The organism is Streptomyces sp. NPDC088252 (genome assembly GCF_044740965.1).
Classification (GTDB): Bacteria; Actinomycetota; Actinomycetes; order Streptomycetales; family Streptomycetaceae; genus Streptomyces.
Map to the genome: position 1 here is coordinate 1 of NZ_JBIURS010000004.1, position 56,922 is coordinate 56,922.

Consider the following 56,922-nt stretch of genomic DNA (forward strand, 5'->3'; position numbering starts at 1 on the left):
GTCTTGCGTTTCCGACTCTATCAGACTCTTTCGTGTCCGATTCCCGGTCGAAGCGGGGCCGCTTTCCAGTTCCACGCTTTCGCGTTTCCCTTTCCAGCGATTCCAACCTTACCAGACTCTTTTCTCACCGTTTCCGGTTCGAATATGAATTCCGGCGGCCAATTGGAACGGCCTTGCCTTTCGGCTGACTCGACTTTATCAGAAACATTCAGTCGAACTGAATCGACTGTGTGATTCGGAATGAGAGAATCAATGGCTCTGCGGAAATGTATTTCCGGTGAGAGCGAGCTAGACGTTAACCGTTGGGATCGGACCTGTCCAGTCCGACGCAACCGTTAAAATCTACCTCCCCAGGTCCACCGTGTCAACGGTCTCTTGGGGCGGAGAGGAGACTAGCAGGTCAGCGGGGTCGTACGCACATCAGGCGGCGACCGGGAGGTCGGCGCTACGTTCCGTGGGATCCAGGTCTCCCTGGTCTCCTGCTCGCGCGGCTCGGCCTCCCAGGATGTAGACGTACCCGAGGAAAGCCAGCTCGGCCGTGACGCCGAGGGCGATTCTCGCCCAGGTCGGAAGGCCGGAGGGAGTGACGAAGCCTTCGATGAGGCCCGAGACGAACAGGACCAGGGCGAGGCCGATGGCCATGCCCATCGCCGCTCTGCCCCGTTTGGCGAGGGCTGAGCGGCGACTCTGCGGGCCCGGGTCGATGACCGTCCAGCCGAGGCGCAGGCCCGTACCCGCTGCGACAAAGACAGCGGTGAGTTCGAGCAGGCCGTGCGGGAGGATCAGCCCCAGGAATGTGTCGAGCCGGCCGGCCGAGGACATCAGACCGATGCCGACCCCGAGGTTGAGCACATTGACGAAGAGGACCCAGATCACCGGGATGCCGAGGAACGCTCCCAGGACCAGGCACATGGCTGCGGCCTGGGCATTGTTCGTCCAAACCTGGGCGGCGAACGATGCGGCCGGGTGGCTGGAGTAATAGGTCTCGTACTCCCCGCCCGGACTCGTCAGGCGGCGGAGGTCGTCCGGTGCCGCGATGGCCGACTGGACTTCCGGATGCGTACCGATCCACCAGCCGATGACTGCGGCCAGCAAGGTCGAGAGCACAGCCGTGGGTATCCACCAGTGTCTGGATCGGTAGACGGCGGCGGGGAAACCACCGGTCAGGAAGCGTGTGGCGTCGTGCCAAGTGGCTCGGCGAGTACCTGTCACCGCGGACCGGGCACGGGCCACGAGCTGAGTGAGGCGCGCGGTGAGCATCGGATCCGGGGTACTGGACTGGAGAAGAGAAAGGTGCGTGACCGTGCGCTGATAAAGCTCGACGAGTTCATCTGCTTCCGCGCCGGTGAGTCGGCGCCCGCGGCGCAGGAGATGATCCAGGCGGTCCCACTCGGTGCGGTGGGCGGTCACGAAGACGTCGAGGTCCATGGTCGGCTGCTGCTCCAGGCATGGGTGCGTACGGGGTTCGTACTACGGCGGCGCGCTGCGGGTCAGCTTGGCAGACTGAGGCCCCGACGGGCAGGTAGGACCGGCTAAGGGTGGGGTGGCGATGAGTGAGCTCGTGACCGGGGACGCGGTCGTGCTGGGACTGCGGCCGGCCGAATTGCCGAGTCGGGCCCTGGCTCTGGCCATCGATCTTGCCCTGGTGGGAACGGCGTTCGTCCTCGTGTCGATCGGGCTGGCCATGGCGACAGCGAAGCTGGACGACGCGGCACTCGCGGCGATATCCGTCGCTTCCTTCCTGTTGGTGCTGGTGGGTGGGCCGATCGCGGTGGAGACGCTCAGCCATGGGCGTTCGCTGGGGAAGCTGGTGTGCGGGCTGCGGGTGGTCCGGGACGACGGCGGGCCGATCCGATTCCGGCATGCTCTGGTGCGCGGGGCCATGGGGGTCGTCGAGGTTCTGATGACGCTCGGGGTTGTCGCCTGTATCGCTTCGCTGGTGTCGGCGCGGGGACGGCGGCTCGGTGATGTGTTCGCGGGGACGCTCGTCGTACGTGAGCGGGTGCCGGCCGGACGGGCGGCTGCCGTGCCGCCTCCGCCGCCGTGGTTGGTCGGGCGGTTCGCGGGACTGGATCTGTCGGCGGTGCCGGACGATCTCTGGCTGGCGATACGGCAGTACCTGACGCGGATGCATCAGCTCGACGCGCGGGTGGGCTGGTCCATGGCGGAACGGCTGGCCGGGGAGTTGGCGACGCGGACCGGAGTTCCGGTGCCCGAGGGAGTGCCGGCCCGGGCGTATCTGGCGGCAGTGGTGAACGAACGCCAGGCGCGGGATGCGCGGCGGGTGTTCGCCGCTGGTCGAGGCAGTGCGGTGCAAGCGGGGTCCGGGCAGGCCGAGGGTGCGGACGCTGGTGCGGGCGGGCAGGCGGGGAGCGGGGCATTGAACGGTGGAGCTGTTGCTTCCCCGCTGGCGGAGCCCCTGCCGGTGGAGTCCCTGTCGGCTGCGGAGGTTGCCGGGGCATCCGCTCCCGTGGGGCCGGTGGTGGAGGAGCGCGGGGCTGCGCCCGCTGCGACGGGGTTCGCACCGCCTGCCTAAAGAGTGGTCCCGCAATCCGTGGTGGATCAGTGCGCGGCGTCGGATGCGGTGCATCGCAAGGCGGAGGGACGTCCGCATACTGGATGTATGCGGACGTCCCGACAACGCGGCGAGGTGCCGTGGCTGTGGTCGCGCGCCCGCCAGGGATTGCGGGACAGCCCTTGGGGTCTTTCGTTCTGGCATCAGGCCGGATCGGTGCGCCGGGGCACGCGAGCCCGGCGAGATCCGGACGGAAGACTTCAGCGCGGCGACGGTGGGGATTCCAGGTCTTCGAGCTCGATGCCGGGCGCCGAGAGGACCACGTCGCCGGCGATGTGGACGGTGTGCTGTTCGCCAGTGTCCAAGGCGCTGACCTGGTATTCGTCCACCGTCAGAAGGCCGTTGTCAGTGGCGTGCGCTTCACTGTTCACCAGAGCCCAGGACTGGTCGACGGTACGGGGGGCGAGGACCGGGTCCGTGAAGGCGACCAGGCGGACGCGGGTCGCGGGGGAAGTGGGGGTGAGGCGCAGCAGTCGTGCGGTCGCGATGAGGAACGCGGGGGATGTGCCGGTGAAGGCGTGGGCGCGCGCATTGCCTTCGGTGGCATGAGTACCGGTCGGGTCGGTGCGGACCCAGGTGACGCCTTCGAGGGCGGCGCCGCGGACCTGCCAGCTCGCGGCATGAAGTTCGAGGCGGATGGGGCGGCCCAGTGCATCGAGGGTGAGGTCGACGGAACCGAGGTGGTCGCCGGAAGGAGCGGTGGTCCGGGAGACGTAGCGCCAGCCGGAGGGGCCGGGGGCGCACTGGAAGTGTTCTTCGCCGAGGAGGGTGTGATCGTGGAGATCGTGGAGCGAATATCGGCCGCGGGGCATGGGGTCCTTCGAGGTTCCTCGGGCTGAGCGGGTGCGGTACGACGCAGGCCCCCGACACGGGGGTGCGGGGGCCTGCGCTCGTAGCTGCTGAGGCTGTTCCGTCTGTCAGCGGTCGGTCGTCACCGACCGGTGGTGACGTGCACGATCGCTGACGGGCGGGATCAGTAGCGGTAGTGGTCGGGCTTGTACGGGCCTTCGACCTCGACACCGATGTAGGCGGCCTGCTCGGGGCGGAGCGTCGTCAGCTTCACGCCGAGCGCGTCGAGGTGGAGACGGGCGACCTTCTCGTCCAGGTGCTTGGGCAGCACGTAGACGTCGGTCGGGTACTCCTCGGGCTTGGTGTACAGCTCGATCTGGGCCAGGGTCTGGTCCGCGAACGAGTTGGACATCACGAACGACGGGTGGCCGGTGGCGTTGCCCAGGTTCAGCAGGCGGCCCTCGGACAGCACGATGAGGACCTTGCCGTCGGGGAACGTCCAGGTGTGGACCTGCGGCTTGACCTCGTCCTTGACGATGCCGTCGATCTTCGCCAGGCCGGCCATGTCGATCTCGTTGTCGAAGTGACCGATGTTCCCGACGATGGCCTGGTGCTTCATCTTGGCCATGTCGGCGGCCATGATGATGTCCTTGTTGCCCGTGGTGGTGACGAAGATGTCGGCCTTGTCGACGACCTCGTCGAGCGTGGTCACCTGGTAGCCGTCCATCGCCGCCTGCAGCGCGCAGATCGGGTCGACCTCGGTGATGATCACGCGGGCACCCTGGCCGCGCAGGGACTCCGCGCAGCCCTTGCCCACGTCGCCGTAGCCGCAGACGACGGCGGTCTTGCCGCCGATGAGGACGTCGGTGGCGCGGTTGATGCCGTCGATCAGGGAGTGGCGGCAGCCGTACTTGTTGTCGAACTTGGACTTGGTGACGGCGTCATTGACGTTGATCGCCGGGAAGAGGAGGGTGCCGTCGCGGTGCATCTCGTAGAGCCGGTGCACACCGGTCGTGGTCTCTTCGGTGACACCGCGGATCTCGGACGCCAGCTGGGTCCACTTCTGCGGGGACTCACCGAGGGTGCGGTTCAGCAGGGTGAGGATGTGGCCGTACTCCTCGCTGTCCGCGGTCGACGGGTCCGGGGCCGCACCGGCCTTCTCGAACTCGACGCCCTTGTGGACGAGGAGCGTGGCGTCACCACCGTCGTCGAGGATCATGTTCGGGCCGCCCGTGGGCGTGTTCGGCCAGGTCAGTGCCTGCTCCGTGCACCACCAGTACTCTTCGAGCGTCTCGCCCTTCCAGGCGAAGACCGGGACGCCCGCGGGGGCGTCCGGGGTGCCGTTCGGGCCCACGGCGATGGCTGCGGCGGCGTGGTCCTGGGTGGAGAAGATGTTGCAGGAGGCCCAGCGGACCTCGGCGCCGAGGGCGACCAGGGTCTCGATCAGCACGGCCGTCTGCACGGTCATGTGCAGCGAACCGGTGATGCGCGCGCCGGCCAGCGGCTGCGCGGCGGCGTACTCCTTGCGGATCGACATCAGGCCGGGCATCTCGTGCTCGGCGAGGGTGATCTCCTTGCGACCGAACGCCGCGAGGGAGAGGTCGGCGACCTTGAAGTCCTGGCGATTGGCGACCGTTGTCATAACGGGCTGCTCCTCGTGATGGGTGTCGAGGTGGGCACGGCTGGCTCTGCGGCGCCGGACATACGAATGCCCGGGTGCTCGCAGCACAGTCCGTCGGAGGCCCTCTCTCCCTCGGCCGGTCCGCGCATACGGACCGATCGACCGCCATCAGCAGCGACGTCTGACACTGGCATCGAATCTACACCGATCGGCCCAGCCGCTCCCAGCCCGCCCGGACGGGCGGGGATGAGGAGCGGCGTACCGGGGCGGTCGAGAGGGGGTCGGACGATGTGCGTGCGTGGCTGCGTTCAGTGGCCGGAATGCGTCGGGGCGTCCGAGGGGCCGTCGGGAGTCGGCGAGGGAGATCCGCCCGGGGCCTTGCCGGGGTTGATGCCGGCCGCGGCGGCCGCCTCGCTGTAGATGTCCGGTTCCAGGTAGATGACCCGCGCGATCGGGACGGCTGCGCGGATACGGGTCTCGGCGGCGTTGATGGCGTTGGCCACTTCGGTGGCCGTGTCGTCGTGCTGCACCGCGATCTTGGCGGCGACCAGCAGCTCCTCCGGGCCGAGGTGGAGCGTACGCATGTGGATGATGCCGGTGACCGTGTCGCCGTCGACGACCGCGGCCTTGATCTTCTCGACCTGGTCGGCTCCGGCGGCCTCGCCGAGCAGCAGGGACTTCGTCTCGGCGGCGAGGACGATCGCGATGACGATCAGCAGGACGCCGATGCAGAGGGTGCCGATGCCGTCCCAGACGCCGTTGCCGGTCGCGAGGGCCAGGCCGACGCCCGCGAGGGCGAGCACCAGGCCGATCAGTGCGCCGAAGTCCTCCAGGAGCACGACGGGGAGTTCGGGGGCCTTCGCGCGGCGGATGAACTCCTTCCAGGAGAGAGATCCACGGGTCTCGTTGGACTCCTTGATGGCCGTGCGGAAGGAGAAGCCCTCGGCGATGACCGCGAAGACCAGTACGCCGACCGGCCAGTACCAGGCCTCGATCTCGTGGGGGTGCTTGATCTTCTCGTAGCCCTCGTACACCGCGAACATGCCACCGACCGAGAACAGCACGATGGAGACGAGGAAGGCATAGATGTAGCGCTCACGGCCGTAGCCGAAGGGGTGCTGGGGGGTCGCCTCGCGCTGGGCCTTCTTGCCGCCGAGCAGCAGCAGTCCCTGGTTGCCCGAGTCGGCGACCGAGTGGACGCTCTCCGCGAGCATCGACGACGAGCCACTGAACAGGAACGCCACGAATTTGGCCACTGCGATCGCGAGGTTGGCGCCGAGTGCCGCCACGATCGCCTTGGTTCCGCCTGACGCACTCATGGGTGCCTGGTGTCCCTTCTTCGGTGCTGCGGCCCTGGCGCCGCGGTACGGCCGGACATTGTTGCAGCCGTTGGTGCGGACGGTACGTCAGACCACCACGGTCGCGCGGAACAGGGTTCCCGTACCGGACACTTCGACCTTCTCGCCGGAGGGAACGAACACCGAGGCGCCGGGGGTGAGACCGAGCGTGCCCGCCTTCGGGGCGCCCGCGGTGCAGAGCAGGATCTGCGGGGCGCCCCTGGTCAGTTCGACGGGGTCCGCGCCGGGCGACAGGTCGAAGCGCGAGAGCCGGAATTCGTCCACGGGCGTCTCGTACAGTTCCTCGCCGGACGGGGACGCCTCGGGGCGCAGGACACCGGGGTCGGTCGCCTCGAAGCGGACGATGCGCAGCAGTTCGGGGACGTCGATGTGTTTGGGCGTGAGTCCGCAGCGCAGCACGTTGTCCGAGTTGGCCATGATCTCGACTCCGAGGCCGTCCAGATAGGCGTGCGGCACACCGGCTCCGAGGAAGAGTGCTTCGCCGGGCTGGAGTTCCACGTAATTCAGCAGCATCGCCGCGAGGACACCGGGATCGCCGGGGAAGTGGTGGGCGATCCGCGCGTACGGGGCGTGGGCTCCGCCGAGACGTTCGGCGGCAGCGGCTGCCCGGTTCACCGTTTCGGCCATGTCCATCGGGTCGGCGCTGAGGATCGCGGTGAGGACCTCGCGCAGGGCCGCCTCTTCGGGATGGGCGCCGAGGAGGTCGACGTAGGGCTTGAGGGAGTCGATGCCGAGTGCCGCCATCGCCTCGGCCGCCTCGGTGGGCCTGCGGAAGCCGCACAGGCCGGCGAAGGGGGTGAGCGCGCAGATCAGCTCGGGCTTGTGGTTGGCGTCCTTGTACGTGCGGTGGGGTGCGTCGATCGGGACGGATCGGCGCTCCTCGTCCTCGTAGCCCCGCCCGGCCTGTGCGAGGTCGGGGTGGACCTGGAGGGAGAGGGGGGCACCGGCGGCGAGCAGTTTGAGGAGGAAGGGCAGGCGGGGGCCGAATTTCTCGACGGTGGCCCGGCCCAGTTCGCGCTCGGGGTCTGCGGCGATGACCTCGGTGAGGGCCTGTTCGTGGCCCGCCTCTCCGGTTCCGGTCATGCGGGTGAGGCGGGAGGGGGCTCCGGGGTGGGCGCCCATCCACATCTCGGCCTGGGGTTCCCCGGTGGGGGCGATGCCGAGCAGCTCGGGGATGGCGGTGGTGGAGCCCCAGGCATAAGGGCGCACGGTGTTGGAGAGCCGGTCCATGGGTTCGTCCTTGTGAGATGCGTGGATCGAGGTGGTGGAGGTGGCTTGGCGGGGCGGCGCGGGCGCAGTTGTGGTGTGCGGTGCGGGACCGGTTCGGGTCTTCAGGCGCGGGCTGCCGACGCGAGTGCCAGGTAGACGGCCGCGAAGTCGGTGACCGCGAGGAGTTCGGCCAGGGCTTCGAGCTCGGTGCCCTCGTCCGGTTCGAGCTCGCTGATCGCCGTGTCGTGGCCGAGGGCCAGTTCGCGGGCGGCGGGGCCGGCGCTCAGCCCGCCGGTGGGACGGTCGCGGAGCAGTACGACGCGGGCGTGCAGCGGCTCCGGCTCCTCGACCCGGTCGCGGAAGAAGTCGTCGGGGTCGGCGCCGGCGGCGAAGGTGCCCGCCAGCAGCGCGCCGTGGGCGGGGAGTGCCTCGGGGAGTTCGGCGGCGAGGGCCGGTCGGCCGGACAGCTCGGCCAGGACCGCGGCGAATCTGCGGCCGACCGGGGCCGCCGCGTCGCCCTCCGTCCAGATGAGGGGCAGGCTGTCGGCGAGTTCGGCGGCGAGGGTCTTGGCCGGGTTGCTGTCCGTGACGATGGTCGGACCGCAGCGTTCCGCGGTGCGGTCCAGGCGGTCGGCGACACTCTGCAGTGCCTCGGCGGACGCGGTGACCAGGCCCACCCGGTCGAGCAGCGCGAGCAATGGGGTGAACAGGGCCCAGAGCGTGCCGGGTCCCGCCGCGGACGTCTCGGCGTCGTACTCGCCGTACGGGGCGGTGGCCATCGGTACGAGGAGTCCGTGCGCCCCGTCGATCGCCTCGCGCAAGGGTGACTGGCGGGGGGCGACGGCGACGACGCTGCAGCCGCGGCGGTACGCCTGTTCGGCGAGGAGGGAGAGGCCGGGTTCGGAACCTTCGGCCGTGACGATCAGCAGCAGGTCCACGGAGCCGGCCCAGCCGGGAAGCGTCCAGCGCAGCGCGCCCGCGGCAGGGGCGACCCCGGTGGGGTGGATGCGGGTGACGGGCGCGGAGGCTCCTGCCAGGGCGGTGATCAGGTCGGCCACGCCGGACGCGGCGGTGCCGGAGCCCGCGATGAGTACGGCGCGGGGGCGGCCTTCCGGGTTCAGCGCGCCGATCCCGGCCTCCGCCGCGTGCCGGGCGGCGGTGCGGACCCGGGCCCCGGCCTCGGCGGCACCTCGGAGCAGGCCGCGGCGGTCGGCTCGGGCCAGCGATTCCGGGGCGTCGAGCAGCGACTCGTCGAACATGGAGACGGTCCTCCGATCACATGCTGATCACCGTGCGGGTTCGGGCACGGATGCCGTTACGCGGGGCGGCGGGCCTCGTCGACGAGGAGGACGGGGATGCCGTCCCGTACCGGGTAGGCCAGACCGCAGTCCTTGCCGGTGCAGATCAGCTCGGGGCTGTCGGCTGCCGACCGGTCGTCGAGCGGAGAGTGACAGGCCGGGCAGGCGAGGATCTCCAGAAGGCCGGCTTCGAGCGGCATGGGGTGAGTCCCTTCAAGCATTCGAACAAGCGGTTCGGGTTCACGCGGATCAGGCGACGTCAGCCTACCGCCGGGGTTCGGGGGGCGCGGGCCGGGGCGGGGCGGGGGTCGAGGAGCGCGGGGGCCGGGTGCGGGCTCGGCCGGGCGGAGGTCGCGGGGCGGGCCGATCGGCACCGCTCAGCAGGCCGGAATCGCTCGACCGGGCCGAACCCCCCGGCCCTCGGACTCTCGCGACAGTGCCCGTCCGCCCGGTCCCGCCCTACGCGGCCCGTGCCCGGACCAGGGCCAGAACCTCGTCCCGTACCGCCGTCATCGTCCGCTCGTCGCGGGCCTCGACGTTCAGGCGGAGCAGGGGTTCCGTGTTGGAGGCCCGCAGGTTGAACCACCAGTCCGGGCCCAGGACCGTCAGGCCGTCCAGGTCGTCGGTGCTCACACCGTCGCGGGGTGCGAAGGATTCGCGTACCGCCGCCGTGCGGCCAGGCTGGTCGGCGACCGTGGAGTTGATCTCGCCGGACCCGGTGTAGCGGTCGTACTGGGCGACCAGTTCCGACAGGGTGCCGTTCTGGCCCCCGAGCGCGGCCAGGACGTGGAGCGCGGCGAGCATCCCCGTATCGGCGTTCCAGAAGTCGCGGAAGTAGTAGTGCGCGGAGTGCTCGCCGCCGAAGATCGCGCCGTGCTCGGCCATCTCCGCCTTGATGAAGGAGTGGCCCACGCGGGTGCGGACCGGCGTTCCGCCGTTCTCGCGGACGACCTCGGGGACGGAGAGCGAGGTGATCAGGTTGTGGATGACGGTGCCGCTGCCGCCGTTGCGGGCGAGTTCGCGGGCCGCGACCAGGGCCGTGATCGCGGACGGGGAGACGCCCGCGCCCCGCTCGTCGACGACGAAGCAGCGGTCGGCGTCGCCGTCGAAGGCGAGGCCCAGGTCCGCACCCTCGGCCACGACCCGGGCCTGGAGGTCGACGAGGTTCTTCGGGTCGAGAGGGTTGGCCTCATGGTTGGGGAACGTGCCGTCGAGCTCGAAGTACATCGGTACGAGGTCCACGGGAAGGTCGGCGAAGACGGTGGGGACGGTGTGGCCGCCCATGCCGTTGCCCGCGTCGACGACCACCTTCAGCGGGCGGATCGACGCGAGGTCGACCAGCGACAGCAGGTGTGCGGCGTAGTCGGGAAGCGTCTCGCGTTCGGTGAGGGTGCCCGGGGCGACGGCAGGCTGCGGCACGCCGGTCTCGGACCATTTCTCGACCAGGGCGCGGATCTCGGCGAGCCCGGTGTCCTGGCCCACGGGTGCGGCGCCGGCCCGGCAGAACTTGATGCCGTTGTACCGCGCCGGATTGTGTGAGGCGGTGAACATGGCGCCGGGGAGGCCGAGGCTGCCCGAGGCGAAGTACAGCTGGTCGGTCGAGCAGAGGCCGATCATGGTGACGTCCGCGCCGCGCGCCGCCGCGCCGCGCGCGAAGGCTGCCGCGAGGCCGGGCGACGAGGGCCGCATGTCGTGGCCGATCACGATCGCGTCGGCGTCCGTCACCTCGACGAACGCGGCCCCGAAATGCTCGGCCAGCGACTCGTCCCACTGGTCGGGCACCACTCCGCGCACGTCGTACGCCTTCACGATCTGCGACAGATCAGCAGCCACGGGCCGGTCCTCCTGAGATTTCTTCGGACCGCCCAAACTACCCGGCGGCCGATCGGGCGGGCCGTGAGGTCCTGCGGCTGCACCGCTGCCCGGTTCTGCCCACCGTGCCGGAAGGCCGGTTTTGCCGCTCGGTCGTCCGGCGGCCGGCGGGACAGCCCTCGGGGCAGCATCCGTCCCAGCACTATCGTGCTCTGTTTCAGGACGATCAGACACATCACAAGCAGTAGTCCCAGGCCCCACGGCAGCACCTTGCGCAACAGGTGTCCCTCGCGTCCGGCCCGGCCGTCCGACGCGCAGGCGATCGTCAGGTTCCGCGGGGAGATCATCTTGCCGAGCACCCCGCCGGAACTGTTCACCGCGGCGAGCAACTGCGGCACAGGCGCGGTTCACGTGCCGCCGAGACCTGGAGCACGCCGAAGAGGGCGTTCTCGGAGGTGTCGGAGCCGGAGCCCGCACCGCCGACCGGTCTGCCCGTCGGGTCGGCGACATCGAGGAACGGTCAGTCGAACACACGTGTGAGGCGTGCCGCGGCACGCCTCACTCAGGAGTCCGGTGAGCGCAGCACCCGCAGATGGCCGCGGCGCGCCACCTCCATAGGATCCGCGGCCTGCGGGCCGTCGCCCCTGCCGTCGGGACCGCGGTCGTGCGGCCGCGCCGCTTCCCGTACGGCGTTGGCGAGCGCTTCGAGGTCGTCGCCGCTGGGGCGCGTGGGGGCGGAGGGGTCGGAGAGCCTGACGACTTCCCAGCCGCGTGGTGCGGTCAGCCGCTCACTGTGCTCGGCACAGAGGTCGTAGCAGTGGGGCTCGGCGTAGGTGGCGAGCGGGCCGAGGACCGCAGTCGAGTCGGCATAGACGTACGTCAGTGTCGCGACGGCAGGGCGGCCGCACGCGGTGCGCGAACAGCGACGTACAGGGCTCACGATGTTGGACGGTACCGCACTCTTGAGCGGGCTGCGACGACTCTCCCTCAGCTCACCCCTCCGTGTCGCCCTGTCACCTCCGGCACGAGCGTCTTCCGGACACTCCTCCTGACCTGCGACGGAACACAGAACCGCAGGTCATACGGGCAACGATTCCGGTCACCACTCGGCACAAAAGCTGTCATTCAGCAGGAGATCAACGGTCAGGAGCTGGGCTGGAAACGAGCTCCTGGTTGGCCGGATTGTTCAGGATTGGACAGGCCGACGCTCCGTCAGGGAGCGGCGGTCCGGCCGCCCCGTACAGGGTTACCCTGCGTCAGTGATGGACAGTCCCGTACCGCCCCACCCGTCCGAGCCGCGCCCGCGTCGACGTGACCGCCATGGCCGCGGCATGCGCGGGCCCGTCGCCCCGCCCCAGGTGCCGCTCTCGGTCAGTCGGGCGGAGAACTTCCGTGATCTCGTGCAGGACTCGGTGGAGCGGCTGGAGCGGCGCTGGCCGCAGCTGGCCGATGTCGACTTCATGGTGCTCGATGTGCCGGGGACGCAGGAGGAGACCGTGCCCCTGGGGCGCGCGGTCTCCGCGGAGAAGGGCCGGCCCGCGCAGATCGTCGTCTACCGGCGGCCCGTCGAGATCCGTACCAAGAGTCGCGACGAGCGCGCCCTGCTGGTGCACGAGGTCGTGGTGGAACAGGTCGCGGAGCTGCTCGGGCTCTCACCTGAGTCGGTGGATCCGCGGTACGGGCAGGAGTAGGACCGGCCGTCCGGGCAGGACGACCGGTTCCACCGGGGCCGTCCGCTCAGTCGTCCAGGACGGCCAGGTCCTGGACGGCCGCGGGCACCTCCACCGTTCCTCCGTCGTCCGGCAGGGTCTGCACGGTGAACATCTGGACGCCGTTCAGCGGAATGCTCAGTGTGCGCGCGGCGTAGACCGGGCCGCCCGACTCCGTGCGGACCGTCAGCGCGTAGCCGCCCTTGAGCCCGGACGGTACGGGCGGGGTGATCGCGAGCGTCGTACGGCCCTTGACCGTGTACGTCTTGACGACCTGCTCGCCGCCCTCGCTGCCCGCGGAGGCGGTGACCTTCACGGTGGCGGTGGCGCCCGGTGCGGTGAGCGAGAGCGTGGACCCCTCGGCACGGTTGTCGGCCACGGTCGCCTGGGCACCCACCGGGGCGGTCGCCGGGATGTAACCGACCTCCTGCCCCGAGCCCTTGCCGCGGACCACGCGCAGTGCGGCCACCACCGGGGTGCTCTTGTTGCTCCGGGCCGGCGTCAGCAGCAGGGAGCCGGGCTCGCCCTTGGTGATGTCCTTCAGGTCGATGCCCGCGGTCATCCTCGACTTGACGTGGAGGTCCTCGTGCCCGACCGGGGAGATCGCGCCGTTCTTGCCGAGCAGTTTCACGTTCAGATCGGCGTCGTCGTCGCTGGGTGCGAAGGCCACCAGGCGGACCGAGGTGGCGTCCGCGGGGATGCCGGGGAACACCAGCGTGCCCGACGGGTCGGCGGAGGCGGCCAGCCAGTCGCTGCCGGTTCCATCGTCCGCGGTCCTGATGACCGCGCCGACGCGTCCGGTACGGGTGGTGACGTGGACGGTCACGTCCTCGGCCACCTCGCTGGTCAGTGTGGAGATCAGGACCGGGACGCTGGACCGGGCGGGCACCGTGATTCCCTCGCCCACGTCGGACTTGAGACTGCCGTCCGGACCGTACAGCTCGATGTCGGCGACGGCCGCCGTGTCGTCGGGGTTGGTGAGGTGGACGTAGTCCTCGCGGGACTTCGCGGTGCTCGCGGCCGGGAACCAGAAGTCGGTGTCGGGCCCGGTGCAGCTGACACCGAGCAGACCGCGGCCGCCGCCCGCCTCCACGGTGGTGGTCTGCTGAGCGGTCCAGCCGGGGGCCAGACGGCCGGTGGCGGTACCGACCAACGCGGGGGTGTCGGCACCGGACGCGTCGGCGGTGGCGGGTTTGCCGGGTTCCTTGAGGGAGACGACCGGCTTTCCGGCATCCGTCGTCTTCTTGTCCTTCTTGCCCTTGCTCCCGCCCTTGCCCATGGCGTCCTCGGCCGTGGTGGCCGCGGACTGCTTCAGTTCGGCCGTACCGGCTTCACCGCCACCGCCGCCCGCCGGGGTGAAGGACGTGTACGTCGTCTCCGCGAGGTCCGAGAGACCGGGCGCCGGGCAGAGCAGGCTGGATCGCTCGACGGGCAGCCGGGTGGCGGTCTTCGCCTCCGTCGTGCCCCCGTCGCCGGGCGCGGTGGCCGCGGCGAATCCGGTGACGGCGGCGAGGGCGACGATGCCCGCGATGAGGGACAGGCTGGTGGACTTCACTCGGACTCGCCTCGCGATGCGTTACCGGTCGGCCACGGGTGCTGGCCCGGGGCGTTCCCGTCGGGGTTCTGCGGGTCGTACTGGCTCTGCCCGCCGTAATGGGCCTGGGGGTCGTACGGGGCCTGCGGATCGTACTGCTGGTCCTGCGCGACGTACGGGACCTGCGGGTCGTACGACTGCTGCTGTTGCTGTTGTGCGTAGCCGTACGGGTCGTAGGCCTGCTGCTGGTACGGGTCGGCGGTCGCGGGGTGGTCCTGCTGCGTGCCGTACTGGCCGTCCTGGTACTGCTGCCCGCCCTGGTACTGCTGGTAGTCGCCGCCCTGGTACTGCTGCGCGTCCCATTCGCCGTACTGCTGCTGCGGCACCGCCGCGTACTGGCCGCTGTCGGACTGTGCGGCGTAGGCGTCCTGGCCGTCGGTCTGCTGCGGCTGCGGCTCGGCCGTCTGCTGTGCGGGAATGTGCTCACCCGCCTGCTCCGCCGGGGCGTACTCCCCCGCCGTCCCGGGTGCCTCCTCGGCATGTCCGTCCCCGGCCGGTTCCGGCGCGGCCTCGGCCTCGGCCTGGGCCGCCGCCCGGAGCCTGCGCGCCCGGCGCCCCTCGCCCGCGACCGACTCCGCCGGAACCGTCATGGCCTCCTCCGGCAGGTCGTCGTCGATCTCCCGGCGGCGGCCCGGCAGGGCGAGGACCAGCAGGACCACGGCCAGCGCGGTCTGGGCCCAGACCCAGGCGGTGTGGGTGAACGGCGCGTTGTAGGTGAGGTCCAGCGTGCCGCCCTCGGTGGGAAGCTCGAAGCCCTGGGCCCAGCCGTCGACGGTCTTCCGGGTCAGGGCCCGTCCGTCGAGCGTCGCCTCCCAGCCGGGGTCGGCGGCGTCGGCGATCCGCAGCACCCGGCCGGAGCCGCCTGCCGGGATCCTGGCGTGCGCCTCGACGGGGAGGGAGCCGACGGGCAACTGTTCGCCGTCGGTACCGGAGGGGACGATCATGATCCGGGCGACCTGCCGGTCGACCCGCCACAAGGCACTGCCGTCCAGCTGGCTGAGCCGGCTGAGACCCGGGGTGGCGTCGAGGACCCGGCTCATCTCCTTCGGAGCACCGTCCCGCACCAGTACGTAACGGATCGCGAAGCCGCTGAGCTGGCTGCCCTGGTCGGCACCGGAGCCCGCGACCAGATTGGCGACGACCTTGTCGAGGTGGCTGTTGCTGCCGCCCGCCTCGACCAGTTCGGCGTCGCCGAGCCGGGCACCGGAGCCGCGGACCAGGGTGTACGACACGCTGGCGGGCGAGGTGCCGCCGAGGACCAGGGTGCGCGGCTGGTCGCGCGTGGTGCTTTCCTCCGCGACGAAAGCGGGCACCTGCACCGGGTCACGGCGCTCCAGCGGGCCCGCGGCGCCGCCGATCATCCAGCCCGCGGCGGCCAGCACCGGGGCGAGGCCCGCGGCGACGGCGATCAGCGCGGCGACGGGCTGGCGCCAGCCGAAGCTGAGCTCGGCCACACGCACCCGGGCGCCGTCCGCGCCGACCAGCGCGGCGGCGATCAGTGCGAGGCCGTAGACGAGGGTGGCGGGGCCCGCCCAGCCCGAGCCGTTGGTGAGAGCGGCGAAGACCAGCCCCACCAGCGCGACGGCCCACGCGGTGCGTACCGCGAACTGCCGCTCCCCGCGCAGCAGCGCGGCCAGCGCGGCGAACACGATGCCGAGCAGCAGCACGCCGCCCGCGGCCTTGGGGCCGCCGGGGCTGATGCCGAGCAGGTCGAGGGCGGAGGCCGTGCCCGAACCGATGTCCAGGCCCGCCTCCTTCAGGAACGCGGACGGGCTGGTGAGGAGCGAGAGCGACCACGGCGCGAGAACCAGCAGCGGCGTGCCGATCGTCGCGAGGAAGCGGAGCCCGTACGCGGCGATGTCGTCGCGGCGCAGTGCGAGCACGCCGATGCCGAGGACCACGGCGAGCGGCCAGACGATGGGTGTGAAGGCCATCGTGAAGGTGAGGAGCAGGGTGTACGCCCAGGTGGCGCGCCAGCTGCCGCGGGCGTCGCCGTCGGCGCGCATACCGTGCGCGGAGACGGCGGCACGGGCGATCAGCGGCAGCAGGACGGCCAGTACGGCGGTGCCGAGACGGCCCGTCGCCAGGGCGCCGGTCGCCGCGGGCAGGAAGGCGTACGCGACGCTCGCCCAGGCCCGCAGCAGCCTCGATTCGAGCAGCGGCCGGGAGACGAAGTACGCGGTGAGTCCGGCGAGCGGGACCGAGCAGACCAGCAGCAGCGTGAGCGCGAAGCCGGTCGATCCGAGGAACAGCGCGGACAGCGCGGAGATCACGGCCAGGTAGGGCGGTGCGGTCTGGGTGCCGCCCGTGCCGATCGTGTGCCAGCCGTCCGCGTACTTGCCCCACAGGTCGGAGACGTCCGCGGGGGCCGGCAGCAGTGCACCGCCCGCGAGCGCCCCGCCGCCGAGCAGGCCACGACAGGCGACGAGCGACACGAGCAGCAGCACGGCGAAGAGCACCGGCCCCGGCTTGCGCCCGATCCGCTTCAGCCGCGCGAACTGCTCGATCTCCAGGAAGTCGGCGTCGTCACCGCCGGGACCGGACTCCACGGCGCCGTGCCGGGAGCCGCCCGAGTCGGCGTCGGAACCGCCGCCGAGGTTTCCGGCGACCTGCTCGACGGTGGCGCGGACGGTGGCGCCGGGCGGCGGGAAGAGTCCGCGCAGTTCGGCCTGGTCGACCGCGCCCTTGCCGCGACCGCGCCGGGCCGAGAGGATCCGTCCGGGGCGGAGGAGCGTGCCGAAGAGCCCGGCAACCTCGTCGACGGCCTGGCCGGGCACCTTGCCGACGAGATAGGCGAGGGTGCGCAGCAGCGTGCCGACGACGAGCCGGAGCAGCACCCAGGGCAGCACCTTGGCGCGTGCGTTGGCCAGCATCGTGTAGACGGCACCGGCCTTGTCGACGCGGTGCGGGGAGGCGACCGAGCGGCCCGCGCAGTCGATGGGGCGACGCTCCCGGGCGGACGCCTCGGCGTGCCTGAGAACGGCGTCGGGGGCGACGAGCACCCGGTGTCCCGCGGTGTGGGCGCGCCAGCACAGATCGACGTCGTCGCGCATCAGCGGGAGCCTGCGGTCGAACCCGCCGAGTTCTTCCCAGATGTCACGGCGGATCAGCATGCCCGCGGTGGAGACGGAGAGCACGGTGCGGACCTGGTCGTGCTGGCCCTGGTCCTGCTCGCGCCGGTCGAGTCCGGTCCAGCGGCGACCGCTGTTGGCGATGGAGACGCCGACTTCGAGCAGTTGCTTGCGGTCGTACCAGCCACGGAGTTTGGGGCCGACGATCGCGGCGTGCGGGTCGGTGTCGACGACGCGCAGCAGTTCAGCGAGGGCGTCGGGCTCCGGTGCACAGTCGTCGTGGAGCAGCCAGAGCCACTGCACGGGTTCGCCGTGGGGCAGTTCGGGCAGGTCGTACGCGTCATCGCGCCAGGTCCTGCTGACGGGGTCCCAGCTGCTGGGGCGCTTGAGGTACGGCAGGTCCTCGGGGGTGAGGACGCCTGCCGTGCGGGTCGCCTCGTCGACGGCGGTGCCGAAGCTCGTACGGCGCGCGAGGTGCAGGACGCGTTCGGCGCCGAGCGCCTCGGTGACCAGCCGCGCGGAATCGTCGGCGCTGCCGGTGTCGGCGGCGACGACGTTCTGTACGGGGCGTTCCTGCCCGAGCAGTCCCGCGAGCGCGTCGGGCAGCCAGCGTGCGCCGTCATGGGAGACGAGCACGGCGGTGACGACATGCCGGGGGAACTCTGGGGCGGCGGCAGCCGCGTACGGCGCCGTCGGTTGGCTGTGCACGGACATCGAGGTACGGGCCCTCCGGCCGGGTCCGGGGGGGCGTCCCCCCGGGGGCTGCATCGGTGTACACGCGCGCTCCGTCGGGGCGTTGGCGCGTCTCGGACGGAGCCCCACACTAACGGTACGGATAACCACGATGGCGCCGAGCGGTTGAACGGGGGCGACGACGAGGAGCGGCGGGCACGGCGATGGCCCGTCGTCTGCGGGCGGGGTGCAGGCGGCGGGCCACGGCCGGTCGGCGGTCCGGTACGCGTTCTCACGCGCGTCCGGCGAGTGGGTCGTGAAGATCCGGTGCGTGGCCCGGACCCTCCTTTGTTCTGTTGTCCTGCTGTCACGTGTTTCGTCAGTTCCGCTGTCACGACGGTTCACGGTCGTGGCGGTTCGCGGTCGTGGCGGTTCGCGGTGGTCCGCCTGTCGTGCCGGTTCGCGGTCGCGGTGGTCCGCTGGTCGAGTTGTTCGCGGTCAGACAGCGGCCTTCTTCAGGCGGCGCCGTTCACGCTCGGAAAGGCCACCCCAGATTCCGAACCGCTCGTCATTGGAAAGGGCGTACTCAAGGCATTCGGACCGGACTTCACAGGCGAGACAGACCTTCTTGGCCTCGCGGGTGGATCCGCCCTTCTCGGGGAAGAAGGACTCGGGATCGGTCTGGGCGCACAGTGCGCGCTCCTGCCAGCCGAGTTCCTCGTCCGCGTCCTCGACCAGCAGTTGCTGGAACAGCTCGGTCATGTGCGCCCCTCGTCTGTCTCTTGCGTCCCCGTGATGCAGCCGTTACTGATTGCGGCCGAACGACACGAGTGAAATTACAAGTGTGTAGCTCCAGGCCAGTCAAGCGAAGATCTGCTATTGACCCCGGTATTCACTCTGCGGAACCAAGGGTATGCGGAAAGTGTGCAAATCACCAAAAACCTGACATATGCCATGCGTCTCACCGCGCCCCCTCCTCTCGCCGAGTGAGACGACCGGGACCGTCTTCATGTTTCGATTCGATCACCGAAGCGACCGAGATCACAGTCAGGTCACGGGGCGTCAATGACGTTTACGGGCGCGGCTGATGCGCCACATCTCCGCCTCGATGACCAGACAAACCTTTCTCCTGGTTCAGTAACCGGATGAGGTGAAACATTACCCCCAAATCGGGCATCAAGTTGACAGCGAAGGATCGAGCCGGTCTCCTTGACTGCATGCCAGCGACCGCAGCGATGTACGCCACCCACGTCCGTGGGTTCCGCAGCGCTGTCCTGACCCGCTGTTGCTGTTCCAGCTGTCACAGCTGTTGATGCCCCAGGGCACCGGCTCTGATCCAGCTCCTCTCCGCCGAGCCCCTCGCAGAGCGTCTCCATAGACCTTTCTCTCTGCGCTTCCCCGGCTCTCCGGTCTCCGCGACACCCCGCACATGCACCCCCCCCATGCCGAGGAACCACCGCTTCCATGAACAGCGACAGCGACCTTCAGATCGCCGGCGACATCCTTGAGGTCCAGCACCTCCTCCAGCCGGCCCGCGAGCATCCCACCACCGTGGCCGAGTTCGTCGGACTCGCCCGCTCCATCGCCGCCGACCGCGCGCGGTGGGCGCCGCTCGTCCGCTACGACACCACCACCCGCTGGTACCACCGGCTGCGCGCCGTTCCCCAATCTCTCGGCTCCGCTCAAGCGGGGGAGACCCCACCCGGATACGAGATCTGGCTGCTCAGCTGGGTCCCCGGCCAGGGCACCGGCCGTCATGACCACGGCCCGTCCTCCGGTGTACTGACCGTCCTGGAAGGCCGGTTGACCGAGCACACCGAACGCGGCACGCGGACGCTGGAGCCCGGCGCCCAGCGCGTCTTCGCACCCGGCTACGTGCACGAAGTGGTCAACGACTCCCTCGAACCGGCCGTCAGTCTGCACATCTACTACCCGGGCCTGACCGAAATGCCGATGCACGCAGCGCAATGCGCCCAGACCGCCGTGGATGCCGTACTCGCCTGACAGTCCCACCCGTCGCCCGCCACCACCCCCACAAGGACCAGCCTTCGCCTGACAGTCCCACCCGCCGCCCGCCACCACCCCCACAAGGACCAGCCTTCGCCTGACAGTCCCACCCGCCGCCCGCCACCACCCCCACAAGGACCAGCCTTCGCCTGACAGACTGTTGGGCATGCGCATTGTGGTTCTGGCCGGCGGTATCGGTGGTGCTCGTTTTCTGCGTGGCCTCAAGCAGGCCGCGCCCGACGCGGACATCACGGTCATCGGCAACACCGGTGACGACATCCATCTGTTCGGGCTGAAGGTCTGCCCCGACCTCGACACCGTGATGTACACCCTCGGCGGTGGCATCAACGAGGAGCAGGGCTGGGGGCGTACGGACGAGAGCTTCCAGGTCAAGGCGGAGCTCGCCGCGTACGGTGTGGGACCCGAATGGTTCGGGCTCGGCGACCGTGACTTCGCGACGCACATCGTCCGCACCCAGATGCTGGGCGCGGGCTATCCGCTGAGCGCCGTCACCGAGGCGCTGTGCGCGCGTTGGAAGCCGGGAGTCCGGCTGCTGCCGATGTCCGACGACCGGGTCGAGACCCATGTCGCGGTCGACATCGACGGCGAACGCAGGGCGATCCACTTCCAGGAGTACTGGGTGAAGCTGCGCGCCTCGGTCGAGGCGCAGGCGATCGTGCCGGTCGGTGCCGAGCAGGCCAAGCCGGCGCCCGGCGTGCTGGAGGCCGTCGCCGAGGCCGACGTCATCCTCTTCCCGCCGTCCAACCCCGTCGTGTCGGTGGGGACCATCCTGGCCGTGCCCGGGATCCGGGAGGCGATCGCCGAGGCCGGGGTGCCGGTCGTCGGCCTCTCCCCCATCGTCGGGGACGCGCCCGTGCGCGGCATGGCGGACAAGGTGCTCGCCGCGGTGGGCGTCGAGTCGACGGCGTCGGCCGTGGCCCGGCACTACGGCTCCGGGCTGCTCGACGGGTGGCTCGTCGACACCGTGGACGCCGGGGCCGTCGACGAGGTGGAGGCCGCCGGCATCCGCTGCCGGGCGGTGCCGCTGATGATGACGGATGTCGACGCGACGGCGGAGATGGCCCGGCGCGCGCTGGCGCTGGCCGAGGAGGTACGGGCGTGAGCGCCGAGTCCTCCGGTTCCGCCCCGGCACCTTCCTACCGCGTCTGGGCACTGCCCGGGATTCCCGAGGTGCGGGCCGGGGACGACCTGGCGAAGCTGATCGCCGCGACCGGACCGGGGCTGGCCGACGGCGACGTCCTGCTGGTCACTTCGAAGATCGTCTCCAAGGCGGAGGGCCGGACCGTCGAGGCCACCGACCGGGAGGCGGTGATCGACGCCGAGACGGTACGGGTGGTGGCGCGGCGCGGCACGCTCCGGATCGTCGAGAACCGGCAGGGTCTGGTCATGGCCGCCGCCGGTGTCGACGCCTCGAACACCCCCGCCGGAACAGTGCTGTTGCTGCCCGAGGACCCGGACGGATCGGCGCGCGCGATCCGGGACGGGCTGCGGGACACCCTGGGCGTCGAGGTCGGAGTCGTCGTCACGGACACCTTCGGGCGCCCGTGGCGCAACGGGCTGACCGATGTCGCGATCGGCGCGGCCGGGATCCTGGTGCTGGACGATCTGCGCGGCGGTACGGACGCGTACGGCAATCCGCTCAGCGCGACGGTGGTCGCCACCGCCGATGAGCTGGCCTCGGCCGGTGACCTGGTCAAGGGCAAGGCCTCGGGACTGCCCGTCGCCGTGGTCCGGGGCCTCGGTCATGTCGTGGACCCGACGGATTCTGCGGGCGGGGCCCGCGCGATGGTGCGGGTCGCGGCCGACGACATGTTCCGGCTCGGCACGTCGGAGGCGGTACGGGAAGCGGTGACCCAGCGGCGGACGGTGCGCGAGTTCACCGACGAACCGGTGGATCCGGGGGCGGTGCGCCGGGCCGTGGCCGCAGCGGTGACGGCGCCCGCGCCGCATCACACGACGCCGTGGCGGTTCGTCCTGCTGGAGTCCGAGGAGTCGCGGACCCGGCTGCTCGACGCGATGCGGGAGGCGTGGATCGCGGATCTGCGCCGGGACGGCCGGAGCGAGGAGTCGGTCGCGAAGCGGGTGCGACGCGGCGACGTGCTGCGCCGGGCACCGTATCTGGTGGTGCCGTGCCTGGTGATGGACGGCTCCCACACGTACGGGGACACGCGGCGGGACACCGCGGAGCGCGAGATGTTCGTCGTCGCCGCGGGGGCCGGAATCCAGAACTTCCTGGTGGCGCTGGCGGGCGAGCGGCTCGGCTCGGCGTGGGTGTCGTCGACGATGTTCTGCCGCGAGGTGGTGCGCGAGGTGCTGCAACTGCCGGAGGCGTGGGATCCGCTGGGGTCGGTCGCGGTGGGGCGTCCGGCAGGCGCACCTGTCCCACGGGCCGGGCGGGACCCGGAGGGGTTCGTCACGGTGCGGTGAGGCGGGGGCGCAGACGCGGGCGGGGGCGTCTCCCCGTCACAGGCGGGCGATGTCGCCCCGGGTCATGCGTGGGGCCCGGCGGGGCGGGACGCGGCCCGAGAGCAGGATGAGTCGGGTCGCCCGGTGGCGCTGGCCCGCGTAGGGGGCGAGCAGGGCCAGCATCTCCTCGTCGTCGGCGTGCCGGTTGTCCGCCAGCGCGTGGCCGACGATGCCGGGGAGGTGGAGATCGCCGACCGTGACCGCGTCGGCCGCGCCGTTCGACCGCTGAAGGGTCTCGGCCGAGGTCCAGGGACCGATGCCGGGGATCAGTTCCAGGCGGGCCATGGCCTGAGGGAGTTCCATGGCCGACGCCTCCTCCAGGCGACGGGCCACCCGTACCGCGCGCAGGATCGTGGCCGAGCGTTTGGAGTCGACGCCCGCGCGGTGCCATTCCCAGGACGGGATCAGCGACCAGGTGCGGGCGTCCGGCATGACATGCAGGCCGAGAGCGGTGAACGCCGCGTGGTCCGTGGGGCCGGGTGCCGGGGTGCCGTGCCCATGGACCAGGTGGCGCCAGGCCCGGTACGCCTCGTCCGTGGTCACCTTCTGTTCGAGGATCGACGGGATCAGGGACTCCATGACCAGCCCGGTGCGCAGCAGGCGCAGGCCGGGGCGGCTGTGCCGGGTCAGGGCGAGCAGCCGGTGGCGTGGGCGGAAGGCGTCCGGGTCGTCCGTGGCGCCGAGCAGCGTGGGCAGCTGGTCCAGCAGCCAGGACGCGCCCGGTCCCCAGGCCGTCGCGTCGATCCGACCGCCCCGGGCCGTGACACGGAGGGTGCCGGGGCCGGCGGGGGTGCGGCAGGCCCGCCAGACCGCGCCGTCCCGGGTCATCCGGAACGTGGGGTCGGCGGGGCCTCGGCGCAGTGGCCCGAGGACCAGGCGCAGGTCGAGCGGGCCGGGCGGGGTCCAGTCGCGGGTCAGCGCGTCCGTCGCCGGAGCCGCCGCCTGGTGCGGGACGGCCGCGCGAGAGGCGCTGCGGGGTGCGAATCGTCCTGCCACGGTGAGGTCCTCGGTCGTCAGGGGTGCCTGTCGAGGGTAACGGCCTGGTGCACGACAGAGGGTGGATCATGGCGCCGGGAGCCCGCTCGCCATCGTGCACCAGGCCGTAACGGCTTCTCCTGGAAGGGGGCCGTGCACGGGCGGGTGCGCGGCGGTGTGCCGGACCGTTCGCCGCGCTACTCGTCGGACGAGAAGCGCACCGCCGCGTCCGGCAGGACCGCCCCGCACCAGACACGGATGCCGTCGCGGAGTTCGTTGTCGGCGCCGATCCGGGCCCCGTCCCCGATGACCGCGCCTTCCATCACCGTACGGCTGCCGATCCTGGCACCGGCTCCGACCAGCGAGTCCGTGATCACGGCCCCCGGTTCGACGACCGCTCCGGCCAGTACCGCCGAACCGTCGATCCGGGCCCCCGCACCGATCAGGGCGCCCTCGCCGATGACCGTGCCGCCGCTGAGTTTGGCGTCGGCCGCCACGGAGGCCGTCGGCAGGACGAGCCGCTCGCCGCAGCGGCCTGGGACGGCCGGGGACGGGGCGTGGCCCAGGACCAGGTCGGCGGAGCCGCGCACGAAGGCCTGCGGGGTGCCGAGGTCCAGCCAGTACGTGGAGTCGACCATGCCCTGGAGGTGCGCGCCGGAGGCCAGCAGTCCGGGAAAGGTCTCGCGCTCGACGGAGACTGGGCGGCCGGCCGGGATGGCGTCGATGATCCGGCGTCGGAAGATGTACGCCCCCGCGTTGATCTGGTCGGTGACGATCTCCTCGGGCGTCTCGGGCTTCTCCAGGAACGCGGTGACCCTGCCGTCGGCGTCCGTCGGTACGAGACCGAAGGCGCGCGGGTCCTCGACACGGGTGAGGTGGAGGGAGACATCCGCTCCGGAGGCGGTGTGCGAGGCGACCAGCGCCCGGATGTCGAGGCCCGTGAGGATGTCGCCGTTGAAGATGAGCACCGGTTCGTCGGGCCCCGAGCCGAGCCGGGAGGCGACGTTGCGTATCGCTCCGCCGGTGCCGAGCGGTTCGCGTTCGGTGACGTACTCGATGTGCAGGCCCAGCGCCGAACCGTCCCCGAAGTACGGCTCGAAGACCTCCGCCAGGTACGAGGTCGCGAGCACGACGTGCTCGACCCCGGCGGCTCGGGCACGCGCCAGCTGGTGGGTGAGGAACGGGACGCCCGCCGCCGGAACCATGGGCTTGGGGGTGTGGACCGTGAGCGGGCGCAGCCGCGTTCCCTTGCCGCCGACCAGGAGGATCGCTTCTCTTGCCTCTGTCACAGCGCTGACTCTGCTTCCTGGTGGGGCCCGGCCGGTTTCGGCTGGCCAGTGTATGCAGTCCGGTTCGCCACGGTTCGACCGTCCCCGGTCAGCGGCCCGCGGCGGCCCGCGGTGGTCTCTCGCGGTCATCCGGTCAGCGGCCCTGCAGACGGGCGGAACTGGTCCTGGCCGAGCCGAGCTTCTTGTAGAGACGCGCTCCGGGGCATTCGGTTGCGTAGCCGTCCCGATGGCCGGAGATGACGTTGAGTGTGGCCTTCGTGCCCTTCTTGAACTTGTTCCCGCCACCTGAGACGAGCGTCGTCCTGCCGCTCGGGTCGGCTCCGAACAGGCCGAGTTTCCAGGCGGTGAGCTTCGCGACGGCGTTCACCGCGGAGGCCGACGGGTTCGACCCGGTGAAGGTGCCGAGCACCGCGATGCCCATGGTGTTGGCGTTGAAGCCGAGCGTGTGCGCTCCCAGGACGGGCTTCGTCACGCCGCCCGCGCGTCCCTCGTAGATGTTTCCGCACTTGTCGACGGCGAAGTTGTAGCCGATGTCCCGCCAGCCGCTGCTCTTGACGTGGTAGCGGTAGATGCCGCGCAGGACGGCGGGTGCCTGGGAGCACGTGTAGTTGTTGCCCGTGGCGCTGTGGTGGATGAACGCGGCCTTGACGGTCTTGGTGTAGACGAAGGCGCGCTCCCTGAGCTTCTCGTCGGCGCCCCAGCCCTTGCGGGTGATGATGCGCGGCCGGGGTCCGATGTACGGCTGGGCGCCGGGGGCGAGCCCGGCCTCCGCCTCGCCGAGCGCCTCGGACTCCGCCTTGCTCAGGGCGGGGAGCACGCGTCCGTCGGGCACTGTGGTGCGCCCGTCCTCGCCGTCGCCGAGGGACTCGGGACCCGCCGCGGGGTCCTGCTGCGGGTCCTTGCCGGGGTCGACGAGTTCGAGGCGCAGACCGGTGGGCAGCGGTACGGCGGATTCGGTCCGGTCCTGCGGATCGGACGTCGCCGGGCGTACGCGGACCGAGACGCCGTCCGAGTCGCCGACCCAGAGCGGAGCGGTGGAGCCGCGGACGGTGCCGGATTCGCGCTCGGTGGTCCCGGGGTCGGCGCCGTGCTCGGCGTTGTGCGTCTCCAGGTCCTGCCAGTCGGACCAGCGGGTGGTGCCGAGGGCTCGGGTTCGGACCTGGACGGTGCCGTGGAGTTCGGCGTCCGGGTCGTCCCAGACGACGCCGACCAGGGAGAAGGGGCGGACGTCACGTTCGAGCAGCCCCTGTTCGGCGGCCGCGGTGGTCCGGGTGGGGTCGCCGGTGGATTCGTCGGACGGTGCCGGCAGGGGCGACAACGGCAGGGACTGCGTCGAGCCCGCGGTGTCGGAGGGCTCGGCGGACCCGGCGGGGGCGGTGAAGGTGTCCGGGGCGGCGCTCGCGGGCGCGGCCGACGGCAGTACGAGTACCGCCGCGCAAGTGACACCGATCGAGGATGCAAGGAAGGAACGCATACGAACGATCCTGGGCACATTCCGACAAGTCCCGCTACCGGTGTATCCCGGCACATTTGACGGGCCGTCTGCCGAACCGGTGTACCCGGTGCTCGTCGATCCTGCCCGGCCCGGCGCCGCCGCGTACCCTTGCGCGGATGAACGCCACCGACCGCACCCCCGCCGACCTGCTGCGTTCCGCGCTCGCCGCGGATCCGGCCCGCCCCTTGGTCACTTTCTACGACGACGCCACCGGAGAACGCGTCGAACTGTCGGTGGCCACCTTCGCCAATTGGGTGGCCAAGACCGCCAATCTCCTGCAGGGCGACCTCGCTGCGGAACCCGGCGACCGGCTGGCCCTGCTGCTGCCCGCACATTGGCAGTCCGCGGTCTGGCTGCTGGCGTGTTCCTCGGTCGGTGTGGTCGCCGATGTGCAGGGCGACCCGGCCGGCGCCGATCTCGTCGTCAGCGGCCCGGACACGCTGGAGGCCGCGCGCGCCTGCCGCGGCGAGCGGGTCGCCCTGGCGCTGCGCCCGCTGGGCGGAAGGTTCCCGCAGACGCCCGAGGGCTTCGCGGACTACGCGGTCGAGGTGCCGAGCCAGGGCGACCGGTTCGCCCCGTTCGCGCCGGTGGACCCGAACGCTCCGGCGCTGGCGGTGGGCGGGGTCGAGCTGACGGCGGCGGAACTGGTGGCGCGGGCCCACGAGGACGCGGCCGGTCTCGGGCTGGCCGCAGGATCGCGGCTGCTGACGGGACGCACGTACGACACCTGGGAGGGCCTGAGCGCGGGGCTGTTCGCGCCACTGGCCGCCGGGGGGTCCGTGGTCCTGTGCCGGCACCTGGAGCAGCTGGGTGAGGGCGGTCTGGCGAAGCGCGTCGAGAGTGAACGGGTCACCAACACCGCGGTATGACAAGCGCCCTGAGGACCACTCGTCCGGCCCATAGCGGGTCGAGTCCTCAGGGCTGCGCCTCAACTCCGGTACATGATCGGCGGTACAGACCACTCGGGACACAACCAAGCGTGAGGTTCAGCCGTCTACTCCTGCGACCGGCGGCCCAGCGCGCCGCCGAACGTGAAGGATGGACGCAGACGTGAGCGAAAGCGCCGGCCCGCCGGAGAACTCCGACGACTCGGCCATGGGCGAGGGCCGATCGCAGGCGGGGGACGACTCCGGTGTCTCTCCCGACACCCCCGCCGGGCACCGGCACCACTGGCTGCGCTGGACCGCGCTCGGCGTCTCGCTCGTGGTCCTGGTCGCGGCGGGCGCTGGCTGGTGGCTGTACCGGAAGCTCGACGGCAACATCAGGACCGACACCTCGGCGGCCGCCGAACTCAAGACGTACGAGCGGGAGCGGCCCGCCACCGTGGTGCACGACGCGGAGAACATCCTGCTCATCGGCTCCGACAGCCGGGCCGGTGACAACCGCGAGTACGGTCGCGACGACGGCGGCAGCCAGCGCTCGGACACCACGATTTTGCTGCACCTGGCCGCGGACCGGAAGAGCGCCACCGCGATGTCCCTGCCGCGCGACCTGATGGTGTGGATCCCGGCCTGCCACAAGGCGGACGGTACGGCCACGAAGAAGCAATTCGCCCAGTTCAACTGGGCCTTCGAGTTCGGTGGCACCGCCTGCACGATCCGTACGGTCGAGAAGTTGACCGGCATCCGGATCGACCACCAGATGGTCGTCGACTTCAACGGTTTCAAGGACATGGTCGACGCCGTGGGCGGTGTCGAGGTCTGCCTCAAGAAGCCGGTGGACGACCCCGACGCCCACCTCAAGCTCCCCGCCGGACGCCAGAAGCTCGACGGCGAGGAGGCCCTGGGCTACGTACGGGCCCGTAAGTCGATCGGCAACGGCAGCGACACCGAACGCATGGACCGCCAGCAGCAGTTCCTGGGCGCGCTGGTGAACAAGGTGCAGAGCAATGGTGTCCTGCTCAATCCGACCCGGCTGTACCCGGTGCTGGACGCCGCCACCAAGTCGCTGACCACGGATCCGGGGCTGGACAGCCTCAAGGACCTGTACGACCTGGTGCGCGGCCTGCGTGACGTACCGACCGACAGGGTGCAGTTCCTGACCGTGCCCCGGCAGCCGTACGCCGCCGACCCGAACCGGGACGAACTCGTCCAGCCCGATGCGAACCGGCTTTTCAAGCGGCTGCGCGAGGACGCCCCGGTCACGGTGGTCCCGGCGGACCGGCTCAAGAACGACAACGGGAAGAACACCGGGAAAAACAATGGCGCGACCGGTGCGCCGGACGCCGCGGGCCCGAACCCCACACCGACCTATTCGGGCAACAACGCGGCGGCCGACCTGTGCAAGCGGTAAAGCAATTCCCAAGCAGAAGCCGGTGATCGGCGTGCAATGAGCAGAATGACCAGTTGTAAGGACCGTGGAGTTTGTCACGCTCGTCGCTAACCGTAGAACTGGGCCGATAGTGTGACGCGATCCGGTGCTTCCGGCCTTCGGGCCGCGCACTTCCGGAGCGAAAGATCGAGCGCCTGAACGGGGGAGGCGCCTCGCGTGGCACCGACGGAGGACTCAAGCAACCGTGGATGCGCAAAGCCGTGGGCGGGCGGATGAATTCGACCCCGCAGACCAGTGGGTCCTCAACCCGCACACCGGCGATTACGAACTGCGACTGAATAATTCCGGAGGGGATTCGGCCGGCACTTCCCAGCCGTCGGCCCCGCGTATCCCCCGTCGCAGAGAACCGGTCCGCGACGGTGACGGCGAGCGCAGAACCACGACGCGTGACAGCGGCGGTGAACGCAGGGGTCCGGCCCGTGACGGGCAGGGGTCGGGTCCGCGCCGCGAGGTGCCGGGACAGCGTGGCCGCCGTTCGGCCAACGGCCCGCGCGGCCAGGAGCGTTCCGGTCATGGCGAGCCGGCGGGCCGCCGCAGCCGCAAGGCCCCCAAGGCCCGCCGCAAGAAGGCGCTGCTGTGGACGGGTGGCACGATGGCCTTCGTGCTCGTCGGCCTGTCGGTGGGCGGGTACGCGCTGTACCAGCACTTCAACGGCAACCTGAACACGGTCGACGTGGGCGGGGCCGGCAACAAGAACGTCTTCGACAACGACGCCCCGATCAACATCCTGATCATCGGCACCGACAAGCGCACCGGCAAGGGCAACGAGGGCTACGGCGACAAGGGCAGCGTGGGCCACGCCGACACCAACATCCTCTTCCACGTCTCCGAGGACCGCACCAACGCGACGGCGCTGAGCATCCCCCGCGACCTGATCACCGACATCCCGGACTGCAAGACCAAGCAGCCGGACGGCTCGGAGAAGGTCGTCCCGGGGACGCAGAACGTCCGCTTCAACCAGAGCCTCGGCCAGGAGGGCCGTAACGCCGGCTGCACCATGGAGACGGTCAGCCAGATCACCGGCCTGAGGGTCGACCACTTCATGATGGTCGACTTCAACGCGGTGAAGGAGCTGTCCACGGCGGTCGGCGGGGTCGAGATCTGCCTGGCCAAGCCGGTCAAGGACCCGGACTCGCACCTGGACCTGCCGGCCGGTGAGCACCGCGTCCAGGGCGAGGACGCCCTGGCGTTCGTACGGACCCGGCACAGCTTCGGCAACCATGGCGACCTGGACCGGATCAAGGTCCAGCAGCAGTTCATCGCCTCGATGATCCGGCAGATGCAGTCCGACTCCACTCTGACCAGCCCGACCAAGCTCTACAAGCTGGCGGACGCGGCGACCAAGGCACTCACCGTCGATACCGGCATCGGCACGGGGAAGAAGCTGGCCTCGCTGGCCCAGGAGCTCAGCAAGGTCAACACCAAGAACATCACCTTCACCACGGTGCCGGTGCTCGACAACCCGGCCGAGAAGACACCGGTCACCGTCGTACTGAACCCGGCCAAGTCCGACCAGCTGTTCGCCATGATGCGCGACGACACCTCGCTGACCGAGGTGAAGTCGAAGAAGAAGGCAGCGAAGAGCAAGCAGGACGCGCTCCTCAAGGGCTCGAAGGCGGCCGCAGGCGACGTACGCGTCGATGTGTACAACGGCGGCAAGGTGCCCGGCGCCGCACAGGCGACTGTCACCTGGCTCCAGAACGAGCAGGGTGTGCTCAAGTCCACCAACAAGGCCAACGCCCCGGCGAAGGCCGCGAAGACGACGCTGGAGTACGCGCCGAACCAGGCGGACCAGGCCCGCGCGCTGGCCGCCATGATGGGCCTGCCCGGCTCGGCCATGAAGCAGGGCACCACGGACGCCGAAGGGCTCCAGGCGATGGTGCTGACGCTGGGGGACGACTTCAAGGGCGCGGGCACTCCCATCACCGGGCCGGCCAAGGTTCCGGCCGACATTCAGCAAGCAAACGCCGACAAGGCAGAGTGCGCCAAGTGACACCGGGTCACTGCGCCAATCCACGAGTCTGAGCAGCAGGGGGGTCCTGGTGGGACGGAGCGGTACACCCGGGGAGGAGACGCGACCACGCGTCCGGCACGCCGGTCAACTCGGTTGGGACGACAGGCTCTACGAGGATGCGCCGGGGAAGGCCCCGGGCTCCGCCGACGACGGCCGGCCGTCCGCCGCGGCGGGCGACGGCCAACGGCCCGGCGGGCAGAAGCGGCACGGCAGGAAGCGCAAGCGCCGGGTGCTGCGCTGGGTCGCCGCGGTTCTCGCGCTGTTCATAGTCGGCGGCGCGGGGGCCGGATACCTCTACTACCAGCACCTCAACGGCAACCTGAAGAAGGCCGACCTGACGCTCGGCGACAAGAAGATGGCCGACCACAAGGCCAATGCCGCCGGTCAGACGCCGCTGAACATCCTGCTCATCGGCTCGGACGCACGGGACTCCAAGGAGAACCAGAAGCTCGGCGGGGCCAAGGACACCTTCGGGGCCCCGCCGCTGGCCGACGTACAGATGCTGCTCCACCTCTCCGCGGACCGCAGCAACATGTCGGTGGTCAGCATGCCGCGCGACACGCTGCTGAAGATCCCGAAGTGCACCGACCCGAAGACGAAGCACGTCTACCCGGCGACCACGGGCCTGGCGATGACCAACGAGACGCTCGGCCGCGGCGGTCCCGGATGCACGGTGGCCGCCTGGTACGAGCTCACCGGCATCACCATCGACCACTTCATGATGATCGACTTCTCCGGTGTGGTCTCGATGGCCGACGCGATCGGCGGCGTCCCGGTCTGTGTGAAGGGCAACGTCTACTCCCACACCAGCCAGGGCAAGGGCTCCGGGCTGAAGCTGGAGAAGGGCACCACGAAGATCAAGGGCAAGCAGGCCCTCCAGTGGCTGCGGACCCGCTACGGCTTCGAGGACGGCACCGACCTCGGCCGCACCCACGCCCAGCACATGTACATGAACTCGATGGTCCGTGAGCTGCGCAAGGGCACCAAGCTCACCGACCCGGGCAAGCTGATGGACCTCGCCGACGCCGCGACCGACGCGCTGACGGTCGACAACGGCCTCGACACGGTCAAGAAGCTGTACGACCTCGCGGAAGAGCTCAAGAAGGCGCCCACCAAGCGCATCACCATGACGACCATGCCGAACGTCTACGGGACGGGCGTGTACAAGGAGCGGGTCCTCCCGAAGCCCGTCGACGCCGATCGGCTGTTCCAGATGGTCCGCGACGACGTCCCGCTGGACGGCAAGGCGTCCAAGCGCAAGGCCCCGACCGCCAAGAAGCCCACCGCCCCCGTCGCCGAGATCCCGGTCAGCGTCCGCAACGGAACCCGCACCGACACCGCGTACCCGGTCAGGGGCCGCGCCTCGGCGGTCAAGGAGCTGCTGGTCGGCAAGGGCTTCACCCAGGCCGCGATCGACACGCAGAACACCGACGCGGCGGCGCGGACCGGGGTGCTCTTCCCCAGCGTGGACATGCAGGGCAATGCCCAGGCCGTCGCCAAGGCGCTCGGCATCCCGCTCTCGGCGGTGAAGAAGTCGACCGCCGTCTCCGGCATCACCCTGACCGTGGGGGCCGACTGGCGCGAAAACGGTGACTATCCCGCGCCCAGCGCCAAGGAGAAGACCCCGGAGAGCGCCCGCGCCCTGAACGGCGACGACGAAGGGGCCTGCATGGACATCCAGCCGGGCTTCGGCTGGTAGCGCCGTAACGGGCACGACGCACGGTGGGGGCCTTCCAACGCTTCGGAAGGCCCCCACATCATGTCGGCGGCTGTACGGCGACGGGCCGGGCCCCGGGCAACGATCACGCGGTGACGGCCGGGCCCCGGACGGCGGTCATGCCGTGACGGCCGGGCGCCGACTGGCGATGACCTTCTTGGCCAGCGAGCGCGGGCTGGTCAGGAAGCCGTACCCCCACGACATGTGCATGGTCGCGAGGGCCACCGGGATCTGGGCCCGCGCCTTCAGCGACAGGCCCTTGCCGGCCGGCACGGACCCGGCGACGATCGCCGCGACGTAACCGGCGGGGACGACGAAGGCCCACGGGGTGACGGCCGCACCGACCACGATGCCCGCCGCAATGGCACAGACGGCGGTGGGCGGCGCCAGATAGCGCAGGTTGATCGAGCCGGAGTGGTAGCGGGCGACGACGTGCCGCCAGCGGCCGTAGTCCTTGTACTGCTTGGCGAGCGCCCGTATCGAGGGCCGCGGCCGGTACTGCACCTTCAGCTCGGGCGAGAACCAGATCAGTCCGCCCGCCTCGCGGATGCGGAAGTTCAGCTCCCAGTCCTGGGCGCGGATGAACTCCACGTTGTAACCGTCCGCCTTCTCCAGGGCCTCGCGGCGGAAGACACCGAGATACACGGTCTCCGCCGGGCCCGCCTGGCCGCCGGTGTGGAAGGCCGCGTTGCCGACGCCGATCCTCGACGTCATGGCTGCGGCCACGGCGTCCTCCCAGGCGTTCTCGCCCTCGGCGTGCATGATGCCGCCCACGTTCTGCGCACCCGTCTCCTCCAGGAGACGGACGGCCGTCGCGATGTAGTTCGGCGAGAGCATGCCGTGGCCGTCGACCCGCACGACTATGGGATGCCGGGAGGCCTTGATCGCGGCGTTGAGGGCGGCCGGGGTGCGGCCGGTCGGGTTCGGGACGGTGTGGACGCGGGGGTCCTCGCGTACCAGCTCCGCAGCGATCTCGTCCGTACGGTCCGTGGAGGGGCCCAGCGCGATCACCACCTCCATCTCACCTGCGTACTCCTGCTCCAGGATGTGCCGGACGGAGTTCCTGAGATGACGTTCCTCATCGAGCACCGGCATGATCACGGAGACGGCGGGGAGCTGCGCGGCAGACATGGTGGTCCTCGGGTGGTCCTCGGGAGCGCCGGGGGTTCGCACCCCACAAGGCGGCGTTATTCGGCCGCCACGTTACCGCGAATGGGGGACACGGGCGCGCGCCGCCGGGTCGCTCGGCGGAGTGCAGATCATATGGGCCTACTGTGCGAACGATCCCCCCTGCACCACGGAGGTTCCCCCCGTGCCCACGCCGCACTCCTCCCCCCGTTCGCCGCGCCGCCGCGGAGTTCCGCCGCAGCGCAGGTCCAGAAAGCAGGACCAACGGCCACGCTGGGGCATGCGGGTGGTGACCGGCATTTCCGTGCTGGTCCTCGGTGCCGGAGGGATCGGCCACGCGGTGGTGACGAGCCTGGAGACCGGGATCGACCGGATCGACCCGTTCAAGGACATGAAGAACCGGCCCCCGGCCGGTCACGGCATGAATCTGCTGCTCGTGGGCACGGACGGCCGCGACCGGATCACCGCGGAGGAGAAGCGGAAGTACCGGTTGGGCGGTGCGCCCTGCAACTGCACCGACACGGTCATGCTGGTGCATCTGTCGGCGGACAAGGAGCGCGCGAGCGTGGTCTCGTTGCCGCGGGACAGCTACGCGGAGATCCCGGAGCACAAGGACCGGAACAGCGGCGAGACGCACGCCGCCCACTCGGTGAAGCTGAACGCCGCGTACGCCGAGGGCGGACCCGGTCTGACGGTGCGGACCGTCGAGCAGATGACGGGCATCAAGATCGACCACTACCTGGAGGTCGACTTCACCAGCTTCATGAAGACGGTGGACACCCTGGGCGGGGTGCGGATCTGCATGGCCCGGCCGATGAAGGACCCGTACACCGGTCTCGATCTCGCCGCGGGCACCCACGAGCTGAACGGCGGGCAGGCGCTCCAGTACGTCCGCTCCCGGCACGTCGACGGGGCCGCCGACCTGGGCCGGATGCAGCGCCAGCAGAAGTTCCTCGCCTCACTGATCAAGCAGGTGACCAGCAGCGGCGTGCTGCTGAACCCCGTGAGGTTCCAGGACGTGGCCTCGACGATGCTCCGCTCGGTCCGTGCCGACAAGGGCTTCGGTACGGAGCAGATGCTGGAGCTCGGCGAGGCGATGCGTGGTTTCTCACCCGCCTCGTCCGAGTTCACCTCCGTACCGCTGAGGAACGTCGCCTTCCCGGTCAAGGGCATCGGCTCCACGGTCAAGTGGGACGAGCCGAAGTCGAAGAAGCTCTTCCAGGCACTGCGCGACGACAGGCCGCTCGCCCCGGACCGCTCCGGACGGTCGAAGTCCGTGCAGGTCGAAGTCGCCCCGCAGCGGATCCGGGTCCAGGTCTACAACGGGACCCCGAAGGACGGGCTCGGCAAGACGGTCGACGACGCGCTGCACGCCACCGGCTTCGACACCACGCGAGCCCCGCTGAACGGCGAACCGAGTGATCTCAAGCGCACCCTGATCACCTACGACCCGCGCTGGGACCGGTCCGCGAAGTCCCTGGCCGGCGCGTTGCCCGGGGCCGAGCTGCGGGCGGTGAACGGGCAGGGCGCCGTGCTGAAGGTGACGGCGGGTGCGGACTTCGAGAGGGTGCGGACGGTACGGGGCGAGGAGACGAGCCGGGGCGAGTTCGGTACGGTCACGGGCGACCGGGTGGCGTGCCCATGACCGTCCGCGACCGCCCCTGACCGTTCGTGACCGTGGGTGGGTCCGTGCTCAGTCGACGTCGATCCCGTCCGCCACGCGCTTCTCGCGCAGTTCCTTGATCGCGCGGCGCCGGGCGAGACGGTGGGTGCGCCGGATCTGTGCCTCCTGGTAGCGCCGCTTGTCGCGCTCCGTCTCCGGTATCACCTGCGGTACGGGGCGGGGCTTGCCGTCCGCGTCGACCGCGGCGAACACCAGATACGCGCTGCCGACCTGCTGGGCGGGGGTGGATTCGTTCCACCGCTCGGCCATGACGCGGACGCCGACCTCCATCGAGGAGCGGCCGGTCCAGTTCACCTGGGCGCGGACGTGAACAAGGTCACCCACGCGGACCGGCTCCAGGAAGACCATCTCGTCCATCGAGGCCGTCACCGCGGGTCCGCCGGAGTGCCGGCCGGCCACGGCGCCCGCCGCGTCGTCGACCAGCTTCATGATCACGCCACCGTGCACCGTCCCCAGCAGATTGGTGTCGCTGCCGGTCATGATGTGGCTGAGGGTGGTCCGGGAAGCGGCGGTCGACTTGCCTGGAATGTCGCCCTCCGGGCGCGGGGCCTGATCTGTCATACCGTCCACCTTATGCGGGGGCTTCCGCCAGGAGGCAATGCATCAGCTTCGCAACAGCCCTGATGCGATTTCCCGCACCCCCTGTAATACCAGCACACCTGGCCTGCACACTGGACCGCATGAACGATTGGCCCGAGGGATGGTCCGACGACAACCGCAGCGGCAACCGCTACGGGCAGGGCAGCGCCGGCGAGCGGCCCGAGGGCGCCCGCGTCATGCGGCACGTCCAGCGCCCTCCCGCCCCGCCTCAGCACCGCCCGGCCCCGCCCCGGCAGCGCCAGGGCGAGTCGCAGCAGTACGCCGGGGGCTATGACGACGCCGCTGGGTACGACAGCGGTTACAACACGGGCCAGGTCTACGGCGACGGCAACGGCGGCGGCCGGGGCAGCGGCGGCGGCCGGGGGGACGGCGGTTACGTCCAGGGGCGCCCGGCGCCGAACTGGGGCCGCCGGATAAAGATAGGCACGCTGTCCCTGGTCGTCGTGGTGCTCGCGGTCTCCATAGGCACGTACTTCTGGGCCGACTCCAAGCTCAAGCGCGAGGTGGACCTCTCCAAGGTCATCGAGCGGCCGAAGGCCGGCGACGGCACCAACTACCTGATCGTCGGTTCCGACAGCCGCGCGGGCATGACGGCCGACGACAAGAAGCGGCTGCACACCGGCTCCGCCGAGGGCAAGCGCACCGACTCGATGATGATCCTGCACGACGGGTCGAACGGGCCGACGCTCGTCTCCCTGCCCCGTGACTCGAACGTCGAGATCCCCTCGTACAAGGGCTCCGACTCCGGCAAGCTCTACCCGGCCCGCGGCCGGTTCACCAAGCTGAACGCCGCCTACGCCGAGGACGGCCCCGAACTCCTCGTCCGTACCGTCGAGTTCAACACCGGGCTGCACATCGACCACTACGTCGAGATCGGCTTCGGCGGCTTCGCCAAGATCGTGGACGCGATCGGCGGGGTGGAGCTGGACATCCCCAAGGGGTTCAAGGACAAGAAGTCCGGCGCCGACTTCAAGGCGGGCAAGCAGACACTGAACGGCGAGCAGTCGCTGGCCTTCGTCCGCACCCGGTACGCGTTCGCCGAGTCGGACCTGGCCCGTACGAAGAACCAGCAGAAGTTCCTCGCGGCGCTGGCGAGCCAGACGGCGACGCCGTCCACGATCCTCAACCCGTTCAAGTTCTACCCGACGATGAGCGCCGGCCTGGACACGCTGATCGTGGACAAGGACATGTCGCTCTGGTCCCTGGGGCAGATGTTCTTCGCCATGAAGGGCGTCACGGGCGGCGACGGCACGTCGATGAACATGCCGATCTCGGGCTCCATCGGCGGCAATCTGGTCTGGGACAAGGCCAAGGTGAAGCAGCTCGTGGAGCAGCTCAACAACGACGAGAAGGTCACCGTCTCCGGCAACTGACCGCAGGCGGCAGCAGGCACGAGCAGGGCTCGGACGGTTCGCCGTCCGAGCCCTGTCTCATGTCGGGCACGGGCCCGGGAAACCCGGCCCCGTCCGCGCGGTCACTCTCCCGGCCGGCTCCCCCCGGCCAGCAGCGCCACATGCGGGAGCGCCAACCGACCGTCGTCCGCCGTGAATTCGGTGCACAGCACGTCGTACTCCCGCTTGGCCGCGGCCAGCCCGGCCGGGCCCCGGCTGTTGACGAGCTGCCCGATCGCGCCCACCCCGGCGGCCGGCCCGGCCCACCAGTCCTCCGCCTCCACGCGGTGGTCCCAGGTCAGGACCTCGCTGCGTACGTCCCCGAGACCGGCCCTCTCCAGCAGCGCGCCCAGCCCGTCGCGGGTGCGCGGGAAGTTGTGCTCGGGGTCGACGGTGGCCAGCCACTGGGGCCGGGTCAGCCCGGCCGCCTCGGCGGCCCGCCCGATCAGCGCCTGACCGGGGGCGCCCGGCACCTGCCAGATGGTGACGGCGACCCGGCCGCCGGGACGGGTGAGCCGGGTCAGCTCGGCCAGGGCGTCCAGCGGACGGCCGACGTGATTGAGCACGAAGTTCGCCGCGACGGCGTCGAACCCGCCGTCCTCGTGCAGTTGCGGGAGCGTCCCGCACCGGACATCGGCCCCGGGTGCGGCGCGCCGGGTCAGCTCCACCATTCCGGGATCGGCGTCCACGGCCCGTACGGCCGCACCGCGCGCGACGGCCGCCACCGTCACGGCGCCGCTGCCGCACCCCACATCGAGCACCCGCGTTCCGGGCCCGACCCCTGCGGCATCCAGTAGCGCGGGCACCGTATGGGCGCACAGCCGCGCGAAGGTCCGGGCATAGCTCTCGGCCCGCCCCTCCCAGATCCGTCGCTCGCTCACGTCGAACGCGGTCATCCCACGCCTCCCATGGGCCCCTGCGGCTCCGTCTCGTCCAAGTCCTCGTACAGCGCGTCCAGAATCCGCCCCGTGGGCTCGCCCTGCGGCGACAGCTCGGCCAGGCACCAGCCGGGCAGTTGTCGCTCCACCTCGGGCGGGAGGTCGCCGTCGGCCGGGTCGGCCAGCCCGTAGAGCAGACCGGACGCGGTCTCCTTCGCCACCTCGCGGGCTATCTCCCCCAGGTCGCCGGGGCTCAGACCGAGGGCCAGCGCCCGCTCGACCGCGCCACCGGCGAGCCCGTCCTTCCGGTAGGCCTCGACCCAGTCGGGGGCCGCGGCACTCCACCCGTCGATGTCCTGCCAGACCATGCGCAGGAACCGGTAACGGGCGAGCTGCGGAATGTTCTCCTCGGCCTCGGAGTCGGCCCAGCCCGCGGCGTCGTCGGCGCCGAGCGCGGTGAACAGGTCGGTGAGCTTGTCGATGTCGGTCATGGACGTGGAAGGTACGCCACGCGGCTGCCATGCAGCGATCAGGAGTTCGCCCCGGTTCCACCGCTGCTGGTTGGAGTCGACGTTGTCCCCACTCGTCCATCGCGTCCATCGCGGGGTGGATCCGCGTGGGTTCCTGGATGTCGATGTCCGAGCGCCGTGGGCCCTTCGGGCCTGCCGGCCCGATGCGCCCCATCCGTTCGACCCGGACGATCCGGAAGCAACGCCGCCCCGCACCTCCGGCCCATGGGGCCGGACCTGCTCCGTGGACCCCTCCGCCGCCCGTGCCCACCCGGCGGCCCCCCGCTCGTCGACCTCCTCGGTCAGCGGCAGGAACTCCTTCGGGCAGTGGGCCGGTGAGCGCGCGGGCCGGCCCTGAGGGGCCGGCCCGCGCTGTTTCACGGGAGCAGGGTCACGAGGCCTTCTTCAGCATGAAGTTGCCGGTCGTCGTCTCCCCCTTCTTGAGCTTCACAGTGGTGACCACCGGCTGGTAGCCGTCCTTGGCCACGATCACGGTGACCGGGTTGTTGCGGGTGTCGAACCACAGGGCGAAGGTGCCGTCCTTGGCGGTCCGCAGCGTGTAGCTGTTCGCCCAGCTGTCGATCTGGACGGTCGCCCCGGCCAGTGGCGCGGTGCCGCCCTTGCCATCGGCGCCGAGCACGGTGCCGGCGTACTTGCCCCAGTCCTTCGGCGGGTTGACGTGCATCTTCACGCCGACGTCGGCGACCGGGTACGGGGTGTCGGTCCGGACGGTCAGCGCAGCGGTGTAGTCGCCGGGCTGGGTGACCTCGGGGACCGTGGCGTCCAGGCCGACGGTGATCGTGGTGCTCTCCCCGGGCTGGAGTGTCACCTTGTCCTTGCTCGTGGACAGCCAGCTGACGTCCGAGGACTCGCCGCCCTGGTCGTAGCCGGGCAGCACCTCGACGGTGGACACCGGCGGCGTCGAGCTGCCGCCGGGGTTGCCGCCGACCTTGTAGAAGCCGGAGGCAGCACCCACACGGTAGACGCTGGTGTTGGCGTTGGGCAGGGCGGTCCAGCTGCCGGTGCCCGGGTCGAAGGCGTAGCCCTGGTTGGTGATGGCGGCGCTGTCGTTGACGACACCGCTGGAGACCAGCAGCATGCCGTTGCCCACGCCGTACGCCGAACCCCACAGGTCGGCGGGCATGTCGGCGATGGGCGACCAGTTGTCGGCGCCCGGGTCGTAGACGTAGGCGTGCTTGGTCGAACTGGTGCCGCCACTGCCACCGGCGCAGTAGAGCTTGCCGCCGATGCCGCCGCAGGACTGCCAGGAGATCGGCTCCGGGTAGGAGGCGATCTGGGACCAGCTGTCCGACGACGGGTCGTAGACCGTGGCGTCCGTGGTGCCACAGCTGTCGGTGCAGCCGCCGACGACGTACAGCTTGCCGCCGAGCACCGCGCTGCCCGAACCGGCGTACGGCTTGGGCGAGGACGCCTTGGTGGACCAGCTGTTCGACGCCGGGTCGTAGACCTCCAGCTTGGCGTCGGGGTCGCCGTCGGCACCCCAGCCGCCGACCACGTACAGCTTGCCGCCGATGAAGCCGTGGGCCGGGCTGCCCTCGCGGGTGTCGGCCGCGGAGGCCAGCTTGGTCCAGGAGCCGCTGTCGGGGTCGTAGGCGTACAGCGCGTTGGTGTCCGCGCTGCCTGTGTAGCCGAAGGCGGAGTAGACCTTGCCGTCGTGGACGGCGACCACGTTGTCCTGCACAGCGGTCGGCAGGTTGGCCACCGGCTGCCAGGCGTCACCGGCCGCGTTGGCCGCCAAAGCCGCATCCGAGGTCTTGCCCTTGCGCAGGGCCAGCGGGGAGTAGTCGCCCTTCACCAGGTTGAGCGGCGCGCCGCCCTTGAGCTGTTGGGTGAAGCCGCCCGGCTGCTCGCCCAGGGTGAGGCCGGCAGGCGCACCGCCGGTGTTCTTCACCGTCAGGTTCTGGGTGGCCTGCTTGCCCCAGCCGAGCGTTTTGTCGACCGAGCCAGGGGTGAACGCCAGCTTGCCGGCCTTCAGGTCGAAGACCGCCTGGGTGGTGCTGTCCGGAGCCGCCTTCACCGTCTTGGCCAGGTCGGCGTATTGCGACTTGGAAGCGGTGTACGTGTGGCTGCCGGTCTTGGAGGTGAACATCCAGTAGAAGCCGCCGCCGAGCGCCGGGTCGTCCGGGGTGGCCGCGGTGATGGCCTTGTCCTGCGAGGCGTCGGTGTTGACGACAGTGGCGCCGACGACGCCGTCGCCGGTGTTGGCGTCCTTCACGGTACCGGCCACCAGACCACCGCTGACAGGCTCGTAGGTCCGCTTGCCCACGAACACGTTGTCGAGTTCCCACCAGTAGCCGTAGCTGCCCGTGAAGTGGAACCGCAGCTGCACGCCGGGCTTCCCGGCGTAGTCGGTCAGTGGAAGCTCGACATGGGCAGGGCCGGTCAGGGTGGTGGTGCGGTTCCAGATGTTGGTCCAGGTCGCACCGCCGTCAGTGCTGACGTCGATGTTGCCGGTCTGGTTGGTGTAGCTCTTGTAGTCGGTGTCGAACTCCAGTTGCGGGCTGTCGTTGCCGGTCAGGTCGAAGACCGGCGAGATCAGCGAGCTGTCCTGCTTCTTGCCGCTGCCGATCTTGTCACTGTCGACCATGGCGAAGGCGCCGGAACCACCGGTCTTGTTGCCCCGCTTACCGAAGTCGTCGAAGGACCAGCCGCCGGTGGTGCCGTCGGCGTTGACCACGCTCCAGCCCTCGGGGGTGCCGGCGGTGGAGTCGAAGGGCTGGGTCGGGCCGGACCGCTTGACCTGGTAACCGGGCGCCGTGGCCGCCTCGGCGTCCACCGGGACCGCGACGTTCACGGTCTGCGCCGCGTCATTCACGGTCACCCGCTTGGTGACTGCCTCGTAGCCGGGGTACACGGAGGTGAAGCGCAGGGTGTAGTCGGCGCCCTGCGGCAGGTCGACGCTGTACGCGCCGGTGTACGGGTCGGTGAAGACCGGGGCTCCGGGCACGTCATCGATGGTGATCTTCGTGTAGAGCGGCCAGCCGTGGCCGGAGCCGTCGGTCACCTTACCGGTCACGGTCTGCCGGGCCACCGCGTCCAGCGCGAAGTCCATCGTGACGGTGCCATCGTCGACGACGACGCCGTTGGCCTTCTTGGGCGCGTACCCGTAGGCGTACGCGGCCATTTTGTAGGTGTCAGGCGGCACCGTCAGGTTGTAGTGCCCCTGGGCGTCGGTGGTCGACCGGTAGATTCCGGCTACGACGGAGGCGCCGGAAAGCGCCTTGCCTGAGCTGTCTGTCACGGCGCCGGAGATCTCGCCATGCGAGCCGACGCTGGAGGCGGCGAGACCGCCCCCGGGATGCGTCGCGGTGGCGACGGTGCCCGGAGCGGCTGCCTCGGCGCCGGTGGCAGCCTGGGCTGCGGGTAATCCCGCAGCCATGACTGCGACAGCCGCCGCGGTGAAAGCGGCCAGTCGCGCGGAGATCCTCCGCGCGGCCGGTCTGGAATGCCTCGAAGTGCGCAATGTGTGACTCCCATGCTGCTGAGCTGGGGTCGACCCGTGCGCTGGTTCTCGGTCGACAGCAGATGGATTCATCCGCCGCGACAACTAAACATCGCTGCCATGTTCTCGACAAGACCGCCATGGCGGCTACACGACATGACATGGACCCGCACATTTGTGATGATCCATCAGCTTCGGCCCGGCAGTCCTGGCTCGGACACCAGGGAGCAAGTAACCCACCGGTACGTTCTGGAGGTTCACCGACGGCGGCGGACGGCCGGATCGTGCTCGGCGACGTGTCGGGCGACTGCCCAGCGGGACGAACTGAGTGGAGACCCCGGGGTCGTTGTCGGCCGGGGCGGTGCTGTGCTCCACAGCCCGCACCTGCGCGGGCTCCGCAGGCGCTCCGGGGTAGTCAGAGATCAGATCAACCAAGCAACGACACCGCCCCCGTCGGTCACGAGCCGCACGACCAGACGTTGACCAGACCCGGCCGACGAAGCACCCAGCGCCAGGAAACAGCAGCGGCCAAGCCCTCGGAACCTACCGACGGGTTACTTGCCCCCTGGTGTCCGAGCGGGGACTACCGGACTGTTGACCGGGGGCCTGGCTGGGGAGTTGCAAGGTTCTTCTGACAGCAGCGCACCCCACCCCTGCATCAACCAGGCACGGGGCGCAAGTGCGTGTGGATCAGTGACGGGCGGTGTGCGAGACGAAGCCCACCCACGCGCCCGCGCCGAAGGCGAGCCGGGGCCCCGGCAGGTTCTTTGAGTCGCGCACGAGCACCGCGCCTGGGGTGCACGCGACCTCGATGCAGTCGTTGCCGTCGCCACTGCTGCTGTAACTGCTCTTGAACCACTCCAGCTCGGAAGCGTCCCCGGCAGAGGGCTTGTTGATCATGTCTCTCCCAGAACTTGCTCGATGAAAGCCAGCGACTCCCGTGGCGTAAGAGCCTGGGCCCGGATCATCCCATAGCGCAACCCAAGGATCCTGAGCTGCTTCGGGTCGGAGACCGGGCGTCCGCTGAACACACCCTCTGAACGCCCCACCGCACTGCCGTCGGGGAACTTCAGCACCTCGATCAGTCCGCCCGTCCCAGGATGTTCCTCGCGGTTGGTCGGCATCACCTGGATCGCCACATTCCGCAACTGCCCTACTTCCAAGAGGCGTTCGAGTTGTCGGCGCAACACCATTCTGCCTCCGACCGGACGGCGAAGCGTCACCTCCTCCTGGACAAAACTCAGCGACGGGAGGGGATCTCGATCGAAGATGGATCGTCGGGCCATACGAGCGGCCACCACGCGGTCCATCTCGTCCAGCGTGTAGGCGGGCAGCCACGACGCAAACAGGGCGCGCATGTGCTCCTCGGTCTGCAACAGGCCGTTGATGTTGTGGTGGTGATACGCCTCCAGTTCGACGACCTTGGCCTCCAGCTTCGCCAGATCCCGCACCTTCTTCGGGTAACGGACCTCCGCCACATCCCGCTTCATCGCAGCAAGCTTCCCGCCCGCACCCAGCACCTCGTCCGCCCGGTCCAGGAACTCCGGCCGAGGGATGCGCCGCCCGCCCTCCACCTTGTAGACCAGGTCCTCCCCGTACCCGATCGCAGCCCCGAACTCGCCGGCCCGCAGCCCTGCCGACTCCCGCCACGCCTTGATCTGACGGCCCACCGCAGCGACCACCGCCACCCCCGATTCGTCGTCGGGATCGACGTCCCAGCCGGGCTCGTCCGCCCCACCGTCCCCGCGCTCCGCACCGGTCCCATCCACGCTCATCCGTGCCCCACTTCCGACGTGCATGCCGTTCTTGCTCAACCCCTGGTGTCCCCAGCACGTCACCCCGGACAGGCGGGACAGCACTGGACAAGCACGGGACAATCAACTCGGCCTCGTACCGTGACCGCTTCACCGGGTCGCGGAGGCCCGCGACCCGGTGAGCCACGTCGCCGTGCCTCACGACGCATAGAGCTTCAAAGAACCTGGGGAAATCACCCTCCCCACCCAAACCCGACCCCACCCCGACCCCCGTCACTCGCGCGGGTGACATAGGGCAACTGGGCTGGATTTCATATGGGTTGGCTGGCATATGCTCGCCGCGACAACTGCAGACATGCGACGGCCCCCGACGAGACGCCAATCTCGACCGAGGGCCTGACCACCGAGGAAGTTCGGAGCTTCCCGATGGATACCCAGCAGATTACCGCGCCCCCGTGCGCTCCGTCCCCCGCACCCGGGGGCGCCACGCCGTCATCCGGTGTCATCCACATCAACTTCCGGCACGTCGCAGGCTTCACCGTCATCGGCAACCACCTCGCCCAGCACCGCGGACTCTCCCTCACCGCGATCGGGCTCGCCACCCACATCCAGTCGCTCCCCGTCGGAGCCAAGATCGGCATCAAACACCTCGCCGACCGCTTCCCCGAGAGCGAAACCCGCATCGCCGCCGCACTGCGCGAACTCGAAGCCACCGGCTACCTGCACCGCAGCCGCGTACGCCTCGCCGACGGCCGCATCATCACCCGCACCGTCTCGTACAACCAGCCCGGCGCAGCCCCTCAGCCCCGAACGGTTCCCAACGAGCCGGCCCCGCTGCCCGCACCACCGCCACGCGTGACCGCTCCCACGTTCGCCCTGTATCCCCTCGTCGCGGGCCCGCACAACATGCCTGTCATCACCGATGTGGCCGAAGCCCGCAAGGACCTCGCACTCACCACCCTGGCCGCCATCACCCACGCCGACAATCCGGACGTCGGTGCCATACTGAAAACCCTGTCCGCCGCACTGCGGGACACACCGGAAGTAATCGCCGACCCCATCATCGAACTCACCGCACAAGGCCTGGGCAACCGCCCGGCCGCACAACAGTGGAGGAATCTGGTGGCCGTGGACCTCTCTTTCTACAAGTCGCCCCTCTCGGAAGAACTCCGGGACGAAGGCCGAGCCGAAGGCCGGGCCGAGGGTCGAGCCGAGGGACTCCTGCTCATCCTCGACGTGCGCGGTATCGCCATCACCGACGAGACCCGCTCGAAGATCACCGGCTGCGACGACCCTCAGCTCCTGCACCAGTGGCTCAACCGCGCCGCCACCGCCGCCTCCGCCGAAGAAGTCTTCGCCGAGGAGTAGCCCCGCCCCGGTGGCTCACGGTGACTGCGCCCCTCCTGCCCGCATGCCCGCATGCCGTTCACGGCTCCCCGCACGTCCGAGGGCCGGAGCAGGGCGCGGGCCGCGGTGCGTCGGGGCCGTCACCGGACCTAACTCGTCAAAGTGCCCTGATGGAAGTACATGCGCCAGCCCGCTTCCGTCAGACGCCACACGGAGCTCCGCCATGCTCGGCGCCCGCTGTGGTCGGCGAAGTACGTCAGATGAACGATGCCGGGAGCGAGTACGGCCCCCGACATATCGCTGACCTCGACCGGAGCTTCGGGGGCCACCGAACCGTCACTCGTCACCGTGAGAATCGACGTCGCGTCCCAGCGCCGCCCCGACGCTCCGATCTCGAGGAACTCCGGGTCCAGGAGCTCCGACACCAGGGCCGGCGAAGCCCGCACCTCAGGGTCGAGAAGCCGCATCTCCGCCTCAATGGCCGCTTGAACGGCCCGCTCACTCTCGTCTGCCATGCACGAACCCTACGGACGCCCCTCGTCACGTCACAGCGAATAGTTCACGCAACGCAAACAGCGACACCGGCGATGACGTCGTCTCCCTTCAACATTCATGGCTGGGTTGATCACCAACTGCCTCCAGTGTCCGTTGCCAATGAATCCAGCCCGCTTGTCACTGAACCCAGTCGTCGGCAGAACTCAGCAAGCACGGACGGACTTTGCTGCGCACATCGTCTCGAAGTCTGACGGTCGGTCCGCCTTACGGCACGGTCACGCAGGCCAGGCGTCAGCCCAGCGGACCAACCGGAGCAGGCGCAGAGGCTGATGGAACGCGACGGGTGGGGCGGCAGGATGATTCGCATGAGCACTCCGGACGCCGCCACGGCCGCAAACTCCGTTGCGCCGCCGCCCCGTTGGGTAATTTGGGCCGCGCATCTGACCACCTTGGCCGTACTGCCGAGCGGGCTGTGGCGGATCGCCCTGGTGCTCGGCTGTCCGGCCGGCTACCTGGACGAGCGCTTCGCGGACTTCGAGACGCTCGGCGCGAAGGTCTGGATGCTGACACTGAGCGTGGTCTGCGAGCTTCTCGCCTTCCTGACGATCGGTCTGGTGCGCCCCTGGGGCGAAGTCGTGCCGCGCTGGATACCGCTGGTCGGAGGACGCGCCGTGCGCCCGATGGCCGCCGTCGTCCCAGCCACCCTCGGCGCAGTGGCACTGACCGTGATGTGGGCCAATGTTCCCTGGTGGTGGACGTACCCGCACGATGACATGACGGGCACCGGCGACCTCGTGGTCGGCATCCTCTACCAACCGCTGGTCCTGTGGGGCCCTCTACTCGCCGCCGTCACCGTCTCCTACTACCGCCGTCACCGCTCCCCGCGCAGCCGGGCCATGGCGTCTTGAAGCAGCGCCCTGTTGGAGAACCTTGCCCCCGTGTCGGCCGACTGGGTTTGATGACAAACGGGACCCGTTGTCTGCGGCCCGGCTGATTCGCCTCGCGCGGTGTCTTGGCTGCCTACACGCGTCTGACCGCCGGTGTGGTACCGGGGGCCAGACGCGTATGGGCAATAACCGTTACGGCAGGTTCCGCGCCATCACGATCCGCTGGACCTGGTTCGTGCCTTCATAAATCTGCGTGATCTTCGCGTCGCGCATCATCCGCTCCACCGGGTAGTCCCGCGTGTAGCCGTAGCCGCCGAGCAGCTGGACCGCGTCCGTGGTGATCTCCATCGCGGCGTCGGAGGCGAAGCACTTGGCCGCGGCGCCGAAGAAGGTGAGGTCGCTGTCGAGGCGCTCGGACTTGGCGGCGGCCGAGTAGGTGAGCTGGCGGGCCGCCTCCAGCTTCATGGCCATGTCGGCGAGCATGAACTGGACGCCCTGGAAGTCGCCGATCGGCTTGCCGAACTGCTTGCGCTCCTGGACGTAGCCCTTGGCGTAGTCGAGGGCGCCCTGGGCGATACCGAGGGCCTGGGCCGCGATGGTGATGCGGGTGTGGTCCAGGGTCTTCATCGCGGTGGCGAAGCCGGTGCCCTCCTCGCCGATGATGCGGTCGGCGGGGATGCGGACGTTGTCGAAGTAGACCTCGCGGGTCGGGGAGCCCTTGATGCCGAGCTTCTTCTCCGGGGCGCCGAAGGAGACGCCCTCGTCCGACTTCTCGACGACGAAGGCGGAGATGCCCTTGGAGCGCTTGGTCGGGTCGGTGACGGCCATCACCGTGTAGTACTCGGAGACGCCCGCGTTGGTGATCCAGCGCTTCACGCCGTTGAGCACCCAGAAGTCGCCGTCGCGCACGGCCCTGGTCTTCATGCCTGCCGCGTCGGAACCCGCGTCGGGCTCGGAGAGGCAGTACGAGAACATGCCGTCGCCCTTGGCGAGCGGGCCCAGGTACTTCTTCTTCAGGTCCTCGGAGCCGGAGAGGACCACGGGGAGCGAACCGAGCTTGTTCACGGCCGGGATGAGGGAGGAGGAGGCGCAGACACGGGCCACCTCCTCGATCACGATGACCGTCGCGAGGGCGTCGGCGCCCGCGCCGCCGTACTCCTCGGGTACGTGCACCGCGTGCAGGTCCGCGGCGGTCAGGGCGTCCAGCGCCTCCTGCGGGAAGCGCGCCTCCTCGTCGACCGCCGCCGCGTAAGGGGCGATCTTCGCCTCGGCGAGCGCACGCACCGTCTCGCGGAGCATCTCGTGCTCCTCGGCCGGACGGTACAGGTCGAAATCGGTCGAACCCGCCAAGACGCTCACTCCCCATGAAGCTAACTACCGTTAAGTAACCCGATTTTAGAGCCCAGCTCCCGTGATGGCCTATGCAATGCACGCGTGAGCTTCATGACAGGGGTGGGAGAACCCACGCGGGCAGCCGGAAACCGGGCCTTCGAGGGCACGACTATGCTCGTTCACCGCACGTCTGTCCGCATCTCTCAGGAGCACTCCATGGCCCTCAGGATCACTGTGATCGGCACCGGCTACCTCGGCGCCACCCACGCCGCGGCCATGGCGGAACTGGGCTTCGAGGTCCTCGGCCTCGATGTCGTGCCCGAGAAGATCGAGATGCTGGGCGCCGGCCGGGTCCCGATGTACGAGCCGGGCCTGGAGGAGCTGCTCCACCAGCACGTCGAGGGCATCGAGGGATCGACCGGGCGGCTGCGGTTCACCACCTCGTGGGATGAGGTGGCGGACTTCGGCGACGTCCACTTCGTCTGCGTGAACACTCCGCAGAAGCACGGCGAGTACGCCTGTGACATGAGCTACGTCGACAGCGCCTTCGAGTCGCTGGCACCGCATCTGACCCGGCCCGCCCTGGTCGTCGGGAAGTCGACCGTCCCGGTGGGCTCGGCGGCCCGGCTCGCGGCGCGGCTGGCGGAGCTGGCCCCGGCGGGCGCGGACGCGGAGCTGGCCTGGAACCCGGAGTTCCTGCGCGAGGGCTTCGCGGTGAAGGACACCCTGCACCCGGACCGGATCGTCGTCGGTGTGGCGAGCGAGCGGGCCGAGAGGCTGCTGCGCGAGGTGTACGCGGTGCCGGTCGCCGAGGGTTCGCCGTTCGTGGTGACGGACTTCCCGACCGCCGAGCTGGTGAAGACCGCGGCCAACTCCTTCCTGGCCACGAAGATCTCGTTCATCAACGCCATGGCCGAGGTCTGCGAGGCCGCCGACGGTGACGTGGTGAAGCTGGCCGAGGCGATCGGGCACGACGAGCGGATCGGCTCGAAGTTCCTGCGGGCCGGGATCGGCTTCGGGGGCGGCTGCCTGCCGAAGGACATCCGGGCCTTCATGGCGCGCGCCGGCGAGCTGGGCGCGGACCAGGCGCTGACCTTCCTGCGCGAGGTCGACTCGGTCAACATGCGGCGCCGCGGCCACATGGTCGAGCTGGCCCGGGAGGCCGTGGGCGGCGATTCGTTCCTCGGCAAGCGGGTGGCGGTCCTGGGCGCGACGTTCAAGCCGGACTCGGACGACGTGCGGGACTCGCCCGCGCTGAACGTGGCGGGGCAGATACAGCTGCAGGGCGGCCAGGTCACGGTCTTCGACCCGAAGGGCATGGACAACGCCCGCAGGCTCTTCCCCACGCTCGGTTACGCGGACTCGGCGCTGGACGCGGTGCGCGGCGCGGATGTGGTGCTGCATCTGACGGAGTGGCGGGAGTTCCGCGAGCTGGACCCGGCGGCACTCGGCGAGGTCGCCTCCCGCCGGATCATCCTGGACGGCCGCAACGCGCTCGACAGCGAGCTGTGGCGCAAGGCCGGCTGGACGTTCCGGGCGATGGGACGCCCGAGGGCCTGACCCGCGCCCTCAGAGCCTGTGGGGTGACCTCGGATCGGATGGCGGACGCGGTCCGGTGCGTGCGATTCCGAGGCGGAGGAGGGAGTCGACGCGGAGCGTCGGCGACCGACGACAACGCGGGAAGCGTGCGTGCCAGGGCGTGACGGGCCCGGTCCGAGGTCACCCGACAGGCTCTCAGCCGCGCTTCGCGCGGTAGGTGCGCATTTTGGCGCGGGCGCCGCACACCGACATGGAGCACCAGCGGCGGCGCCCCGCCGGGCTGCGGTCGTAGTACGCCCACTGGCAGTCCTCGGCCTCGCACGCCTTGAGCCGGGCCCAGGTGCCGTCGGCCGCCGCGGTGGCGATGGCCGCCGCGACGCGCGCGGTCAGCCCTGCCGGTTCGGCCGCGGGGCGCAGTGCGGCGACGCCCGCCGCGTCCACGCTGACGCGCAGGGGCGCTTCGGCGAGCAGCCGGTCGAGCGGGGGCGCGGCAGCGCCGTCCGGCGGACGGTGACCGGCGTGGGCGAGGCAGGCGGTGCGGAGCGCCTCGCGCAGCACGCGCGCGCCCGGCACCTCGGACTCGGTGAGAGAGAAGGCGGCGCGCCCGTCCGCGGTGTCGAGGGCGTCCGCACCGGTCTCGATGTCCAGTGTGTTGACCAGGGCCTCGATCAGGGCGAGTCCGCCGGGCGCGGAATCCTTCGCATTCATGGTTGCGACGTTACCTCCAGTGCGGCAGCATGTAGTAACGGTTACCTGTTGAGACGATTTAGAGGTAACTTTCCTTGCCCGAAGTGTCTCCCCGTTCGAAGGAGGAAGTGCCATGGCTGTCGCCACACTGGGTGCTGTCGTTCTGGACTGCCCCGACCCCGCCGCGCTCGCCGGCTTCTACGCCGGGCTGCTCGGCGGGAAGGTCGAGGACGACGGCGAGGGCTGGGTGGAGCTGACCGGGGCCGGGGGCACGCGGCTCGCGTTCCAGGGCGCGCCCGGTCACGTACCGCCGCAGTGGCCGCGTCCGGACGGTTCGCAGCAGTTCCATCTGGATCTGTCCGTGCCGGATCTGGACGCGGCGGAGAAGGAGGTGCTCGCACAGGGCGCGACCGTGCTGGACGCGGCGGACCGGGAGCGGACGTTCCGGGTGTACGCGGATCCCGCGGGGCACCCGTTCTGCCTGTGTGCGTGTTAGAAGCGGGCAGAAAAGAGTGCGGGGCGCCCCGAGGGGCGCCCCGCACTCAGGAACTCCGGCTCAGCCGGCCTGGTCGTCCAGCTGCTCGATCGTGGCGTGCGACGGTGCCCGGCGCGTGCCCAGCTCGCGCGCCACGTCCTCGGCGTCGCGCAGCACCCGTACCGCGTTCTGCCAGGTGAGCTTGGCGAGATCGGCGCTCGACCAGCCGCGGCCGAACAGCTCCGCGATCAGGTTCGGATAGCCCGCGACGTCCCCGAGGCCCTCCGGGAGGAAGGCGGTGCCGTCGTAGTCGCCGCCGATGCCGATGTGGTCGATCCCGGCGACCTCGCGCATGTGGTCGAGGTGGTCGGCGATCGTCGCCACGGTCGCCATCGGGCGCGGGTTGGCCGCCTCGAAGGCGGCGTGGATCTCCATGGCCCGCGCGGTGGTGTCGAGGTGGTGCAGGCCGTGGGCGCGCAGGTTCTCGTCCGCGGCACGGGTCCACTCGACGGCCGCCGGGAGGACGAACTTCGGTACGAAGGTCGCCATGGCGATGCCGCCGTTGGCCGGAAGGCGGCCGAGGACGTCGTCCGGGATGTTGCGCGGGTGGTCGCAGACCGCGCGCGACGAGGAGTGCGAGAAGATCACCGGCGCCGAGGAGGTGCCGAGCGCGTCGCGCATGGTGGTGGCCGCCACATGGGAGAGGTCGACCAGCATGCCGGTGCGGTTCATCTCCCGTACGACCTCGTGGCCGAAGGGCGAGAGACCGCCCACGCCCGGCTCGTCGGTCGCCGAGTCCGCCCACGCGATGTTGTCGTTGTGGGTGAGCGTCATGTAGCGGACGCCCAGGGTGTGCAGGGCGCGCAGGGTGCCCAGCGAGTTGTTGATGGAGTGGCCGCCCTCGGCACCCATCAGGGAGGCGATGCGGCCCTCGGCGCGGGCCGCCTCCATGTCGTCGGCGGTCAGGGCGCGCCGCAGGTCCGCGGGGTGGCGCTCCAGCAGCTCGGCGACCACGTCGATCTGTTCGAGCGTGGCGCTGACGGCTTCGTCGCCCGCCATGTCGGATCGCACGTAGACGGACCAGAACTGGGCGCCGACGCCGCCCGCGCGCAGCCGCGGGATGTCGGTGTGCAGATGGGCGGACTGGTCGGTGGCGATGTCGCGGGCGTCCAGGTCGTAGCCGACCTGTTCGCGCAGCGCCCACGGCAGGTCGTTGTGCCCGTCGACGACGGGGTACTCGGCGAGGAGTTCCGCCACCCGCTCAAGCTGTTCGGCCTTCTCCACCGGGGCCTACTTCCCGAAGCCGAAGGAGTCGGCGCCCTGGACCTTGCTGCGGAGCCGCTTGCCCTTCTCCGTCGCCTGGTCGTTCAGCTCCTGCTGGAACTCCCGCATCCGGGCCAGCAGCTCGCCGTCGTGGGCGGCGAGGACACGGGCGGCCAGCAGGCCCGCGTTGCGTGCGCCGCCGACCGAGACGGTCGCGACGGGGACACCGGCGGGCATCTGCACGATGGAGAGCAGGCTGTCCATGCCGTCCAGGTACTTCAGCGGGACCGGCACACCGATGACCGGAAGCGGGGTGACCGAGGCGAGCATGCCGGGCAGATGGGCGGCACCGCCCGCACCCGCGACGATCACCTTGAGACCGCGCTCCGCGGCCTGCTCGCCGTACGTGATCATCTCGCGCGGCATGCGGTGGGCGGAGACGACGTCGACCTCGTAGGGGATCTCGAACTCGTCGAGGGCCTTGGCCGCTGCTTCCATGACGGGCCAGTCGGAGTCCGAGCCCATGACGATGCCGACGACCGGCGCGGCGGAGGCGGGGGAAGTCATTCGGTGATCGTTCCTCGCAGGTAGTCGGCCGCGTGCCGGGCGCGCTCACGCACGTCCGCCAGGTCGTCGCCGTAGGTGTTGACGTGTCCGACCTTGCGGCCGGGCTTCACGTCCTTGCCGTACATGTGGATCTTGAGCTGCGGGTCGCGGGCCATGCAGTGCAGGTACGCCTGGTACATGTCCGGGTAGTCGCCGCCGAGGACGTTGGACATGACCGTCCAGGTGGCACGCGGACGCGGGTCGCCGAGCGGCAGGTCGAGGACGGCCCGGACGTGGTTGGCGAACTGCGAGGTGATCGCGCCGTCCTGGGTCCAGTGCCCGGAGTTGTGCGGACGCATGGCCAGTTCGTTGACCAGGATGCCGGGCTTCCCGTCGGGTCCACGGGTCTCGAAGAGCTCGACGGCGAGGTGGCCGACGACACCGAGTTCGGAGGCGATCCGGAGGGCGAGCTGCTGGGCCTCGCCGGCGAGCCGCTCGTCCAGCTCCGGGGCCGGGGCGATCACCGTGTCGCAGACCCCGTCGACCTGGATCGACTCGACGACCGGGTAGGCGACCGCCTGGCCGTGCGGCGAGCGGACGATGTTGGCCGCCAGCTCCCGTATGAAGTCGACCTTCTCCTCGGCGAGGACCGGGACGCCGGCGCGGAAGGGGTCGGCCGCGTCCGCCTCGGAGCGGACCACCCACACGCCCTTGCCGTCGTAGCCGCCGCGGACCGTCTTGAGCACGACGGGGAAGCCCCCGACCTCCTGGGCGAAGGCCGCGACGTCCGCCGGGTCCGTCACGATGCGGTGGCGGGGGCAGGGCGCGCCGATCTCGGTGAGCTTCGCGCGCATCACCCCCTTGTCCTGGGCGTGCACCAGCGCGTCCGGGCCGGGGCGCACGGGGATGCCGTCCGCCTCCAGGGCCCGCAGGTGTTCGGTCGGTACGTGCTCGTGATCGAAGGTGATCACGTCACAGCCGCGCGCGAAGGCACGCAGCGTGTCCAGGTCGCGATAGTCGCCGACGACGACTTCGTTCACCACCTGGGCCGCCGAGTCCTGGGGGGTGTCACTGAGGAGCTTGAACTTGATGCCGAGGGGGATGCCCGCCTCGTGGGTCATACGGGCGAGCTGACCGCCGCCGACCATACCGACTACCGGGAACGTCACTCCTCCAGGGTATCCGCCGCCCCGAAGCCCGCCCGACGACGCCCTCCGCCGCCCCCGCCGGGCGGGCTCGTCGAGCACGGCCGCACCTGTCCGAACATCCCCGGGCGCCCTGTGGGGGAGGCGGCTAGCATGGCTTGGCCGACGTAACCGACAGACAGGCTGAGCGATCACCATGAGCGAACGGGGCGCACTGCGGGCCCGGCTGGATCTGCTGGCCCGGGAGGTCGCCAAGTTCGGCGCGGTCGGCGCCTTCGGCCTGGTCGTCAATATCGCGGTGTCCAACCTGCTCTGGCGCACCACGGATCTCCAGGTGGTGCGGGCGGGGCTGCTGGCGACGCTCGTCGCGATCCTCTTCAATTACGTCGGCTTCCGCTACTGGACGTACCGGGACCGCGACAAGAGCGGACGGACCCGCGAACTGACGCTGTTCCTGCTGTTCAGCGCGGTCGGTGCGGTCATCGAGACCGGTGTGCTGTACACGGCGACGTACGGGTTCGGGTGGAACAGCCCGGTCCAGAGCAATGTCTTCAAGATCCTCGGGATCGGCATCGCCACGCTGTTCCGCTTCTGGTCCTACCGGACGTGGGTGTTCAAGGCGCTGCCCGCGAAGGAGACCGTGCTGAAGGCCGAGGGGTTCATCAAGCAGGGGCGTACGGAGCAGGTCCCGCGGGTCGAGGCGGATTCGGCCCGGCGGTAGCCGCTTCACCGAACCGGGCGTTCCGGTTCCTGTCTTTTCAGGGCCACTCGGCTGAGGAAGAGCGCGAAGACCGGTGGCTGCTGCTGGAGCAGTTCGAGCCGTCCGCCGTCCGCCTCCGCGAGGTCCCTGGCCACCGCGAGGCCGATGCCGGTGGAGTTGCGGCCGCTGATCGTCCGCTCGAAGATCCTGGCGCCGAGGTCGGGGGGTACGCCCGGACCCTCGTCCGTGACCTCGATGACGGCCTGGTTGCCGGTGACCCGGGTGCGCAGCGCGACCGTACCGCCGCCGTGCATCAGTGAGTTCTCGATCAGGGCGGCCAGCACCTGGGCGACCGCGCCGGGTGTACCGACGGCCCGCAGCCCCTGCTTTCCGGAGCGGACGACGGCGCGGCCCTCGCCCCGGTAGGCCGGGCGCCACTCCTCGATCTGCTGCTTGACGACCTCGTCGAGGTCGAAGACGACGGCGGAGCCGGTCCGCGGATCGCGGGCGTTGGTCAGCAGCCGCTCGACCACGTCGGTGAGCCGCTCGACCTGGGTGAGGGCGATGTTCGCCTCCTCCTTCACCGTGTCCGGGTCGTCGGTGACGGAGATCTCCTCGATCCGCATGGAGAGCGCGGTCAGCGGCGTACGGAGCTGGTGCGAGGCGTCGGCGGCCAGCCGGCGTTCCGCGGTGAGCATTCGGGCGATCCGTTCGGCGGAGGCGTCCAGGACGTCGGCGACCCGGTCCAGCTCCGGCACTCCGTACCGCTTGTGGCGCGGGCGCGGATCCCCGGAGCCCAGACGTTCGGCGGTCTCGGCGAGGTCGGTCAGCGGTGAGGTCAGTTTGTTGGCCTGGCGCACCGCGAGGAGCACCGCGGAGACGATGGCCAGCAGGGCCACCGCGCCGATGATCAGCAGGGTGCGGCCGACCTCGCGGGTGACGGCCGAGCTGGATTCCTCGACGGTGACCCGTTCGCCCTGCTCCCCCTCGGCCGTGCTGCTGATCACCCTGCCGGTGGGGCGCGTGCCGACTTCGAGGGGGGCGCGTCCGGGGATCTTGACCAGGGCGTAGCGCTTTCTGGAGATCTGCTCGGCCAGCAGCGCGGGGTTGATCCGCTCATCCCCGAGGAGTCGGCTCTCGACGACGCTGATCAGCCGCAGCGCCTCGGAGTCGACGCTCTCCTGGGCGCTGTTGCTGATGGTGCGGCTCTCGACGATGACGAGGGAGACGCCGAAGACGGCGATCACCACGAGCACCACGGCGAGCGTGGAGTTGATCAGTCTGCGGCGCATGAGTGCTTCTGTACGTCAGCTCTTCTCGAAGCGGAAGCCGACGCCCCGCACGGTCGCGATGTAGCGGGGGTTGGCCGCGTCGTCGCCGAGCTTCTTGCGGAGCCAGGAGATGTGCATGTCGAGGGTCTTGGTCGACGACCACCAGGTGGTGTCCCAGACCTCGCGCATCAGCTGGTCGCGGGTGACAACCCGGCCGGCGTCGCGGACCAGGACCCGCAGCAGGTCGAACTCCTTTGCCGTGAGCTGGAGTTCCTCGTCGCCCATCCAGGCCCGGTGCGACTCGACGTCGATCCTGACGCCGTGGGTGGCGGGCTGCGGGGCGGGCTCGCTGGCGCCGCGGCGCAGCAGGGCCCGGACGCGGGCGAGCAGTTCGGCCAGGCGGAAGGGCTTGGTGACGTAGTCGTCGGCTCCCGCGTCCAGGCCGACGACGGTGTCCACCTCGTCGGCGCGGGCGGTGAGCACCAGGATCGGCACGGTGTGGCCGTCGGCACGGAGCCTGCGGGCGACTTCGAGGCCGTCCATCCCGGGCAGGCCCAGGTCGAGTACGACCAGGTCGATTCCGCCCTGGAGGCCGGCGTCGAGAGCGGTCGGACCGTCTTCGCGGACCTCGACCTCGTAACCCTCCCGACGCAGGGCGCGGGCCAGTGGCTCCGAGATGGATGCGTCGTCCTCGGCGAGCAGTACACGGGTCATGGAGTGATGGTAGTCCGCGCAGGGGGGATGCTGTGAGGTGATCGAAAAGCCCTGCGGGTCCGCAGGGAAATCGGAGAGGCACCTTCGAATATGGGAGTGCGGTTCCATCGGAACCTGTGATCCATCTCTCAAGTCCATTCAAATCCGGCACTGTCGTGTCGTATGGTGGCTTGACGCCTGTTGCACTACTCAAGGACCCTTGGGCAGCTTTTAGCGCCGAGGGTCTCTTTTGTTTTGCCGGCTGGTACCCGCCAGCCGTGACTTCAGTGAATGACCTGTGGCCGGGCCCGGAGCGCGAGGATGCGCACCGGGCGTGGATCCCGATGCGGTCGGTCCCCGTCTCCTCCAGTCGGCTCCCTGTGGGTCCGGCGGTCGGGACGAATCCCCTGTCAGGCGTGGGGGTGGGGTGCGGCCGGGTCGGTGCCGGCCTCCCCCCACCGGGCGCGTCACGCTCACAAGGCGTCGCGTCCCGAGCACCCAAGGATCGACCATGGCGTCCAGCCTGACGAAGGACCCGGCCAGTACATCTGGATCCGAGAAGACCTTCTTCGGCCACCCCCGCGGCCTGGCCACTCTCTTCATGACCGAGATGTGGGAGCGCTTCAGCTTCTACGGCATGCGGGCCCTGCTTCCGCTTTATCTGGTCTCCGGTTCCGGCCTGCACATGAACGCGGCCACGGCCACCGCGATCTACTCCATCTACATGGCCATGGTGTACCTGCTGGCCATGCCCGGCGGCTGGTTCGGCGACCGGGTCTGGGGGCCGCGCAAGACGGTCACCGTCTCGGCCGCGATCATCATGGTGGGCCACCTCACGCTGGCCCTGCCCGGCTCGGGCACCTTCTTCGCCGGTCTGGCGCTGGTCGCGCTCGGCTCCGGTCTGCTGAAGGCCAACATCTCGACGATGGTCGGCCACCTCTACAACGGGCCGGAGGACGCGCGCCGCGACGGCGGCTTCACCGTCTTCTACATGGGCATCAACCTCGGTGCCTTCGCCGCCCCGCTGATCATCGGCACGATCGGCGAGAAGGTGAACTGGCACCTCGGCTTCGCCATCGCCGCGGCCGGCATGGCACTGGGCCTGGCCCAGT

Annotated in this window: 47 protein-coding genes and 2 pseudogenes (1 of these 49 only partly in view); 17 read left to right on the forward strand and 32 right to left on the reverse strand. The window is 70.2% G+C overall.

Features of this window, described 5'->3' with window-relative positions:
* Positions 1–420 precede the first annotated feature (420 nt).
* Positions 421–1,428: a stage II sporulation protein M gene (locus ACIOHC_RS09645; RefSeq protein WP_401842204.1), complete on the reverse strand. Its 1,008-nt coding sequence runs from the start codon at positions 1,426–1,428 to the stop codon at positions 421–423.
* A gap of 121 nt (positions 1,429–1,549) precedes the next feature.
* Between ACIOHC_RS09645 and ACIOHC_RS09650 the strand changes: the two genes are divergently transcribed.
* The gene (locus ACIOHC_RS09650) at positions 1,550–2,536 is read left to right on the forward strand and encodes an RDD family protein (protein WP_401842207.1); all 987 of its coding nucleotides are present in this window, start codon (positions 1,550–1,552) and stop codon (positions 2,534–2,536) included.
* Positions 2,537–2,775: 239 nt separating this feature from the next.
* Here the strand turns inward: ACIOHC_RS09650 and ACIOHC_RS09655 are convergent, their stop codons facing one another.
* The 9 genes and pseudogenes from ACIOHC_RS09655 to ACIOHC_RS09695 form a co-directional block, all read right to left on the reverse strand.
* On the reverse strand, positions 2,776–3,387 hold the full coding sequence (locus tag ACIOHC_RS09655; protein ID WP_351081052.1) for a hypothetical protein: 612 nt from the start codon (positions 3,385–3,387) through the stop codon (positions 2,776–2,778).
* A gap of 161 nt (positions 3,388–3,548) precedes the next feature.
* Positions 3,549–5,006 (reverse strand): adenosylhomocysteinase, encoded by a 1,458-nt coding sequence (gene ahcY, locus ACIOHC_RS09660; RefSeq protein WP_351081050.1) that lies wholly within the window; start codon positions 5,004–5,006, stop codon positions 3,549–3,551.
* 287 nt (positions 5,007–5,293) lie between these two features.
* Positions 5,294–6,304 (reverse strand): cation diffusion facilitator family transporter, encoded by a 1,011-nt coding sequence (locus ACIOHC_RS09665; protein WP_401842211.1) that lies wholly within the window; start codon positions 6,302–6,304, stop codon positions 5,294–5,296.
* Positions 6,305–6,391: 87 nt separating this feature from the next.
* Positions 6,392–7,573, reverse strand: a complete 1,182-nt coding sequence (gene manA, locus ACIOHC_RS09670; RefSeq protein ID WP_351081046.1) for a mannose-6-phosphate isomerase, class I — start codon at positions 7,571–7,573, stop codon at positions 6,392–6,394.
* A gap of 101 nt (positions 7,574–7,674) precedes the next feature.
* Positions 7,675–8,811: an SIS domain-containing protein gene (locus ACIOHC_RS09675; protein WP_351081044.1), complete on the reverse strand. Its 1,137-nt coding sequence runs from the start codon at positions 8,809–8,811 to the stop codon at positions 7,675–7,677.
* Between the two features lie 56 nt (positions 8,812–8,867).
* Positions 8,868–9,050: a Trm112 family protein gene (locus tag ACIOHC_RS09680; protein WP_328894320.1), complete on the reverse strand. Its 183-nt coding sequence runs from the start codon at positions 9,048–9,050 to the stop codon at positions 8,868–8,870.
* Positions 9,051–9,309: 259 nt separating this feature from the next.
* Positions 9,310–10,683, reverse strand: a complete 1,374-nt coding sequence (locus ACIOHC_RS09685) for a phosphomannomutase/phosphoglucomutase (protein ID WP_351081041.1) — start codon at positions 10,681–10,683, stop codon at positions 9,310–9,312.
* Positions 10,684–10,844: 161 nt separating this feature from the next.
* Positions 10,845–11,143: pseudogene (locus ACIOHC_RS09690) on the reverse strand (L-lactate permease); the annotation flags it as partial.
* An 81-nt stretch (positions 11,144–11,224) separates the two neighbouring features.
* Entirely contained in the window at positions 11,225–11,602 is a 378-nt protein-coding gene (locus tag ACIOHC_RS09695) for a DUF3499 domain-containing protein (RefSeq protein WP_351081039.1), read from the reverse strand.
* Positions 11,603–11,924: 322 nt separating this feature from the next.
* On the opposite strand from ACIOHC_RS09695, the gene ACIOHC_RS09700 reads away from it, so the two are divergent.
* Entirely contained in the window at positions 11,925–12,353 is a 429-nt protein-coding gene (locus ACIOHC_RS09700) for a metallopeptidase family protein (protein WP_351081037.1), read from the forward strand.
* Positions 12,354–12,399: 46 nt separating this feature from the next.
* On the opposite strand, the gene ACIOHC_RS09705 is transcribed toward ACIOHC_RS09700, so the two are convergent.
* The 3 genes from ACIOHC_RS09705 to ACIOHC_RS09715 all read right to left on the reverse strand — a co-directional run bounded on the left by ACIOHC_RS09705 (position 12,400) and on the right by ACIOHC_RS09715 (position 18,470).
* Positions 12,400–13,926: a DUF5719 family protein gene (locus ACIOHC_RS09705; protein ID WP_401842216.1), complete on the reverse strand. Its 1,527-nt coding sequence runs from the start codon at positions 13,924–13,926 to the stop codon at positions 12,400–12,402.
* Positions 13,923–17,750: a glycosyltransferase gene (locus ACIOHC_RS09710; RefSeq protein WP_401842218.1), complete on the reverse strand. Its 3,828-nt coding sequence runs from the start codon at positions 17,748–17,750 to the stop codon at positions 13,923–13,925. Before ACIOHC_RS09710 ends, ACIOHC_RS09705 begins: the two co-directional genes overlap by 4 nt.
* Before the next feature lie 456 nt (positions 17,751–18,206).
* Positions 18,207–18,470 (reverse strand): WhiB family transcriptional regulator, encoded by a 264-nt coding sequence (locus tag ACIOHC_RS09715; RefSeq protein WP_030927001.1) that lies wholly within the window; start codon positions 18,468–18,470, stop codon positions 18,207–18,209.
* Between the two features lie 702 nt (positions 18,471–19,172).
* Between ACIOHC_RS09715 and ACIOHC_RS09720 the strand changes: the two genes are divergently transcribed.
* The 3 genes from ACIOHC_RS09720 to ACIOHC_RS09730 all read left to right on the forward strand — a co-directional run bounded on the left by ACIOHC_RS09720 (position 19,173) and on the right by ACIOHC_RS09730 (position 22,163).
* A complete protein-coding gene (locus tag ACIOHC_RS09720; protein WP_351081031.1) occupies positions 19,173–19,712 on the forward strand; it encodes a cysteine dioxygenase family protein in 540 nt (179 codons plus the stop codon).
* 169 nt (positions 19,713–19,881) lie between these two features.
* On the forward strand, positions 19,882–20,838 hold the full coding sequence (cofD, locus tag ACIOHC_RS09725; protein WP_351081029.1) for a 2-phospho-L-lactate transferase: 957 nt from the start codon (positions 19,882–19,884) through the stop codon (positions 20,836–20,838).
* Complete coding sequence (locus ACIOHC_RS09730) at positions 20,835–22,163, forward strand: coenzyme F420-0:L-glutamate ligase (RefSeq protein ID WP_389636642.1); 1,329 nt, start codon at positions 20,835–20,837, stop codon at positions 22,161–22,163. The genes cofD and ACIOHC_RS09730 overlap by 4 nt, the downstream gene beginning before the upstream one ends.
* A 36-nt stretch (positions 22,164–22,199) precedes the next feature.
* On the opposite strand, the gene ACIOHC_RS09735 is transcribed toward ACIOHC_RS09730, so the two are convergent.
* The 3 genes from ACIOHC_RS09735 to ACIOHC_RS09745 form a co-directional block, all read right to left on the reverse strand.
* Entirely contained in the window at positions 22,200–23,198 is a 999-nt protein-coding gene (locus ACIOHC_RS09735; RefSeq protein ID WP_351081025.1) for a DNA-3-methyladenine glycosylase 2 family protein, read from the reverse strand.
* 176 nt (positions 23,199–23,374) lie between these two features.
* Entirely contained in the window at positions 23,375–24,466 is a 1,092-nt protein-coding gene (locus ACIOHC_RS09740) for a sugar phosphate nucleotidyltransferase (protein WP_401842221.1), read from the reverse strand.
* A gap of 133 nt (positions 24,467–24,599) precedes the next feature.
* Positions 24,600–25,940, reverse strand: coding sequence for an N-acetylmuramoyl-L-alanine amidase (locus ACIOHC_RS09745; RefSeq protein ID WP_351081021.1), 1,341 nt, complete (start codon positions 25,938–25,940; stop codon positions 24,600–24,602).
* Between the two features lie 137 nt (positions 25,941–26,077).
* Here ACIOHC_RS09745 and ACIOHC_RS09750 point away from each other — a divergent pair, with 137 nt between their 5' ends.
* The 4 genes from ACIOHC_RS09750 to ACIOHC_RS09765 all read left to right on the forward strand — a co-directional run bounded on the left by ACIOHC_RS09750 (position 26,078) and on the right by ACIOHC_RS09765 (position 32,005).
* Complete coding sequence (locus ACIOHC_RS09750) at positions 26,078–26,830, forward strand: TIGR03089 family protein (protein ID WP_351081019.1); 753 nt, start codon at positions 26,078–26,080, stop codon at positions 26,828–26,830.
* A gap of 169 nt (positions 26,831–26,999) precedes the next feature.
* Entirely contained in the window at positions 27,000–28,253 is a 1,254-nt protein-coding gene (locus ACIOHC_RS09755; RefSeq protein ID WP_351081018.1) for an LCP family protein, read from the forward strand.
* A gap of 223 nt (positions 28,254–28,476) precedes the next feature.
* Positions 28,477–30,285, forward strand: coding sequence for an LCP family protein (locus ACIOHC_RS09760; RefSeq protein WP_351081016.1), 1,809 nt, complete (start codon positions 28,477–28,479; stop codon positions 30,283–30,285).
* A gap of 49 nt (positions 30,286–30,334) precedes the next feature.
* A complete protein-coding gene (locus ACIOHC_RS09765; RefSeq protein ID WP_389636641.1) occupies positions 30,335–32,005 on the forward strand; it encodes an LCP family protein in 1,671 nt (556 codons plus the stop codon).
* Positions 32,006–32,140: 135 nt separating this feature from the next.
* Here the strand turns inward: ACIOHC_RS09765 and ACIOHC_RS09770 are convergent, their stop codons facing one another.
* Complete coding sequence (locus ACIOHC_RS09770) at positions 32,141–33,154, reverse strand: glycosyltransferase family 2 protein (RefSeq protein ID WP_351081012.1); 1,014 nt, start codon at positions 33,152–33,154, stop codon at positions 32,141–32,143.
* Positions 33,155–33,431: 277 nt separating this feature from the next.
* Here ACIOHC_RS09770 and ACIOHC_RS09775 point away from each other — a divergent pair, with 277 nt between their 5' ends.
* On the forward strand, positions 33,432–34,796 hold the full coding sequence (locus ACIOHC_RS09775; RefSeq protein WP_351081010.1) for an LCP family protein: 1,365 nt from the start codon (positions 33,432–33,434) through the stop codon (positions 34,794–34,796).
* Positions 34,797–34,844: 48 nt separating this feature from the next.
* On the opposite strand, the gene ACIOHC_RS09780 is transcribed toward ACIOHC_RS09775, so the two are convergent.
* Positions 34,845–35,396: an acyl-CoA thioesterase gene (locus ACIOHC_RS09780; RefSeq protein WP_351081008.1), complete on the reverse strand. Its 552-nt coding sequence runs from the start codon at positions 35,394–35,396 to the stop codon at positions 34,845–34,847.
* Positions 35,397–35,515: 119 nt separating this feature from the next.
* Here ACIOHC_RS09780 and ACIOHC_RS09785 point away from each other — a divergent pair, with 119 nt between their 5' ends.
* Positions 35,516–36,808 carry an LCP family protein gene (locus ACIOHC_RS09785; RefSeq protein ID WP_351081006.1) on the forward strand — a complete coding sequence of 431 codons (1,293 nt, stop codon included), beginning with the start codon at positions 35,516–35,518 and terminating at the stop codon, positions 36,806–36,808.
* Positions 36,809–36,909: 101 nt separating this feature from the next.
* Here the strand turns inward: ACIOHC_RS09785 and ACIOHC_RS09790 are convergent, their stop codons facing one another.
* The 6 genes and pseudogenes from ACIOHC_RS09790 to ACIOHC_RS09815 form a co-directional block, all read right to left on the reverse strand.
* On the reverse strand, positions 36,910–37,722 hold the full coding sequence (locus tag ACIOHC_RS09790) for a class I SAM-dependent methyltransferase (protein WP_351081065.1): 813 nt from the start codon (positions 37,720–37,722) through the stop codon (positions 36,910–36,912).
* Positions 37,719–38,195: a hypothetical protein gene (locus ACIOHC_RS09795; RefSeq protein WP_351081005.1), complete on the reverse strand. Its 477-nt coding sequence runs from the start codon at positions 38,193–38,195 to the stop codon at positions 37,719–37,721. Before ACIOHC_RS09795 ends, ACIOHC_RS09790 begins: the two co-directional genes overlap by 4 nt.
* A 151-nt stretch (positions 38,196–38,346) precedes the next feature.
* A pseudogene (locus ACIOHC_RS09800) lies at positions 38,347–38,484 on the reverse strand (DUF5954 family protein); the annotation flags it as partial.
* Positions 38,485–38,604: 120 nt separating this feature from the next.
* Positions 38,605–41,613, reverse strand: coding sequence for a carboxypeptidase regulatory-like domain-containing protein (locus tag ACIOHC_RS09805; RefSeq protein WP_401842227.1), 3,009 nt, complete (start codon positions 41,611–41,613; stop codon positions 38,605–38,607).
* 753 nt (positions 41,614–42,366) lie between these two features.
* Positions 42,367–42,576: a DUF397 domain-containing protein gene (locus tag ACIOHC_RS09810; protein WP_351081001.1), complete on the reverse strand. Its 210-nt coding sequence runs from the start codon at positions 42,574–42,576 to the stop codon at positions 42,367–42,369.
* The gene (locus tag ACIOHC_RS09815; protein WP_351080999.1) at positions 42,573–43,451 is read right to left on the reverse strand and encodes a helix-turn-helix transcriptional regulator; all 879 of its coding nucleotides are present in this window, start codon (positions 43,449–43,451) and stop codon (positions 42,573–42,575) included. The genes ACIOHC_RS09810 and ACIOHC_RS09815 overlap by 4 nt, the downstream gene beginning before the upstream one ends.
* Positions 43,452–43,856: 405 nt before the next feature.
* Between ACIOHC_RS09815 and ACIOHC_RS09820 the strand changes: the two genes are divergently transcribed.
* Positions 43,857–44,798 (forward strand): hypothetical protein, encoded by a 942-nt coding sequence (locus tag ACIOHC_RS09820; RefSeq protein WP_401842230.1) that lies wholly within the window; start codon positions 43,857–43,859, stop codon positions 44,796–44,798.
* A gap of 128 nt (positions 44,799–44,926) precedes the next feature.
* Here ACIOHC_RS09820 and ACIOHC_RS09825 read toward each other — a convergent pair whose 3' ends face one another.
* A complete protein-coding gene (locus ACIOHC_RS09825) occupies positions 44,927–45,292 on the reverse strand; it encodes a DUF4440 domain-containing protein (RefSeq protein ID WP_351080993.1) in 366 nt (121 codons plus the stop codon).
* Between the two features lie 345 nt (positions 45,293–45,637).
* Here ACIOHC_RS09825 and ACIOHC_RS09830 point away from each other — a divergent pair, with 345 nt between their 5' ends.
* Positions 45,638–46,180 carry a hypothetical protein gene (locus tag ACIOHC_RS09830; protein ID WP_401842232.1) on the forward strand — a complete coding sequence of 181 codons (543 nt, stop codon included), beginning with the start codon at positions 45,638–45,640 and terminating at the stop codon, positions 46,178–46,180.
* A gap of 171 nt (positions 46,181–46,351) precedes the next feature.
* On the opposite strand, the gene ACIOHC_RS09835 is transcribed toward ACIOHC_RS09830, so the two are convergent.
* Positions 46,352–47,509 (reverse strand): acyl-CoA dehydrogenase, encoded by a 1,158-nt coding sequence (locus ACIOHC_RS09835; RefSeq protein WP_351081063.1) that lies wholly within the window; start codon positions 47,507–47,509, stop codon positions 46,352–46,354.
* Between the two features lie 198 nt (positions 47,510–47,707).
* Here ACIOHC_RS09835 and ACIOHC_RS09840 point away from each other — a divergent pair, with 198 nt between their 5' ends.
* Complete coding sequence (locus ACIOHC_RS09840) at positions 47,708–49,051, forward strand: UDP-glucose/GDP-mannose dehydrogenase family protein (protein WP_351080989.1); 1,344 nt, start codon at positions 47,708–47,710, stop codon at positions 49,049–49,051.
* Positions 49,052–49,225: 174 nt separating this feature from the next.
* On the opposite strand, the gene ACIOHC_RS09845 is transcribed toward ACIOHC_RS09840, so the two are convergent.
* Positions 49,226–49,738 (reverse strand): CGNR zinc finger domain-containing protein, encoded by a 513-nt coding sequence (locus tag ACIOHC_RS09845; RefSeq protein ID WP_351080987.1) that lies wholly within the window; start codon positions 49,736–49,738, stop codon positions 49,226–49,228.
* Positions 49,739–49,850: 112 nt separating this feature from the next.
* On the opposite strand from ACIOHC_RS09845, the gene ACIOHC_RS09850 reads away from it, so the two are divergent.
* A complete protein-coding gene (locus tag ACIOHC_RS09850) occupies positions 49,851–50,213 on the forward strand; it encodes a VOC family protein (protein ID WP_351080985.1) in 363 nt (120 codons plus the stop codon).
* Positions 50,214–50,273: 60 nt separating this feature from the next.
* Here ACIOHC_RS09850 and ACIOHC_RS09855 read toward each other — a convergent pair whose 3' ends face one another.
* From ACIOHC_RS09855 to ACIOHC_RS09865, 3 genes are read right to left on the reverse strand one after another with little or no spacing between them, the layout of a single operon-like run.
* On the reverse strand, positions 50,274–51,476 hold the full coding sequence (locus tag ACIOHC_RS09855; RefSeq protein ID WP_351080983.1) for a dipeptidase: 1,203 nt from the start codon (positions 51,474–51,476) through the stop codon (positions 50,274–50,276).
* Between the two features lie 6 nt (positions 51,477–51,482).
* A complete protein-coding gene (gene purE / locus ACIOHC_RS09860) occupies positions 51,483–52,022 on the reverse strand; it encodes a 5-(carboxyamino)imidazole ribonucleotide mutase (RefSeq protein WP_351080981.1) in 540 nt (179 codons plus the stop codon).
* On the reverse strand, positions 52,019–53,170 hold the full coding sequence (locus ACIOHC_RS09865; protein WP_351080979.1) for a 5-(carboxyamino)imidazole ribonucleotide synthase: 1,152 nt from the start codon (positions 53,168–53,170) through the stop codon (positions 52,019–52,021). Before ACIOHC_RS09865 ends, purE begins: the two co-directional genes overlap by 4 nt.
* Positions 53,171–53,342: 172 nt before the next feature.
* On the opposite strand from ACIOHC_RS09865, the gene ACIOHC_RS09870 reads away from it, so the two are divergent.
* A complete protein-coding gene (locus ACIOHC_RS09870) occupies positions 53,343–53,867 on the forward strand; it encodes a GtrA family protein (RefSeq protein WP_351080977.1) in 525 nt (174 codons plus the stop codon).
* Positions 53,868–53,872: 5 nt separating this feature from the next.
* On the opposite strand, the gene ACIOHC_RS09875 is transcribed toward ACIOHC_RS09870, so the two are convergent.
* The gene (locus ACIOHC_RS09875; protein WP_351080975.1) at positions 53,873–55,138 is read right to left on the reverse strand and encodes an ATP-binding protein; all 1,266 of its coding nucleotides are present in this window, start codon (positions 55,136–55,138) and stop codon (positions 53,873–53,875) included.
* 15 nt (positions 55,139–55,153) lie between these two features.
* On the reverse strand, positions 55,154–55,831 hold the full coding sequence (locus ACIOHC_RS09880) for a response regulator transcription factor (protein WP_351080973.1): 678 nt from the start codon (positions 55,829–55,831) through the stop codon (positions 55,154–55,156).
* A gap of 490 nt (positions 55,832–56,321) precedes the next feature.
* Between ACIOHC_RS09880 and ACIOHC_RS09885 the strand changes: the two genes are divergently transcribed.
* Positions 56,322–56,922, forward strand: partial view of an oligopeptide:H+ symporter gene (locus ACIOHC_RS09885; RefSeq protein WP_351080971.1) — the 5' portion only. The gene runs 890 nt beyond the window's last position; the window shows 601 of its 1,491 coding nt (coding positions 1–601); its start codon is at positions 56,322–56,324; its stop codon lies beyond the right edge, outside the window.

Excerpts from the sequence above, each read along its gene's own strand:
- ACIOHC_RS09645 (WP_401842204.1), bottom strand. The coding sequence starts at position 1,428 with ATGGACCTCGACGTCTTCGTGACCGCCCACCGCACCGAGTGGGACCGC.
- ACIOHC_RS09650 (WP_401842207.1), top strand. The coding sequence starts at position 1,550 with ATGAGTGAGCTCGTGACCGGGGACGCGGTCGTGCTGGGACTGCGGCCG.
- ACIOHC_RS09655 (WP_351081052.1), bottom strand. The coding sequence starts at position 3,387 with ATGCCCCGCGGCCGATATTCGCTCCACGATCTCCACGATCACACCCTC.
- ahcY (WP_351081050.1), bottom strand. The coding sequence starts at position 5,006 with ATGACAACGGTCGCCAATCGCCAGGACTTCAAGGTCGCCGACCTCTCC.
- ACIOHC_RS09665 (WP_401842211.1), bottom strand. The coding sequence starts at position 6,304 with ATGAGTGCGTCAGGCGGAACCAAGGCGATCGTGGCGGCACTCGGCGCC.
- manA (WP_351081046.1), bottom strand. The coding sequence starts at position 7,573 with ATGGACCGGCTCTCCAACACCGTGCGCCCTTATGCCTGGGGCTCCACC.
- ACIOHC_RS09675 (WP_351081044.1), bottom strand. The coding sequence starts at position 8,811 with ATGTTCGACGAGTCGCTGCTCGACGCCCCGGAATCGCTGGCCCGAGCC.
- ACIOHC_RS09680 (WP_328894320.1), bottom strand. The coding sequence starts at position 9,050 with ATGCCGCTCGAAGCCGGCCTTCTGGAGATCCTCGCCTGCCCGGCCTGT.
- ACIOHC_RS09700 (WP_351081037.1), top strand. The coding sequence starts at position 11,925 with ATGGACAGTCCCGTACCGCCCCACCCGTCCGAGCCGCGCCCGCGTCGA.
- ACIOHC_RS09710 (WP_401842218.1), bottom strand. The coding sequence starts at position 17,750 with ATGTCCGTGCACAGCCAACCGACGGCGCCGTACGCGGCTGCCGCCGCC.
- ACIOHC_RS09715 (WP_030927001.1), bottom strand. The coding sequence starts at position 18,470 with ATGACCGAGCTGTTCCAGCAACTGCTGGTCGAGGACGCGGACGAGGAA.
- ACIOHC_RS09720 (WP_351081031.1), top strand. The coding sequence starts at position 19,173 with ATGAACAGCGACAGCGACCTTCAGATCGCCGGCGACATCCTTGAGGTC.
- cofD (WP_351081029.1), top strand. The coding sequence starts at position 19,882 with ATGCGCATTGTGGTTCTGGCCGGCGGTATCGGTGGTGCTCGTTTTCTG.
- ACIOHC_RS09745 (WP_351081021.1), bottom strand. The coding sequence starts at position 25,940 with ATGCGTTCCTTCCTTGCATCCTCGATCGGTGTCACTTGCGCGGCGGTA.
- ACIOHC_RS09750 (WP_351081019.1), top strand. The coding sequence starts at position 26,078 with ATGAACGCCACCGACCGCACCCCCGCCGACCTGCTGCGTTCCGCGCTC.
- ACIOHC_RS09755 (WP_351081018.1), top strand. The coding sequence starts at position 27,000 with ATGGACGCAGACGTGAGCGAAAGCGCCGGCCCGCCGGAGAACTCCGAC.
- ACIOHC_RS09770 (WP_351081012.1), bottom strand. The coding sequence starts at position 33,154 with ATGTCTGCCGCGCAGCTCCCCGCCGTCTCCGTGATCATGCCGGTGCTC.
- ACIOHC_RS09775 (WP_351081010.1), top strand. The coding sequence starts at position 33,432 with ATGCGGGTGGTGACCGGCATTTCCGTGCTGGTCCTCGGTGCCGGAGGG.
- ACIOHC_RS09780 (WP_351081008.1), bottom strand. The coding sequence starts at position 35,396 with ATGACAGATCAGGCCCCGCGCCCGGAGGGCGACATTCCAGGCAAGTCG.
- ACIOHC_RS09785 (WP_351081006.1), top strand. The coding sequence starts at position 35,516 with ATGAACGATTGGCCCGAGGGATGGTCCGACGACAACCGCAGCGGCAAC.
- ACIOHC_RS09790 (WP_351081065.1), bottom strand. The coding sequence starts at position 37,722 with ATGACCGCGTTCGACGTGAGCGAGCGACGGATCTGGGAGGGGCGGGCC.
- ACIOHC_RS09795 (WP_351081005.1), bottom strand. The coding sequence starts at position 38,195 with ATGACCGACATCGACAAGCTCACCGACCTGTTCACCGCGCTCGGCGCC.
- ACIOHC_RS09805 (WP_401842227.1), bottom strand. The coding sequence starts at position 41,613 with ATGGCTGCGGGATTACCCGCAGCCCAGGCTGCCACCGGCGCCGAGGCA.
- ACIOHC_RS09810 (WP_351081001.1), bottom strand. The coding sequence starts at position 42,576 with ATGATCAACAAGCCCTCTGCCGGGGACGCTTCCGAGCTGGAGTGGTTC.
- ACIOHC_RS09815 (WP_351080999.1), bottom strand. The coding sequence starts at position 43,451 with ATGAGCGTGGATGGGACCGGTGCGGAGCGCGGGGACGGTGGGGCGGAC.
- ACIOHC_RS09820 (WP_401842230.1), top strand. The coding sequence starts at position 43,857 with ATGGATACCCAGCAGATTACCGCGCCCCCGTGCGCTCCGTCCCCCGCA.
- ACIOHC_RS09825 (WP_351080993.1), bottom strand. The coding sequence starts at position 45,292 with ATGGCAGACGAGAGTGAGCGGGCCGTTCAAGCGGCCATTGAGGCGGAG.
- ACIOHC_RS09830 (WP_401842232.1), top strand. The coding sequence starts at position 45,638 with ATGAGCACTCCGGACGCCGCCACGGCCGCAAACTCCGTTGCGCCGCCG.
- ACIOHC_RS09840 (WP_351080989.1), top strand. The coding sequence starts at position 47,708 with ATGGCCCTCAGGATCACTGTGATCGGCACCGGCTACCTCGGCGCCACC.
- ACIOHC_RS09845 (WP_351080987.1), bottom strand. The coding sequence starts at position 49,738 with ATGAATGCGAAGGATTCCGCGCCCGGCGGACTCGCCCTGATCGAGGCC.
- ACIOHC_RS09850 (WP_351080985.1), top strand. The coding sequence starts at position 49,851 with ATGGCTGTCGCCACACTGGGTGCTGTCGTTCTGGACTGCCCCGACCCC.
- purE (WP_351080981.1), bottom strand. The coding sequence starts at position 52,022 with ATGACTTCCCCCGCCTCCGCCGCGCCGGTCGTCGGCATCGTCATGGGC.
- ACIOHC_RS09870 (WP_351080977.1), top strand. The coding sequence starts at position 53,343 with ATGAGCGAACGGGGCGCACTGCGGGCCCGGCTGGATCTGCTGGCCCGG.
- ACIOHC_RS09875 (WP_351080975.1), bottom strand. The coding sequence starts at position 55,138 with ATGCGCCGCAGACTGATCAACTCCACGCTCGCCGTGGTGCTCGTGGTG.
- ACIOHC_RS09880 (WP_351080973.1), bottom strand. The coding sequence starts at position 55,831 with ATGACCCGTGTACTGCTCGCCGAGGACGACGCATCCATCTCGGAGCCA.